The 55,789-nt window shown below is 71.3% G+C and carries 54 protein-coding genes and 1 riboswitch (1 of these 55 cut by a window edge); of the genes, 28 read left to right on the top strand and 26 right to left on the bottom strand.

All coding sequences use genetic code 11. The features are described 5' to 3' along the window. Positions 1 to 245, bottom strand: partial view of a bifunctional adenosylcobinamide kinase/adenosylcobinamide-phosphate guanylyltransferase gene (locus ACFYL4_RS24845; RefSeq protein WP_357768135.1) — the beginning only. It extends 754 nt beyond the left edge of the window; the window shows 245 of its 999 coding nt (coding positions 1-245); its start codon is at positions 243 to 245; the stop codon falls past the left edge of the window. Between the two features lie 206 nt (positions 246 to 451). On the opposite strand from ACFYL4_RS24845, the gene ACFYL4_RS24840 reads away from it, so the two are divergent. Beyond that, positions 452 to 655 (top strand): hypothetical protein, encoded by a 204-nt coding sequence (locus ACFYL4_RS24840; protein ID WP_387521487.1) that lies wholly within the window; start codon positions 452 to 454, stop codon positions 653 to 655. A gap of 63 nt (positions 656 to 718) precedes the next feature. On the opposite strand, the gene ACFYL4_RS24835 is transcribed toward ACFYL4_RS24840, so the two are convergent. Both ACFYL4_RS24835 and ACFYL4_RS24830 read right to left on the bottom strand, forming a co-directional pair. After that, entirely contained in the window at positions 719 to 1,723 is a 1,005-nt protein-coding gene (locus ACFYL4_RS24835; RefSeq protein WP_387521485.1) for an aldo/keto reductase family protein, read from the bottom strand. A 122-nt stretch (positions 1,724 to 1,845) separates the two neighbouring features. Then, positions 1,846 to 2,508, bottom strand: coding sequence for a DUF3043 domain-containing protein (locus ACFYL4_RS24830; RefSeq protein ID WP_387521483.1), 663 nt, complete (start codon positions 2,506 to 2,508; stop codon positions 1,846 to 1,848). 96 nt (positions 2,509 to 2,604) lie between these two features. Between ACFYL4_RS24830 and ACFYL4_RS24825 the strand changes: the two genes are divergently transcribed. The 7 genes from ACFYL4_RS24825 to rpsD all read left to right on the top strand — a co-directional run bounded on the left by ACFYL4_RS24825 (position 2,605) and on the right by rpsD (position 8,312). Continuing rightward, entirely contained in the window at positions 2,605 to 3,372 is a 768-nt protein-coding gene (locus tag ACFYL4_RS24825; protein WP_357768062.1) for a PspA/IM30 family protein, read from the top strand. Next, positions 3,369 to 3,647 (top strand): hypothetical protein, encoded by a 279-nt coding sequence (locus tag ACFYL4_RS24820; protein WP_357768065.1) that lies wholly within the window; start codon positions 3,369 to 3,371, stop codon positions 3,645 to 3,647. Before ACFYL4_RS24825 ends, ACFYL4_RS24820 begins: the two co-directional genes overlap by 4 nt. A gap of 419 nt (positions 3,648 to 4,066) precedes the next feature. Next, entirely contained in the window at positions 4,067 to 4,987 is a 921-nt protein-coding gene (htpX, locus tag ACFYL4_RS24815; RefSeq protein WP_357768067.1) for a zinc metalloprotease HtpX, read from the top strand. Positions 4,988 to 5,021: 34 nt separating this feature from the next. Beyond that, positions 5,022 to 5,642 (top strand): hypothetical protein, encoded by a 621-nt coding sequence (locus ACFYL4_RS24810; protein WP_387521481.1) that lies wholly within the window; start codon positions 5,022 to 5,024, stop codon positions 5,640 to 5,642. Positions 5,643 to 5,903: 261 nt separating this feature from the next. Continuing rightward, positions 5,904 to 6,254, top strand: a complete 351-nt coding sequence (locus ACFYL4_RS24805) for an iron-sulfur cluster assembly accessory protein (RefSeq protein ID WP_049565618.1) — start codon at positions 5,904 to 5,906, stop codon at positions 6,252 to 6,254. Positions 6,255 to 6,442: 188 nt separating this feature from the next. Then, entirely contained in the window at positions 6,443 to 7,414 is a 972-nt protein-coding gene (locus ACFYL4_RS24800; protein WP_357768073.1) for a carbohydrate kinase family protein, read from the top strand. Positions 7,415 to 7,700: 286 nt separating this feature from the next. Continuing rightward, positions 7,701 to 8,312 carry a 30S ribosomal protein S4 gene (gene rpsD, locus ACFYL4_RS24795; protein ID WP_357768076.1) on the top strand — a complete coding sequence of 204 codons (612 nt, stop codon included), beginning with the start codon at positions 7,701 to 7,703 and terminating at the stop codon, positions 8,310 to 8,312. Positions 8,313 to 8,545: 233 nt separating this feature from the next. Here the strand turns inward: rpsD and ACFYL4_RS24790 are convergent, their stop codons facing one another. Continuing rightward, positions 8,546 to 8,797 carry a sulfurtransferase TusA family protein gene (locus tag ACFYL4_RS24790; RefSeq protein WP_387521478.1) on the bottom strand — a complete coding sequence of 84 codons (252 nt, stop codon included), beginning with the start codon at positions 8,795 to 8,797 and terminating at the stop codon, positions 8,546 to 8,548. 535 nt (positions 8,798 to 9,332) lie between these two features. Between ACFYL4_RS24790 and coxB the strand changes: the two genes are divergently transcribed. From coxB to ACFYL4_RS24770, 4 genes are all read left to right on the top strand, one after another. Beyond that, the gene (gene coxB / locus ACFYL4_RS24785; RefSeq protein ID WP_357768082.1) at positions 9,333 to 10,172 is read left to right on the top strand and encodes a cytochrome c oxidase subunit II; all 840 of its coding nucleotides are present in this window, start codon (positions 9,333 to 9,335) and stop codon (positions 10,170 to 10,172) included. Next, on the top strand, positions 10,172 to 11,845 hold the full coding sequence (ctaD, locus tag ACFYL4_RS24780; RefSeq protein ID WP_357768085.1) for a cytochrome c oxidase subunit I: 1,674 nt from the start codon (positions 10,172 to 10,174) through the stop codon (positions 11,843 to 11,845). Before coxB ends, ctaD begins: the two co-directional genes overlap by 1 nt. Positions 11,846 to 11,857: 12 nt before the next feature. Beyond that, a complete protein-coding gene (locus tag ACFYL4_RS24775) occupies positions 11,858 to 12,283 on the top strand; it encodes a cytochrome c oxidase subunit 4 (protein ID WP_357768088.1) in 426 nt (141 codons plus the stop codon). Between the two features lie 238 nt (positions 12,284 to 12,521). After that, positions 12,522 to 13,844: an Ig-like domain-containing protein gene (locus tag ACFYL4_RS24770; protein WP_387521475.1), complete on the top strand. Its 1,323-nt coding sequence runs from the start codon at positions 12,522 to 12,524 to the stop codon at positions 13,842 to 13,844. A gap of 20 nt (positions 13,845 to 13,864) precedes the next feature. Here the strand turns inward: ACFYL4_RS24770 and ACFYL4_RS24765 are convergent, their stop codons facing one another. The 5 genes from ACFYL4_RS24765 to ACFYL4_RS24745 form a co-directional block, all read right to left on the bottom strand. Beyond that, positions 13,865 to 15,013, bottom strand: a complete 1,149-nt coding sequence (locus ACFYL4_RS24765; protein ID WP_357768094.1) for a glycosyltransferase family 4 protein — start codon at positions 15,011 to 15,013, stop codon at positions 13,865 to 13,867. Positions 15,014 to 15,284: 271 nt separating this feature from the next. Then, a complete protein-coding gene (locus ACFYL4_RS24760; RefSeq protein WP_387521472.1) occupies positions 15,285 to 16,316 on the bottom strand; it encodes a C40 family peptidase in 1,032 nt (343 codons plus the stop codon). A 350-nt stretch (positions 16,317 to 16,666) separates the two neighbouring features. After that, entirely contained in the window at positions 16,667 to 17,668 is a 1,002-nt protein-coding gene (locus ACFYL4_RS24755; protein ID WP_387521470.1) for an NlpC/P60 family protein, read from the bottom strand. Positions 17,669 to 18,034: 366 nt separating this feature from the next. Continuing rightward, positions 18,035 to 19,465 carry an NYN domain-containing protein gene (locus tag ACFYL4_RS24750; protein WP_357768103.1) on the bottom strand — a complete coding sequence of 477 codons (1,431 nt, stop codon included), beginning with the start codon at positions 19,463 to 19,465 and terminating at the stop codon, positions 18,035 to 18,037. Further along, a complete protein-coding gene (locus ACFYL4_RS24745) occupies positions 19,462 to 19,743 on the bottom strand; it encodes a hypothetical protein (protein WP_357768106.1) in 282 nt (93 codons plus the stop codon). The genes ACFYL4_RS24750 and ACFYL4_RS24745 overlap by 4 nt, the downstream gene beginning before the upstream one ends. 131 nt (positions 19,744 to 19,874) lie before the next feature. Here ACFYL4_RS24745 and ACFYL4_RS24740 point away from each other — a divergent pair, with 131 nt between their 5' ends. The 3 genes from ACFYL4_RS24740 to ACFYL4_RS24730 are packed head-to-tail and all read left to right on the top strand — an operon-like array spanning position 19,875 to position 22,714. Then, complete coding sequence (locus tag ACFYL4_RS24740) at positions 19,875 to 21,641, top strand: DEDD exonuclease domain-containing protein (RefSeq protein ID WP_357768109.1); 1,767 nt, start codon at positions 19,875 to 19,877, stop codon at positions 21,639 to 21,641. Then, the gene (locus ACFYL4_RS24735) at positions 21,619 to 22,383 is read left to right on the top strand and encodes a rhomboid family intramembrane serine protease (protein WP_357768112.1); all 765 of its coding nucleotides are present in this window, start codon (positions 21,619 to 21,621) and stop codon (positions 22,381 to 22,383) included. Before ACFYL4_RS24740 ends, ACFYL4_RS24735 begins: the two co-directional genes overlap by 23 nt. A gap of 55 nt (positions 22,384 to 22,438) precedes the next feature. Further along, on the top strand, positions 22,439 to 22,714 hold the full coding sequence (locus tag ACFYL4_RS24730) for an Lrp/AsnC ligand binding domain-containing protein (protein ID WP_357768115.1): 276 nt from the start codon (positions 22,439 to 22,441) through the stop codon (positions 22,712 to 22,714). A 39-nt stretch (positions 22,715 to 22,753) separates the two neighbouring features. On the opposite strand, the gene trpD is transcribed toward ACFYL4_RS24730, so the two are convergent. Together trpD and ACFYL4_RS24720 are read right to left on the bottom strand one after the other, a co-directional pair. Next, a complete protein-coding gene (gene trpD, locus ACFYL4_RS24725; RefSeq protein WP_387521467.1) occupies positions 22,754 to 23,845 on the bottom strand; it encodes an anthranilate phosphoribosyltransferase in 1,092 nt (363 codons plus the stop codon). Positions 23,846 to 24,055: 210 nt separating this feature from the next. Further along, a complete protein-coding gene (locus ACFYL4_RS24720) occupies positions 24,056 to 24,493 on the bottom strand; it encodes a hypothetical protein (RefSeq protein ID WP_357768121.1) in 438 nt (145 codons plus the stop codon). Between the two features lie 536 nt (positions 24,494 to 25,029). Between ACFYL4_RS24720 and ACFYL4_RS24715 the strand changes: the two genes are divergently transcribed. The 4 genes from ACFYL4_RS24715 to ACFYL4_RS24700 all read left to right on the top strand — a co-directional run bounded on the left by ACFYL4_RS24715 (position 25,030) and on the right by ACFYL4_RS24700 (position 29,349). Continuing rightward, complete coding sequence (locus tag ACFYL4_RS24715) at positions 25,030 to 25,605, top strand: heme-copper oxidase subunit III (RefSeq protein WP_387521465.1); 576 nt, start codon at positions 25,030 to 25,032, stop codon at positions 25,603 to 25,605. 95 nt (positions 25,606 to 25,700) lie between these two features. After that, entirely contained in the window at positions 25,701 to 26,570 is an 870-nt protein-coding gene (locus ACFYL4_RS24710) for a cytochrome c (RefSeq protein WP_387521500.1), read from the top strand. Then, on the top strand, positions 26,563 to 27,693 hold the full coding sequence (locus ACFYL4_RS24705) for a Rieske 2Fe-2S domain-containing protein (RefSeq protein WP_357768126.1): 1,131 nt from the start codon (positions 26,563 to 26,565) through the stop codon (positions 27,691 to 27,693). Before ACFYL4_RS24710 ends, ACFYL4_RS24705 begins: the two co-directional genes overlap by 8 nt. Before the next feature lie 3 nt (positions 27,694 to 27,696). Next, positions 27,697 to 29,349: a cytochrome bc complex cytochrome b subunit gene (locus ACFYL4_RS24700; protein WP_357768129.1), complete on the top strand. Its 1,653-nt coding sequence runs from the start codon at positions 27,697 to 27,699 to the stop codon at positions 29,347 to 29,349. 560 nt (positions 29,350 to 29,909) lie between these two features. Here the strand turns inward: ACFYL4_RS24700 and ACFYL4_RS24695 are convergent. Further along, positions 29,910 to 31,718, bottom strand: coding sequence for an AMP-dependent synthetase/ligase (locus tag ACFYL4_RS24695; RefSeq protein WP_357769936.1), 1,809 nt, complete (start codon positions 31,716 to 31,718; stop codon positions 29,910 to 29,912). A 486-nt stretch (positions 31,719 to 32,204) separates the two neighbouring features. Here ACFYL4_RS24695 and ACFYL4_RS24690 point away from each other — a divergent pair, with 486 nt between their 5' ends. Next, positions 32,205 to 32,729, top strand: a complete 525-nt coding sequence (locus ACFYL4_RS24690; protein ID WP_357769934.1) for a hypothetical protein — start codon at positions 32,205 to 32,207, stop codon at positions 32,727 to 32,729. 145 nt (positions 32,730 to 32,874) lie between these two features. Then, positions 32,875 to 33,822 (top strand): ROK family glucokinase, encoded by a 948-nt coding sequence (locus tag ACFYL4_RS24685; protein WP_387521462.1) that lies wholly within the window; start codon positions 32,875 to 32,877, stop codon positions 33,820 to 33,822. A 58-nt stretch (positions 33,823 to 33,880) separates the two neighbouring features. On the opposite strand, the gene ACFYL4_RS24680 is transcribed toward ACFYL4_RS24685, so the two are convergent. After that, on the bottom strand, positions 33,881 to 34,744 hold the full coding sequence (locus ACFYL4_RS24680) for a 1-acyl-sn-glycerol-3-phosphate acyltransferase (protein ID WP_387521460.1): 864 nt from the start codon (positions 34,742 to 34,744) through the stop codon (positions 33,881 to 33,883). A gap of 418 nt (positions 34,745 to 35,162) precedes the next feature. On the opposite strand from ACFYL4_RS24680, the gene ACFYL4_RS24675 reads away from it, so the two are divergent. The 3 genes from ACFYL4_RS24675 to macS all read left to right on the top strand — a co-directional run bounded on the left by ACFYL4_RS24675 (position 35,163) and on the right by macS (position 38,023). Continuing rightward, positions 35,163 to 35,960 carry an alpha/beta hydrolase gene (locus ACFYL4_RS24675; protein ID WP_387521458.1) on the top strand — a complete coding sequence of 266 codons (798 nt, stop codon included), beginning with the start codon at positions 35,163 to 35,165 and terminating at the stop codon, positions 35,958 to 35,960. Further along, positions 35,957 to 36,871 carry a hypothetical protein gene (locus ACFYL4_RS24670; protein ID WP_387521456.1) on the top strand — a complete coding sequence of 305 codons (915 nt, stop codon included), beginning with the start codon at positions 35,957 to 35,959 and terminating at the stop codon, positions 36,869 to 36,871. The genes ACFYL4_RS24675 and ACFYL4_RS24670 overlap by 4 nt, the downstream gene beginning before the upstream one ends. Before the next feature lie 72 nt (positions 36,872 to 36,943). Then, complete coding sequence (gene macS, locus ACFYL4_RS24665) at positions 36,944 to 38,023, top strand: MacS family sensor histidine kinase (RefSeq protein WP_387521454.1); 1,080 nt, start codon at positions 36,944 to 36,946, stop codon at positions 38,021 to 38,023. Positions 38,024 to 38,051: 28 nt separating this feature from the next. Here the strand turns inward: macS and ACFYL4_RS24660 are convergent, their stop codons facing one another. Continuing rightward, the gene (locus ACFYL4_RS24660; RefSeq protein WP_387521452.1) at positions 38,052 to 38,690 is read right to left on the bottom strand and encodes a molybdopterin-dependent oxidoreductase; all 639 of its coding nucleotides are present in this window, start codon (positions 38,688 to 38,690) and stop codon (positions 38,052 to 38,054) included. A gap of 361 nt (positions 38,691 to 39,051) precedes the next feature. Between ACFYL4_RS24660 and aroF the strand changes: the two genes are divergently transcribed. Continuing rightward, on the top strand, positions 39,052 to 40,098 hold the full coding sequence (gene aroF, locus ACFYL4_RS24655) for a 3-deoxy-7-phosphoheptulonate synthase (protein ID WP_357769924.1): 1,047 nt from the start codon (positions 39,052 to 39,054) through the stop codon (positions 40,096 to 40,098). 115 nt (positions 40,099 to 40,213) lie between these two features. Here aroF and thiI read toward each other — a convergent pair whose 3' ends face one another. The 7 genes from thiI to thiO form a co-directional block, all read right to left on the bottom strand. Beyond that, entirely contained in the window at positions 40,214 to 41,506 is a 1,293-nt protein-coding gene (gene thiI / locus ACFYL4_RS24650; protein WP_387521450.1) for a tRNA uracil 4-sulfurtransferase ThiI, read from the bottom strand. A 179-nt stretch (positions 41,507 to 41,685) separates the two neighbouring features. Next, positions 41,686 to 42,711 (bottom strand): 6-phosphofructokinase, encoded by a 1,026-nt coding sequence (locus tag ACFYL4_RS24645; RefSeq protein ID WP_357769718.1) that lies wholly within the window; start codon positions 42,709 to 42,711, stop codon positions 41,686 to 41,688. A 152-nt stretch (positions 42,712 to 42,863) separates the two neighbouring features. Beyond that, complete coding sequence (locus ACFYL4_RS24640; RefSeq protein WP_387521448.1) at positions 42,864 to 43,529, bottom strand: response regulator; 666 nt, start codon at positions 43,527 to 43,529, stop codon at positions 42,864 to 42,866. An 82-nt stretch (positions 43,530 to 43,611) separates the two neighbouring features. Beyond that, complete coding sequence (gene pknB / locus ACFYL4_RS24635) at positions 43,612 to 45,594, bottom strand: Stk1 family PASTA domain-containing Ser/Thr kinase (RefSeq protein WP_357769714.1); 1,983 nt, start codon at positions 45,592 to 45,594, stop codon at positions 43,612 to 43,614. A gap of 389 nt (positions 45,595 to 45,983) precedes the next feature. Continuing rightward, positions 45,984 to 46,784: a thiazole synthase gene (locus tag ACFYL4_RS24630; protein WP_387521446.1), complete on the bottom strand. Its 801-nt coding sequence runs from the start codon at positions 46,782 to 46,784 to the stop codon at positions 45,984 to 45,986. Between the two features lie 3 nt (positions 46,785 to 46,787). Continuing rightward, positions 46,788 to 47,000, bottom strand: coding sequence for a sulfur carrier protein ThiS (gene thiS / locus ACFYL4_RS24625; RefSeq protein WP_387521444.1), 213 nt, complete (start codon positions 46,998 to 47,000; stop codon positions 46,788 to 46,790). A 2-nt stretch (positions 47,001 to 47,002) separates the two neighbouring features. Next, a complete protein-coding gene (gene thiO / locus ACFYL4_RS24620) occupies positions 47,003 to 48,226 on the bottom strand; it encodes a glycine oxidase ThiO (protein ID WP_387521442.1) in 1,224 nt (407 codons plus the stop codon). Continuing rightward, a riboswitch (TPP riboswitch) is annotated at positions 48,195 to 48,304 on the bottom strand. It overlaps the preceding gene by 32 nt. 121 nt (positions 48,305 to 48,425) lie before the next feature. On the opposite strand from thiO, the gene ACFYL4_RS24615 reads away from it, so the two are divergent. Both ACFYL4_RS24615 and thiE read left to right on the top strand, forming a co-directional pair. Beyond that, complete coding sequence (locus ACFYL4_RS24615) at positions 48,426 to 48,785, top strand: Rv2175c family DNA-binding protein (RefSeq protein WP_357769706.1); 360 nt, start codon at positions 48,426 to 48,428, stop codon at positions 48,783 to 48,785. 68 nt (positions 48,786 to 48,853) lie between these two features. Next, positions 48,854 to 49,525 carry a thiamine phosphate synthase gene (gene thiE, locus ACFYL4_RS24610; protein WP_387521440.1) on the top strand — a complete coding sequence of 224 codons (672 nt, stop codon included), beginning with the start codon at positions 48,854 to 48,856 and terminating at the stop codon, positions 49,523 to 49,525. A gap of 111 nt (positions 49,526 to 49,636) precedes the next feature. Here thiE and ACFYL4_RS24605 read toward each other — a convergent pair whose 3' ends face one another. Continuing rightward, on the bottom strand, positions 49,637 to 50,404 hold the full coding sequence (locus tag ACFYL4_RS24605) for an ABC transporter permease (protein WP_387521438.1): 768 nt from the start codon (positions 50,402 to 50,404) through the stop codon (positions 49,637 to 49,639). Next, positions 50,401 to 51,339 carry an ATP-binding cassette domain-containing protein gene (locus ACFYL4_RS24600; RefSeq protein WP_387521436.1) on the bottom strand — a complete coding sequence of 313 codons (939 nt, stop codon included), beginning with the start codon at positions 51,337 to 51,339 and terminating at the stop codon, positions 50,401 to 50,403. The genes ACFYL4_RS24605 and ACFYL4_RS24600 overlap by 4 nt, the downstream gene beginning before the upstream one ends. Positions 51,340 to 51,424: 85 nt before the next feature. Between ACFYL4_RS24600 and ACFYL4_RS24595 the strand changes: the two genes are divergently transcribed. After that, complete coding sequence (locus ACFYL4_RS24595) at positions 51,425 to 52,201, top strand: TetR/AcrR family transcriptional regulator C-terminal domain-containing protein (RefSeq protein WP_357769697.1); 777 nt, start codon at positions 51,425 to 51,427, stop codon at positions 52,199 to 52,201. Here ACFYL4_RS24595 and ACFYL4_RS24590 read toward each other — a convergent pair. The 3 genes from ACFYL4_RS24590 to ACFYL4_RS24580 all read right to left on the bottom strand — a co-directional run bounded on the left by ACFYL4_RS24590 (position 52,198) and on the right by ACFYL4_RS24580 (position 55,582). Further along, on the bottom strand, positions 52,198 to 53,178 hold the full coding sequence (locus tag ACFYL4_RS24590; protein WP_387521434.1) for a zinc-binding dehydrogenase: 981 nt from the start codon (positions 53,176 to 53,178) through the stop codon (positions 52,198 to 52,200). The two genes, ACFYL4_RS24595 and ACFYL4_RS24590, sit on opposite strands and share 4 nt — an antisense overlap. A gap of 152 nt (positions 53,179 to 53,330) precedes the next feature. After that, positions 53,331 to 54,224, bottom strand: a complete 894-nt coding sequence (locus ACFYL4_RS24585; RefSeq protein ID WP_387521432.1) for an SDR family oxidoreductase — start codon at positions 54,222 to 54,224, stop codon at positions 53,331 to 53,333. A gap of 68 nt (positions 54,225 to 54,292) precedes the next feature. Then, positions 54,293 to 55,582 (bottom strand): DUF418 domain-containing protein, encoded by a 1,290-nt coding sequence (locus ACFYL4_RS24580; RefSeq protein WP_387521430.1) that lies wholly within the window; start codon positions 55,580 to 55,582, stop codon positions 54,293 to 54,295. Positions 55,583 to 55,789 lie beyond the last annotated feature (207 nt).

Raw genomic sequence — 55,789 nt, 5'->3', positions numbered from 1 at the left:
ATCACCGTGTCCACCTGCTGGTCGGGCGCGGACGAGGCCGAGGAGTAGGCCGAGGCCCCCGAGGGCCGACCGTCGGCGGGCGGGCCGCCGGGGAGCGGTCCGGGACCGGTACGCGCGAACAGCAGACGGCCGCCGTCCGGCCCCTCCACGAGCGCACCGTCCGGAGTGGACGTCACCGTGTAGCCGGGCGGCACCGGTCCCACCGCCCCGGCCTCGCGCAGGCGGAAGCGGTCGTCGACGGTCACCCGCAGCGGCAGACGGCGTTCCGCATGGGCCTTGTTGCAGGACGAGCAGGTGCACTGCGGGGCTGGCCAGCCCGTGTGACCCGCTGTCCCCAGAAATCGGATACGCACCCGGAAAAGTAAACAGCATCGCCCACCAAGGCTTGGTTAAGCTCGGCTCAGGATCGCGGTGCGACCACCGCGCAACCGGCGACGAAGGGCGGTCGAACATGGCGTGGACGTGGCGGTACATCGGGGAGGACGGTGGCCGGACGGATACGGGGGACCTGCCCGCCGAGTCGTTCACGTCGCGCGGCGACGCCGAGAGCTGGCTGGGCGAGTACTGGGCCGAGCTCGCGGAGGGCGGCGTGGCGAGCGTGGCCCTGCTGGAGGACGAGCGCGAGGTCTACACGATGCCGCTGGGCGCGGAGTAGCCCGCGCCGCAACGGCCGGGGCCCGGCGGTCGCGTCGACCGCCGGGCCCCTTCGTCCGCGGGGCTAGCCCCGGATGTTGTCCGGGCTCTTGGTGAGCTCGGGGTCGCGCTGCACGCTGTCGCCCAGGACCTCGTCGATCCGGGCCATCAGCGCGGGGTCGAGCCGGACCCCGGCCGCCCGCACGTTGGCCTCGACCTGCTCGGGGCGGGAGGCGCCGATGATCGCGGCGGACACGTTGGGGTTCTGCAGCACCCAGGCCACCGACAGCTGGGACAGGGTGAGCCCGGCCTCGGCGGCCAGCGGCTCCAGCCGCTGCACGCGCTCCAGCAGGACCTGGTCGGCGACCTTGTCCGCGAGGAACCGCTCGCTCTTGGGGTCGCTGGCCCGGGAACCGGCGGGGAGCTCCTGGCCCGGCTTGTACTTGCCGGTGAGGACGCCGCCCGCGATCGGGGACCACACGATCTGCCCGATGCCCTCACGCTCGGAGAGCGGGACCACCTCGGACTCGATCACGCGCCAGAGCATGTTGTACTGCGGCTGGCTGGAGACGATGCGGTCGAAGCCCATCTCGTCGGCGATCTTCAGCGCCCGCTCGATCTGGTCGGCGCGCCACTCGGAGACGCCGATGTACAGGGCCTTGCCCTGGCGGACCAGGTCCTCGAAGGCCCGCATGGTCTCTTCGAGCGGGGTGGTGTAGTCGTACCGGTGCGCCTGGTACAGGTCCAGGTAGTCGGTGCCCAGGCGGCGCAGGGAGTCCTCGCAGCCCCGGATCACGTGCTTGCGGGACAGGCCCTTGTCGTTCCTGCCCTCACCCATGGGCCAGAAGACCTTGGAGAAGATCTCCAGGCCGTCGCGGCGCTGACCCTTCAGCGCGCGGCCCAGCACCTCCTCCGCGCGGCCCTGGGCGTACACGTCCGCGGTGTCGAAGGTGGTGACGCCCGCGTCGAGCGCGGCGCGCACACAGGAGGCGGCGGTGTCCTCCTCGACCTGCGAGCCGTGGGTGATCCAGTTCCCGTACGCGATCTCGCTGATGATGAGACCGCTGTTGCCAAGATGCCGAAATTCCATGCCGAGCACTCTAGTTGGCGAACTCCCGGCGGGCACCACGGGGACCCGTGCGAGGTGAAGGGCCGGTGCGGTCACCGGCCCCGCTCACGTCGTCGGGGATGGGGAGGTGGGACGGCGGTGGTTCAGCTGTGGCCGCTCGGGGTGGGGTCGTCGCCGACCTTCACCCGGGGCTTGGGCAGACGCAGCCGCCGGAACTGGAGCTGGCGCATCGCGGCGTACATGCCGACGCCCTTGACGGCCGGGTCGTCGGGGAAGTACTCGGCGGCGCGGCGCTTGACCGTGCGGCCGATCATGACGCCCTCGATGACCAGCGTCACCATCATCAGCGGCCACAGGACGTAGGTGACGCCCAGCTGGGCCAGCGGGATGTTGATGAACAGCAGGGCGATGATCAGGATCGAGAAGGGCAGGAAGAACTCGCTCGCGCTGCGGCGCGAGTCGATGAAGTCCCGGGCGAAGGCGCGGGCCTTGCCGAGGTCCTGCTGCCGGAAGTACCTCTCGTCGCCCTTGGGGGCGCCGGAACGCCGGGCGGTCGTGCCTCGTTGGCGTTCGAGACGGTCCCGGTAGGCGCGGTAGGCCTCCTTACGGGTCTCGGGGGCCTTCACCGGTCGGCGCGGGGTGGCCTCGGATTCCCTGCGCTTAGGGGTGGGCACACCCTTCTTGGGGGTATATCCCTTAGGTTGGGTGGCCTCAGTGGCCTCAGGGCTGGCGGATTCGGCGGAGTTCGAATCCGGGGCTGCGGAAGCGGAGCGACGTCGGAACACACCCTCAGGGTAGCCGGTCATAGCTTTATGGCGACCGCGGGCCAGACCGCGTAGGGTTGGGCAAAGCGCCCGCTGGGAACAGCCGATGTACGCACCGAGAAGGGGACGGCCACGCCAATGAGCGTGTTTCAGCGACTTTCGATGATCTTCAAGTCCAAGGCCAACAAGGCCCTGGACTCTGTCGAGGACCCCAGGGAAACCCTCGACTACTCGTACCAGAAACAGCTCGAACTGCTTCAGAAGGTCCGTCGCGGTGTCGCTGACGTCGCGACCTCCCGCAAGCGGGTCGAGCTCCAGATCCAGCAGCTGGAGCAGCAGTCCGGCAAGCTGGAGAACCAGAGCCGCGCCGCCCTGACCCAGGGCCGTGAGGACCTCGCCCGCGAGGCGCTCACCCGCCGGTCCGGCCTCACCAGCCAGATCGAGGGACTGCGCGAGCAGCACTCCAACCTCCAGGGCGAGGAGCAAAAGCTCACCATGGCGGCCCAGCGCCTCCAGGCCAAGGTGGACGCCTTCCGCACGCGCAAGGAGACCATCAAGGCCACCTACACCGCCGCCCAGGCCCAGACGCAGATCAGCGAGGCCTTCTCCGGCATCTCCGAGGAGATGGGCGACGTGGGCATGGCCGTGCAGCGGGCGGAGGACAAGACCGCCGAGATGCAGGCCCGCGCGGGCGCCGTGGACGAGCTCCTGGCCTCGGGCGCGCTGGACGACGTCACCGGTACCGGCCCCAAGGACGACATCCAGTACGAGCTCGACCAGATGGCGAGCACGACCGGTGTCGAGGCCGAGCTGGAGCGCATGAAGCTCGAACTCGGCGGCGGTAGCGGTGGCGCCACCCCGCAGATCGAGGGCGGCAACGGGGCCGGGAACCGGGAGGGCTCGTGATCGTCCGCATCATGGGTGAGGGGCAGGTCGACCTCACCGACGCAGACCTGGACCTGCTCAACGACTTCGACGCCGCCCTGGAGGCCGCGATCGAGTCGGGTGACGAGGCCACGTTCCGCAAGGCGCTGCACGACCTCCTGGAGAAGGTCCGGCAGGACAGCAAGCCGCTGCCGCCCGACTCCCTGGAGCCCTCGCAGTTCATCCTCCCGCACGCCGACGCCAGCATGGACGAGGTGCGGGAGATGCTCCAGGACGACGGGCTCATCCCAGGCTAGGGCCTGTTTTGTGGATCATTCCGCCCGCCCGTCGCCCTCCACCACCCTCAAGGGACGCCTGGCGGCGCGGTGTTCTCACGGTGCCAGGCTGCCTCTCGCTGCGCCGATGAAGCTCGGACAGCCAAACCCGGGCTGACCGTCGCTCATCGTCTTGCGAGAGATGGCCTGGCGGCCGCTCGCGGAGCTGGCGGCTCCGCCGCCAGAAGGCGAAAGCATCCACAAAACACACCCCAGGAGTCCGCTCCCCACCGCTTCGGTGCCCGCGTGCGCGTTCTTTCCCCCGGCCGCCGTGATCCGTCACGGCGGCCGGGGTGTGCCCGGGGTCATACGCCCGTGGTGACACGCGGCGTCCCGCTTTAACCCGTTTCTCACCTCCCCGAACTACACTCCGAACACGTCCGCAGGGGAGGGGAGCCGGTGTGGCTGGTTCGAAGTTCCGTCCGGACCGGGGGCTGACGGCCCGCATGGTGATGACCATGGGTCTGCTGTTCCTGGTCTACGTCGCCTTCGTGGTGGGACTGGTGCTGTCCGGGCTCAACGTCTGGCTGGTGCTGGTGCTCGTCGCCGGCTTCGCCCTGTTCTCGTACTTCTCCTCGGACCGGATCGCCATGTTCGCGATGGGCGCCCGGGAGGTCACGCCGGAACAGGCGCCCGACCTGCACGCGATGGTCGACCGCCTGTGCGCCATGGCCGACATGGCCAAGCCGCGCGTGGGCATCGCCGACAGCGACGTGCCCAACGCCTTCGCGACCGGCCACAACGAGAAGTCGGCGGTCATCTGTGTGACCACCGGCCTGACACGGCGCCTGGAGGGCCCCGAGCTGGAGGCGGTCCTCGCCCACGAGCTCTCGCACGTCGCCCACCGCGACGTCATGGTCATGACCGTCGCGGGGTTCCTCGGCATCGTCGCGGGCTTCCTCACCCAGGCCGGTCTGCGCTTCGCGATGTTCGCGGGCGGCGGACGCAGTAACAACGGCGGCCCCGCGCCCGCGGTCGTCGCCCTCCTGGTCGTCCTGGTCAGCGCCATCGCCTGGGTCCTGAGCTTCCTGCTCACCCGCGCCCTGTCGCGCTACCGCGAGCTGGCCGCCGACCGCGCCGCCGCCTACCTCACCGGCCGACCGTCCGCGCTGGGCAGTGCCCTGTCCAAGATCACCGGGGACATGGCGCGCATCCCCACCCGCGACCTACGCCAGGCCGAGCCGTTCAACGCCTTCTTCTTCGCCCCCGCGTTCGCCAAGAAGGGCTTCAGCATGAACCAGCTGATCGCCACCCACCCGCCGGTCGAGCAGCGCCTGGCCCAGCTCTCCGACATCTCCCGCCAGCTCGGTCGCGGGGCCTGACCCCGCCGAACACCCACGAGGGGAACCCACCACCATGAGCTTCTGGCGCACCCTGCTCGGCCGCTCCGAACCGGTCAAGCCCGACCTGGACGCGCTCTTCGGCCTGCCCTCGGCCGCGCTCACCCTGCGGGCGGGGGTCGGCCTGACCCCCACCGGTGCCGGTTCGGTGGCCTTCCGCGCCTCGGAGGGGGCCGCCTTCGCCGACGTCGAACGCGACGTCACCGCACTGCTCCGCGCGGGGGAGGGCCCGACGGTGGAGCAGACCACCGACGACTACGGGTACACCTGGCTGGTGCTGCGCCCGGGGGGAGCCGAGGTCGCGACCGACGACGCCGATCCCCGGGGCGGGGAGCTCGTGGACACCGACATCACCGGCCTGGTCACCGACCTGCACGCGGTCAACTCCACGCTGGAGGCCAACGGCTACGGGCCCTCCCTGCTGTGCTCCCTGGTGGGGTTCACCGACACCGGGGGCCGTTCCGTGGGGCTGGTCTACCTGTACAAGCGGGGTACCTTCTACCCGTTCGCCCCCCAGGGCGCGCAGCGCCGCGACAACGCGCTGGAACTCCAGGTGGAGGCGGCCGTGGGGGACGACCTGCCGATGGAGGCGGACCGCTCGCGCTGGTTCCCGGTCTACGGCGCCCCGGGCCTGTGAGGCGGGCGCGTCCGGAGATGGCATCCGCGGCCTGGACAAATTACCCTTGGAGGTACGAGCACACCCGTGCGTCTCCGAGGCCACACCTGCACCGTGCGGCCGGGGCGCCAGCACGAACACAGCGGCCACACGGCGGAATGCCACACCGGCCTCCGACGTTGGGACCCGTTGAAGAGGACTGGACCCGCCGACGCGGGCCGATCCGGTAAGCGACCGGGGTCGCCAGACGGCCGCAACCCCTTTCCAGAGGAGCTTTACAACATGACGGTTCAGAGCGAGGCCACCGCGCAGGGAGTCATCCTCACCGACGGTGCGGCCGACAAGGTTCGGGCGCTCCTTGACCAGGAGGGCCGGGACGACCTGCGCCTGCGCGTGGGCGTGCAGCCCGGTGGCTGCTCGGGGCTGCGGTACCAGCTCTACTTCGACGAGCGCGACCTCGACGGTGACGTCGTCGCCGACTTCGACGGCGTCGAGGTCGTCACCGACCGCCGCAGCGCCGCCTACCTCATCGGCGCCACCATCGACTTCGTGGACACCATCGAGAAGCAGGGGTTCACCATCGACAACCCCAACGCCACCGGTTCCTGCGCCTGCGGCGACTCCTTCAACTAGGGGGCCGCGGCTCCTCGGGGAGCGGCACCGACACTCGAAGACCATGGGGGAGGGCGGACGCGGAGCGCGGCCGCCCTCCCCTCTGGGTACCCTTGGCTGGTCCGAACGGGCGCGCCTCCGGCATGCCCCGAACAACCCGCCGGAGCGTCGTCGAGCGTTCCACCTCGCCAGCAAGGAGCCCACGTCCCGTGCGTATCGCGGTTGCCGGATCGATTGCCACCGACCACCTGATGACCTTCGAGGGTCGGTTCGCCGAGCAGATCATCCCCGAGCAGATCCAGCAGTTGTCCCTCTCCTTCCTCATCGACGAGCTGGACGTGCGCCGCGGCGGCGTCGCGGCCAACATCTGTTTCGGCATGGGCGGGTTCGGGCTGAGCCCGGTCCTGGTCGGCGCCGCCGGGGCCGACTTCGAGGAGTACCGCTCCTGGCTCGACCGCCACGGCGTCGACACCTCGGCGGTGCACATCTCCGAGCTGCGCCACACCGCCCGCTTCGTCTGCACCACCGACCTGGACCAGAACCAGATCGCCTCGTTCTACACGGGTGCGATGGCCGAGGCCCGCAACATCGAACTCCACCCCATCTCCGAGCGGCTGGGCGGTCTCGACCTCGTCCTGATCGGCGCCGACGACCCGGCCGCGATGGTCCGCCACAGCGAGGAGTGCCGCACCCGCGCCATCCCCTTCGCGGCCGACCCCTCGCAGCAGCTGGCCCGCATGGAGGGCCCGGAGGTGCGCACGCTCATCGAGGGCGCCGCCTTCCTGTTCACCAACGAGTACGAGAAGGCCCTGGCCGAGCAGAAGACCGGTTGGTCCGACGCCGAGGTCCTGGCCCGGGTGGGCACGCGCGTGACCACCCTCGGCGCCAAGGGGGCCCGGATCGACCGCAGGGACGAGCCGAGCGTCCACGTGCCCTCCGCCGTCGTCGACGAGCTGGTCGACCCCACCGGTATGGGCGACGCGTTCCGGGCGGGCTTCCTGGCCGCCCACTCCTGGGGGCTGTCCCTGGAGCGCGCCGGCCAGGTCGGCAACGCCACCGCCGTGCACTGCCTGGAGGCGGACGGTCCGCAGGAGTACACGCTCACCGGGGCCTCCCTGCTGGAGCGCCTGGAGCGTTCGTACGGCGCCGAGGCGGCCGACGAGGTCCGTCCGTTCGTGTGACCCGCGTCCTCCCCGGCCGGATTTCGCTCACTCTGGTCGGGGCGGTACCCGGGAGCCCGTAAAGTGGGTGGCTGTGACCCGCACGGGGATTCCCCGTGCCCGCCCGGTGCGCTGAAACGCGTGCCGGGTCATTCGCCCGAACCGCTCGCGCCGGGTCACGCGCGGCGGTGGGGAACCCGCTTCCGGCCCGCACCGCGGGACACCGGGGCTCGGGCGCCCTGAGCGCCTCCCAGATCATAGGCAAGCCTTACCTGGGATTCCCTGATTCATCCTGAAAGGACTTCGCATGCGCTACACCGGACCGAAGGTGCGGTTGTCCCGGCGCGCCGGCACCCCGCTGACCCGTAAGGCGGTCAGCTACTTCGAGAAGCGTCCGTACCCGCCCGGCGAGCACGGCCGTCGCGTCCGTCGCAACAGCTCCGACTTCGCCGTCCGCCAGGCGGAGAAGCAGAAGGTGCGCTGGTACTACGACCTGACCGAGAAGCAGCTGGTCAGGATCTACGAGAACGCCAAGAAGCGTTCCGGCCGTACCGGTGAGGAGATGCTCGCCGAGCTGGAGCTGCGTCTGGCCACCGTCGTGCTGCGCGCCGGTCTGGCCGCCTCGATCTACGCCGCGCGCCAGTTCATCAACCACGGTCACATCACCGTGGACGGCAAGAAGGTCGACATCCCGTCGTACCAGGTCAAGCCGGGCCAGATCATCGGCGTTCGGGAGAAGTCCCGCTCGATGGTCCCGTTCGTCGAGGCTGCCGAGGGCGTCCACGCCGACGACAAGATCGCCGGTTACCTCGCGGTGAGCCACAAGGACCTGCGCGTCGCGGTCGTCGACCGCCCCAAGCGCGAGCAGATCCCGGTTCCCTTCGACGAGCAGCTCGTCGTCGAGTTCTACGCCCGCTAGACGGTCCCCGCGGCCGCGGTCCCGGCTCCCACGGGGAGCGGGGCCGCAGTGTGGGGGAGGCCGCGTGGACCCCGTGTCCGCGCGGCCTTCGTGTTGTCCGGGACCTCCCTCCCGGCGCCCCCGGGGCGGGAGGGAGATCGGTGCTTCGCGCCACTCCCGGAGAACCGGCGGGCAGGAATCGTTATCGCAACGGGACCGAAAGTCCGTTCCGGTGGTCGGGCGCCCGTCGGCGGTCAGTACATCCGGCGGATGTGAAACGCGCTACCCCGCGCCAGCGGCCGTTCGGCGACGAACTCGTGCATCTTCATCCGGCACCAGGAGGGGATGTCCGCGCTCGCCGCGGGATCGTCCGCGGTGACCGCGATGACCGACCCGATGGGCACTTCGTGCAGTCGGGCGGCCAACCTGATGATCGGGATCGGGCACTTGAGCCCCACCGCCTCCACGGTGACCTGCGGTTGCTCCGGCGTCGTTCGCTCGGGCACGTGCGCCCCCTGTCGGTTGTCGTCCTGTGGCCCAATCTTGACCGGGCGCGCGCCAAAAGGCGCACCCGGTTAAGGGTGTCGTAAACCCAGCGATACGCTCGCCTTGGCCTCGTCCCGCGAACACGCACACCACCGCCCGGAGCGGTGCGGTGCACGGGAGCGGGCGAGGGCCCGGGGGATCGCCGGGCCGCGCCTCGTAGCCAGCCGGGAGGACATCCCTCGGGGGCGACCTGGCCCGGCTCCGTAGGGCCGCCGAACGTTTCGAGAGGGCGCGTCTGGCAACACGCTGACCAGGTAAGCCCATGAACGGCACGCTGGGCGGTTCGCGATAATGTTTCCCCCTGACAAGCTTTGGATACTTAGGCCGCCCGTGGAGAATCCACGGGCTTCACCGCTGGGAAGGCAATCCGTGAGTCCGACCCGCCAAAAAAATCGGCGCTCAACTCTGCGCCGATGGGCACCACGCGGCGCCGCGCTCGCCGTGCTGGGGCTGGCCGCGACCGGCTGCGCGTCGAACGATCTCACTCGTTTGGGCATGCCGGAGCCGATCACCGAGCAGGCCGAGCGTGTTATCTCGCTCTGGCAGGGCTCGTGGGTGGCGGCGTTCGCGGTCGGCGTCCTTGTGTGGGGACTGTTCATCTGGACAATCCTCTTCCACCGCAAGCGCTCTGCGCAGTTGCCGCCGCAGGTGCGGTACAACATGCCCATCGAAGCGCTGTACACCGTTCTGCCGATCGTCGTCATCTCGGTGCTCTTCTTCTTCACCGCGCGAGACCAGGCCTACCTGCTCGACACCGAAGAGCCCGCCGACGTCCACGTAGAGGTCGTGGCCTTCCAATGGGCCTGGCAGTTCAACTACATGGACGACACCAAGGAGAACGGTGGCGACGTGCTCTTCTCCGAGGTTGGCATCCCCAACCCGGACGGCAGCGCCAACCGTGACACCCAGACGACCCTCGTCCTTCCCGAGGGCGCGGTCGTCCACTTCGACCTCCACTCTCCCGACGTCATCCACTCGTTCTGGATTCCGTCCTTCGGCTTCAAGATGGACGTCGTCCCGGGCCGCGACAACGCCTTCCAGGTGAACCTGAAGGAGGGCTCCGCGGGCGAGTACGTCGGTCGTTGCGCCGAGCTGTGCGGTGTGGACCACACCCGCATGCTGTTCAACGTCGAGGTCCTCCCGCAGGACGAGTACGACGCGTGGGCCGCCGAGCAGGAGGCCAACGCGATCGAGGCCGCCGACGCCGCGGAGGCCGCCGCCCTGGAAGCCGCCGAGTCCGCCGAGACCGACGACGCCGAGGGCACGGGTGCCGACGGCACCGACGCCGAGGGCACGGGAGCCGAGGCGACCGAGTCCGAGGAGAATGACGAGTAATGACCACGACGGCAACCGCACCCCGCACTGACGGTCAGGCACCGTCGCGCAAGGGGTCGATCATCGTCAACTGGCTGACGTCGACCGACCACAAGGTCATCGGGTACATGTACCTGATCACCTCCTTCGCGTTCTTCCTCTTCGGAGGCGTGCTGGCGCTCCTGATGCGCCTGGAACTGTTCCACCCGGGCATGCAGTACATGTCCAACGAGCAGTTCAACCAGCTGTTCACGATGCACGGCACGATCATGCTGCTGATGTTCGCGACCCCGCTGTTCGTCGGGTTCTCGAACATCCTGATGCCGCTCCAGATCGGCGCCCCCGATGTGGCCTTCCCCAGGATCAACCTGTTCGGCTACTACCTGTTCCTGTTCGGCAGCCTCATCGCCATCAGCGGGTTCCTGACCCCGGGCGGCGCCGCCAGCTTCGGTTGGTTCGCCTACACCCCGCTCTCCGACGCGGTCCGCTCTCCGGGCCTCGGCGGCGACCTGTGGATCTTGGGCCTGGCCGTCTCGGGTCTGGGCACGATCCTCGGCGCGGTCAACTTCATCACCACCGGCCTGTGCATGCGCGCGCCCGGTATGACGATGTTCCGCATGCCGATCTTCACCTGGAACACCCTGCTCACCAGCGTGCTGGTGCTCATCGCCTTCCCGGTGCTGACCGCCGCCCTGATCGCCCTGGGCGCGGACCGCATGGTCGGCACCCAGGTCTTCAACGCCGAGCACGGTGGCGCCATCCTGTGGCAGCACCTGTTCTGGTTCTTCGGTCACCCCGAGGTGTACATCATCGCGCTGCCGTTCTTCGGTATCGCGACGGAGATCCTCCCGGTCTTCAGCCGCAAGCCGATCTTCGGGTACAAGAGCCTGGTGGCGGCGACCATCGCCATCGCCGGCCTCTCCGTGACCGTGTGGGCGCACCACATGTTCCCGACCGGCGCGGTCCTCCTGCCCTTCTTCTCGTTCATGACGTTCCTCATCGCGGTCCCGACCGGTGTGAAGTTCTTCAACTGGATCGGGACGATGTGGCGAGGGCAGCTCACGTTCGAGACACCCATGCTGTTCACGATCGGCTTCCTGGTCACCTTCCTCTTCGGTGGCCTGACCGGTGTGCTGCTGGCCTCGCCCCCCATCGACTTCCACGTCACCGACTCCTACTTCGTGGTGGCGCACTTCCACTACGTGGTGTTCGGCACCGTGGTGTTCGCGATGTTCGCGGGCTTCTACTTCTGGTGGCCCAAGTTCACCGGACGGATGCTCAACGAGAAGCTGGGCAGGTTCCACTTCTGGCTGCTCTTCCTGGGCTTCCACGGCACGTTCCTGGTGCAGCACTGGCTGGGCGCGATGGGCTTCCCGCGTCGTTACGCGGACTACGTCCAGGAGGACGGCTTCACCGCGCTGAACCAGATCTCCTCCGTGTCGTCGTTCGTGCTCGCGGCCTCGACGCTGATCTTCTTCTGGAACATCTACGTCACCGCGAAGAAGGCGCCGCTGGTCACCGTGGACGACCCGTGGGGCTACGGCTGCTCGCTGGAGTGGGCCACCTCGTGCCCGCCGCCGCGACACAACTTCACGTCGCTGCCCCGCATCCGGTCCGAGCGTCCGGCCTTCGACCTCAACCACCCGCACGCGGCCGCGCCCGGCGCCGTCGCCGCCGGTGCCGAGAAGAAGTAGGGGGTAGAGCACATGAAGATGCAGGCCTACCTGTTCATGGGCATCTCGACCTTCTTCGGTCTGGCTGCCGCGCTGTACATCTACTGGTCGCTCCTGGAGACCGGTGAGATCGAGTGGGCGGGTACCACCGCCCTCGTGGTCTCCATCGGTTTCGGCTGGATGATCGGTTTCTGGCTCTGGCAGTCGGCTCGCCACAGCGAGCACCACCACGGCCTGCCGGCCGAGGAGCGGCTCGACGGCGAGATCGCCGAGAACGCCGGTGAGTACGGGTTCTTCAGCCCGCACAGCTGGTGGCCGATGTTCGTCGCGATGGCCGTCGCCTTCACGGCGGTCGGCGTGGCGATCGGCTGGTGGATGGTGTTCATCGGCTTCTTCGCCGTCATCCTCACGTCGCTGGGCTGGGTCTTCGAGTACTACCGCAAGGAGTTCCAGCACTGACGTTCGACCTCGGGCGTTCATCACTCTTCGAGTTTTGATCGCTACGCAGGGTAGGATGTGTGTGTCACCGCCCCGGTGGCCGGACGGGTCGTCCCAGACGACCCCCGGGCACCGGGGTACTCTTTTTCGGTGACCCCCACGTGACCGCTGTCCACGCAGGTCACGCCGCATCCAGGCCCTGACGGCGTCACGTCGGCGCGCACGTCCGGGCCCCGCACGGACGCTGGAGGTCCTTGGCGTGAAGCGACGAACCGTCTCTACCCGAACCGCCGCGGCCGCGGCGGCCCTCCTGTTCCTCGCGGCCGCCTGTACCTCCGAGGGAGAGGGCGGCCCGGAGGACGCGCCGGTCCCCGAGGAGGCCCAGAAGGGCCCCGAGGTGGTCGTGACCCCCGTCCCCGGTGCCACCGAGGTGCCGCCCAACAGCCCGGTCCGGGTCGAGGCCGCGGACGGCACCATCACCGACGTCCGGATCGAACAGGTCACGGAGGTCGAGGTGGCCTCCGGGGACGCGGCCGAGGCGGCGCAGGGCGCGGACGAGGACGAGGAGGACCCCTTCCCGGTCACCGGCACGCTCAACGAGGCCGGGGACGTCTGGGTGAGTGACTGGAACCTGCGCCCCGGGGCCTCCGTCAGCGTCGTGGTGACCGCGGCCGACGACGAGGGGGAGGAGACCGAGGTGGTCTCGGAGTTCACCACTCTGGAGTCGGTGCCCGGCCGCCGCCTCGAACTCGTCTCCAACTTCCCGAGCAGCGGGGACGTGGTGGGGGTGGGGATGCCCGTCATCGTCAACTTCGACCAGCCCGTCACCCACAAGGAACAGGTGGAGAACTCCATCGAGGTGAGCGCCGAGGAGGAGACCGAGGGCGCCTGGAACTGGGTCGGCGACGAGATGGCGGTCTTTCGGCCCAAGGAGTACTGGGACCCCTACCAGGAGGTCACCGTCGACCTCCGACTGGCCGGAGTGGAGTCCTCCGAGGGCGTGTACGGGGTGGACGACCACCGCATCCGGTTCGAGGTGGGCCGCGAGCTCGTCTCCACCATGCACGTCCCCGACCACGAGATGAACGTGTCCATCGACGGCGAGACCGTCCGCACCATCCCGGTCAGCAACGGTTCCGGGGAGGAGCGCTTCAACACCACCACCTCCGGCGTACACCTGACCATGGAGAAGTACCAGTCGTTGGTGATGGACTCCGCCACCGTGGGCATCCCCGAGGGGTCGCCGGGCTACTACCGACTGGACGTGGACTGGGCGGTCCGCACCTCCAACAGCGGGGAGTTCACCCACGCCGCTCCCTGGAACGCGGGCAACCTGGGCGGCGCCAACACGTCCAACGGCTGCACGAACATGACGGTCGAGGACGCCCGCTGGTTCCACAACCAGGCGCTCATGGGCGACATCCTGGAGACCACCGGCACGGACCGGGATCTGGAGTGGGACAACGGCTGGGGCTTCTACCAGCGCTCCTGGGAGGAGTGGCTGGAGCACAGCGTCACCGGGGAGCCCCAGCGCACCGACGGCTCCGGAACCCCCGGCCGCGTCCACGGCGACGACCTCTAGGCTCGGTGGACCGCGTCCGGTCAGCCCCGGCCCGGCTCCACGCCCCTGAGAAGGTCGTCCAGGCGTCCGAGGGTGCGGTCCCAGGACCACTCTCGGGACACCCACGCGCGGCCGTGAGCGCCCATCTGGGCGGCGCGGTCGGGGTCGCGGAGCAGACGGATGAGCGCCCGGGCGGTCGGACCGGGCAGCGTCCCGTCGACCACGTGGCCGGTCTCGCCCTCCAGGACGGCGTCAGGGGCTCCTCCGGAGGCACCGGCCACCACCGGCAGCCCGGTGGCGGAGGCCTCCAGGTAGACCATGCCGAGGCCCTCCACGTCGAGCCCCGCCCGCCGGGTGCGGCAGGGCATGGCGAAGACGTCCCCGGCGTCGTAGTGGGCGGGCAGGCGTTCGGCCGGGACGGGACCGGTGAAGCGCACCGAGTCCGTGCCCCGGGCCGCCGAGCGCAGACTCGGGGCGAGGGGGCCGTCACCGACGAACAGCAGGACCGCGTCGGGCACGTCCGCCAGCACGCGCGGCCAGGCCCGGAGCAGGGTGTCCTGGCCCTTGCGCGCGACCATGCGGGACACGCACACGACCACGGGGCGCGAACCCAACCCCAGCTCGCGCCGGACCTCCTCGCCGCCGGAACCGGGGCGGAAGCGGTCGGTGTCCACCCCCGGGGCCAGGCGCCGCATCCGGGCGGCGGCCGCGGGGGACAGCGAGCGGGCCAGCCGCCTGCGGGTGTAGTCCCCCAGGTAGGTGACGGTGTCCACGCCGTCACCGATCGCCCGTAGCGCCGTACCGGCCCCGGGCACCACCGTCCACCCGGTCTCGTGGCCGTGGGTGAGCGCCACCTGGCGCCGCACCCGGGAGCGCATCCCGGAGGCCACCAGCCCCAGCGGCGCGGCGGCGCCGTAGAGCACGGTGTCGCAGCCCTCCATTTCGGCGATCACCCTGGCCCTGCGCGCCACCCCCGGGGTGGGCAGCAGGACCCGGGCGGAGTCCCGCACGACGGGGAACGGCTGGCGCAGGTCGAAGTGTGGGTCGGCGTGGTGGTCCCCGGGGGCGGGGGAGGAGCAGTAGACCAGGACCGACCCCGGGGGGCGGCGCCGGGCCAGCTCGTGCACGAAGGACTCGATGCCGCCCGCGCGCGGAGGGAAGTCGTTGGTGATGATCAGGGTTCGCGACACCTGAGCGAGTCTAGGGCCTGTTGTGTGGATCATTCCGCGCTCGCGTGGCCAGGCTGCCTCTCGCTGCGCCGATGAAGCTCGGACAGCCAAACCCGGGCTGATTTTCGCTCATCGTCTTGCGAGAGATGGCCTGGCGGCCGCTCGCGGAGCTGGCGGCTCCGCCGCCAGAAGGCGAAAGCATCCACAAAACACGCCCTGGGGAGTGACACCGAGGGGCCCCCGGGAAACGCGTGGTCTCCCGAGGGCCCCTCCCGGCGCGGTGCCGGTCGCCTCAGGGGCGGACGGCGGCGACGAAGTTGGAGCGGTAGTAGTCGCTCAGCTGCACCGTACCGATGGGGCGGGCCGAGGTGGAGGCGTGGACCATCACACCGTCGCCCGCGTACAGGCCCACGTGACTCGGGTTCGGACCGTAGAAGAAGAGCAGGTCGCCGGGCTGCTTGTTCTCCCAGGACACGCGCTGCCCCGCGTTGATCTGGTCGTAGGTGGTGCGCGGCAGGTTCACGCCCGCCCGGGCCCATGCGGCCTGGGTCAGGCCGGAGCAGTCGTAGCCGTTGGGTCCGGTACCGCCCCAGACGTAGGGCTTGCCCACCTGCTGGTAGGCGAAGTCGAGCACGGTCTGGGCGTTGCCGGTCGCGGGGCCGGTGTAGCTCGCGCCGCCACCTCCGCCGGAACCTCCGCCGGTCCCGGTGTCCGTGGCGACGTTCTCGGTGGCCGCGGCCTGTTCCTCGGCGGTCAGCTCCGAGAGGATGTCCTCCTGCTCGCCGATCGCCTCCTCCGCGGCCTCGGTGGCCTCCTCGGCCTCGGACAGGGCGTCGGCGGCCGCCTTCTCGGTGGCCTCGGCCTCGCCCCGTAGGCCCTCCAGGTGTTCGAGCTCCTCCAGGTACAGGGAGAGGCTCTCCTGGTGCTGCTCGGAGAGGTAGGTGAGGTCGGCCTGGTGTTCCAGGGCCTCTTCGGGGCCGGTGGCCCCGATCAGCTGGGCGGGGGAGGTCAGGTCCACGCCGGTGTAGGTGGTGTTGGCCAGGGCGCGGACCCCGGTGCTGAGGGAGTCCACCTTCTTCTCGGCGGTCTCGATGTCGCCGAGGATGTTCTCCAGCTTCTCCTCGGCCGCCTCATGGGTCTCCTTGGCCTCGTTGTAGGCCGCGTTGAGCTCGATGAACTCCTCTTCGAGGCGTTCGATCTCCTCCTGGACGTCCTCGGAGGTGGGCTCGGCATGGGCCACGGCGGTGGGGAGGAGGAGGGCGCCGAGGGCGAGGGAGGCGATGGCCGCCGTGCGGCGTCGGCGTTCGCCACGGGATGCAGACACTGAAACACCTTTCTCCCCCTGACCCGGGCGATGCGGGTTCAGGGGACTGCACCGGGTGGGGTACCTCGGGCCAGAGAGGGTGGCCGAAACGGTGTGGGGGTGTGCCCGACCCGGGCGCGGCTGTCACCACCGGGGGGTGGTGAATGAGGAGCAACCGCGCTCGGCGATGAACACTAGTGCATGCCTCCGGACGCCCTCAACTGTTTCGTGACATTCCACTGGAACCCGATGGCTGTCCGAAAACCGGGAAACCGTACCCAAAAGGGGTTCCGCGCGGGGCCGGGTGAGCCGGTGCACAGAAAGGGCCGCCGCCCCGGCGGGGGCGGCGGCCTCACGGGAGCACGCGTGGGTCAGGGGCGCACGGCGAACTGGAACTGACCGCCCCAGTAGGCGGCAAGACCGACGACCTCCAGGTTGCGGCCGCTGCTCGGGGCGTGGACCATCTGCCCGTTGCCCGCGTACAGGCCGTTGTGGCCCAGGTCGCCGAAGAAGAACAGGATGTCACCCGGCTGGACGGCGCTCATGTCGTAGATGCGGGTACCCACGTCGGCCTGACCGTAGGTGGTCCGGGGCAGGTCGACCCCGCCCGCGCGCCAGGACGCCTGGACCAGGCCCGAGCAGTCGTAGCCGTTGGGGCCGGTCCCGCCCCACACGTAGGGCAGACCCACCTTCTGGTAGGCGAAGTCCAGAGCCGCCGACGCGCCGCCGCTGCCGCCGCCCGCGTGGGACTGGCCGCCGCTGTCGTCGGCGCCCTCGGCGGAGGCGTCGGAGTCCGGGAACTGCGCGAGGATCTCCTGCTGCTCCTCGATCGCCTCCTCGACCTCGTCCTTGGCCTCCTCGGCCTCGTCCTTGGCCTTCTCCGCCTCCTCCATCGCCTTCTCGGCCTCGTCCTTGAGCGCGAACAGGCGCTCGGCGGACTCGCCGAAGTCGTCCAGCTGCGTCTGCTGGTTCTCCGACAGGTAGTTGAGGTCGGCGTTCTGCTCCAGCAGCGCCTCGGGGCCGTCCGAGGTCAGGACGTTGGCGGTGGAGTTGAGCTCGCCGCCCTGGTAAGTGGCGCTGGCGAACTGCTGGACCTTCTCCCGCAGCTCGTCGTAGCGCTCCTGCTCGTCACCGACCTGGCCGTCGAGTTCCTCGAAGGCGGCCTTGGCCGCCTCGTAGTCCTCTTCGGCCTGGTTGTAGGTCTCGACCGCCGCCGAGGCCTCCTGGTTCAGCTCCTCGATGCGGTCCTCGACCTCGTCCTGGGTCGGCTCGGCGTGGGCGACGCCGGGGGCGAGGAAGGTACCGGCGGCGACCACGCCGAGACCGGTCGTAGCGATTCGGCGAGCCGTACGCCGACCACCGGGGTTCTTCATGGCGGTCCACGCTCCTTGAGGTTGGGAAGTCCGCATGGGGTGTTGGGAGACGGAAGGGATCGGGGGTGCCCGCGCGTCGGCACGGGCCTCACGGGAGTGTGCGGGTCCCGGCCGGCGCGGGGAGGCACAAGGGCGGCCTTCTACCCGACAGGGCACTCACGTTCCTGGAAGAACCTAGCGGAACGTCCTGCGAGCCTCAACCACGGCGGCCCGGCGAAACCTGAGGGGGGCCGCGCACCCGGGGCACGGGGAGCCGGACCCGGCCTGGTGGGAGCGCGGACTCGGCGGGCCCGGCGCGCGTACGCGCGTGGTGAGGCTCTCAGCCGGAGGCGACGGCCGGGAGCGGCGCACCGGGCCCGGGTCCGCTCAGGAGTGCGACTCCAGGTGGCGTAGGAAGACCGTGGAGGGCACCGCTCGGGCCCCCGCCCGCCGGACCGCGGTGACGACCTCCTGGTCCGAGGTGACCACGGCGATCGGCCGCCCCGGCGGTTCGGCCCGTACCAGTCGGACGATCAGCGTGTCGGCGATCTCCCCGGGCGCGCTGAACAGCACCCGCACCCGTCGGCTGGTGGCCACCGGCGGGGCCTCCACGTCGGCGCCGTCGAACACGCAGGTGATCTCCGCCTTGGTCCGGCTCGCCAACCCCTCCAACGAGGTGAGCAGGCGGGAGCGCTGGTCGGCCAGCGGCAGCGTTCCGTACCCGGTCTTGGTGACGTTGTAGCCGTCCAGCAACAGGTGCACACGGGGCACGGTGAGCAGGTGCTCCAGCAGTCCCGGGGCGTCGTCGGGCAGACCGCCCAACGACACGCGGCGGTGCTCCTCCTGGGCCTCCGCCACGAGGTCGGCCGGGCTGTCCAGGGACGTGGGCAGCGCCAGCTCGCGCCGCAGACCGTGCGAGGCGTCCACCAGCACGTCCAACAGCACCCGCAGCCGCGCCTCGTCGGCGTTGCGGCCGGTGCGCACCGCACGGCGGGCGTTCTCCACCTGCGCCTCGGCGTCGGCCAGACGCGAACGCAGCCTGCGGTTCTCCACCTCCAGGGCGCTGACCTGGCTCTCGGAGGCGTGACGCCGGTCGGCGGTCTCGGTCACCGCCTGTTCGGCCTCCGACACCGCCTTGCGGGCGCGCTGGCGCTCCTTGTGGACCTTGCGCCGCAGCTCGGCGATCTCGGTGCGCTGCTCGCCGATCTGCCCGCGCAGCCGCTCCAGTTCCGCCTGGTGCCCCCGCTGGGTCTCCTCCAGACGCCGACGGACGTCGTCGAGGGCCTCGGCGGCCTCGCCGACCTCCCGGGCGCTGCTCTGGCGCTCCAGCTCCTCGTGGACACCCTCGATGATCTCCGGCCACCCCCGGGGGCGCAGCAGGTAGGCGCTGGCGGCCACCGCGACGGGATCGGCGGCGGGCGGGACGACGCCGGCGCGCATCCCCTCGGCCAGCTCGGGCCAGACCTGCTCCACCCGTGCCGCGACCCGGCCCCGGAAAGCGCGGTCGTTCTCCAGCTGGGCGGCGATCTGCGGACCGGCCAGCCGCGCCCGGCGCCGAGGCTCGAACTTGGCGACCCGGCGCAGGACCGGGGGCAGGTCGGCGGGGCGCATACCGCCGAGCACGTCGGAGCCGTACTCGACGACGCGGGCTCGCACCGGTTCGGGCAGGGGGCGGCGCAGGCGCTCTGTGCCCTCCTCCTCGGCGGGTACCGGCTCCTCGGGCCCGGCGGGCCGCCGCGACTCCTCGCGGTCCGCCCCGCCGGGGGCGCGGTCACCGTCGCCGCCACCGGTACCGCCCGAGCCCGGGCGGGTACTCATGCCCGACCCGTCGGGCTCTCCGCCGATGCGTCGGTGACCGACGAGTCGGCGTCGGGACGGGGGACGACCTCCACGCTGTCGGTGGCACCGCACCAGCGGCACCTCACCCGCTCGACCGTCTCGGAGAGCACCGTGCGCTCCTCGACCGCCCCGACTCCGGAGAGCTCCTGATGCACGAAGTCCTGGGAGCGCACGGTCCGGGTCACGTCGAACCGCGTCAGGTTCCCGCACCCGGTGCATCGCCAACGCTCACTGTCACCCGGCATCGCGATCCCCACGGTTCCTCCTTGCGTCGTGCTCGTCCCGGGGCGGCGGCCTGTGCCGTCCCGTCACCCACATCCTTCCATGTCGGGAGGGTCTGACCGTAGCCAGGAAGTGTTTGGTCGTGGCCCCCGACTACCCTGACCGCGTGGTTCGACAGACAGCGGCGCCCGAGGGCGTCCAAACCAGCATCGGGGACCTCGGCACGCCGCTGGCCGGGGTGTCCTTCGTCGTCGTCGACCTGGAGACCACCGGAACCAGCGCCTCGCGGTCCCGGATCACCGAGATCGGCGCGGTGCGCGTGCGCGACGGGCGGGTGACCGGCGAGTTCACGTCCCTGGTCGACCCCGGGACGCTCATCCCGGCCAACATCACCCTGCTGACCGGCATCACCCAGTCGATGGTGGCGACCGCCCCGCCCATCAGCCGGGTCCTGCCCGACCTGCTGGCCTTCCTGGCGGCCGAACCGGACACCGTGCTCGTGGCGCACAACGCGCCCTTCGACACCGGCTTCCTCAAGGCCGCATGCGAGCGCGAGGGCGTGGAGTGGCCCGGTTATCCCGTGGTCGACACCCTGCGCCTGGCCCGGGCGGTCCTGCTCCGACCCGAGGTCCACAACCACCGTCTGGGGACCCTGGCGGCCTTCTTCGGCGCCCCCACCACCCCGAACCACAGGGCGCTGGACGACGCCCGCGCCACCGTCGACGTGCTCAACGGGCTGCTGGCCCGGCTCGCGCCCCTGGGCGTGACCAGCCTCGAGGAGCTGCGGGCCGTCAGCAAGCCGCCCAGCCGCGCGCAGCGGGCCCGCCGCCACCTCGCCGAGGACCTGCCCGAACGCCCCGGCGTCTACGTGTTCACCGACGCGCGCGGCGCGAGCCTGTACGTCGGCAAGAGCAACAACCTGCGCCGCCGGGTCGCCTCCTACTTCACGGCGGCCGAGTCCCGCAGACGCATCCGGGAGATGGCCGGACTGGTCGAGGGCGTCACCCCCATCGTGTGCACCACCGAGCTGGAGGCGTCCGTCCGCGAGCTGCGCATCATCGCCGAGCGCAAGCCCCCGTTCAACCGCCGCTCGCGCCACCCCGAACGCGCCTCCTGGGTCACCCTCACCCCGGAGCCGCTGCCGCGCCTGTCCGTGGTGCGGGTGATCAAGGACGACGGCGCGCCCTACCTGGGCCCCTACCCCTCGCCGCGGGCGGCGGAGGAGGCCCGCGAGGCGATCCTGCACGCCCTGCCGCTGCGCCAGTGCACCCACGTCTTCGCCACCGAGGAGGCGCCGGGTCCGTCCGGTCCCCTGCTGCGGGTGGTCCCCGGCGCCGTGCGGCCGTGCGTACTCGCCCAGCTGGGCCGCTGCGGAGCCCCCTGCGACGGCACGGAACCGCTGGCCGACTACACCGGTCACGCCGACGCCGCCCGCACCGCCATGACCGGCGACCCCGCGGTGGTGGCGGACGCCCTCACCGACCGCATCCGCGAGCTGTCCGCGGAACTGCGCTACGAGGAGGCGGCGTCCCTGCGTGACCGCCTCTCCGCCTTCCTGCGCGGGGCCCGGCGCGCCCAGCGGCTCACCGCCATCGCCGCCGTCCCGCACCTGGTCGCGACCGCTCCGGGGGCCACCGGCTGGGAGACCGCCGTGGTGCGCCACGGACGCCTGGCGGGCAGCGCCGTCCTGGAACCGGGCACCGACCCCGCGGCCTTCCTCGCGTCCCTGACCGCCACCGCGGAACGCGTGCCCCCGGGGTTCGGCCCGGTCCCCAACGCCACGGCGGCCGAGACCGAACTGGTCCTGGACTGGTTGGAGCGGCCGGGCACGCGCCTGGTCGAGGTGGAAGGTGAGTGGACATGCCCGTTGCGCAGCGCCGAAGCGTACGCCGGGATGACACACTGGGCGCATGGCCGCGCTTCCGCTGAATGACGACTACCCGGTCCGACGCGCGCCCGTCGTCACCTTCGGGCTGATCGCGGTCAACGTCCTCGTCTACCTGCTCTCACCACAGGCGGCCACCGCCGTCTGGTACCCGGCGGACGCGATCGGGCGCTTCTGCGCGATCGACGACTACTTCATGCGCTGGGGCGCGATCCCCGACGAACTGCTCGGCCGGGTCGACCTGGCCGGGCCGCTCAGCCCCTCGTGCGAGGGGATCACCGGCAAGTCCGTCTGGTTCTCCGTGCTCAGTTCCATGTTCCTGCACGCGGGCGCGATGCACCTGCTCGGCAACATGGTCTACCTGTTCGTCTTCGGCCCGGTCGTCGAGGACCGCCTGGGCCGATTCCGCTACCTCGCGCTGTACCTGGGCACGGGGGTGGTGGCCGCCTTCGGCTTCGCCCTGGTCGACGCGGACGGCACCGTGCCGATGGTCGGTGCCTCCGGGGCGATCTCGGGCGTCCTCGGCGCCTACCTGGTGGTGCAGTTCCGCAGCAGGGTCACCACGCTGGTGTTCGTCGTCATCCCGATGCGCCTGCCCGGGTGGGCGGTGGTGGGCAGCTACTTCGCACTTCAGTATCTTCTCTACGTCACATCCTCGACCGCCCCGGGCGCTGAGACCAACGTGGCCTACGCGGCACACGTCTACGGGTTCATCGCGGGGGTGATCGCGGGACTGGCGCTGCACCGGCTGCGACGGCGCTCGGGGACACGGCTCTCCGGCGCGTACTAGCGCCCGCGTCCCCGGCCGGGCGCCGCGTCCCGCACAGAACCGCCCAGGAGGCACAGTGATCACCGCGATCGTCATGATCAAGGCCGACGTCCACCGCATCCCCGAGGTCGCCGAGGCGATCGCCGCGATCGACGGGGTCAGCGAGGTCTACTCCGTCACCGGCGGGGTCGACCTCATCGCCATGGTGCGGGTGCGCCGCCACGAGGACCTCGCGGACGTGATCCCCGGCCGCGTCAACAAGGTCGCGGGCGTGATCTCCTCCGACACCCACATCTCGTTCCAGACCTACTCCAAGCACGACCTGGAGTCGGCCTTCGCCATCGGCTGGTAGCCGGGGCCGGGGCCGGGTTCCGCCCGGCCCCGCCGGGCCCTACAGCTCCTTGGCCAGACCCTGGCTGGTCTCCACCCACGCCGCCAGACGGCGCTCGGCCGCACCGCTGTCGACCGCGGCCGCGGCACGCTCGTACCCCGCGCGCACCGCCTCGGTCAGGGAACCGTCCACCCCGTCCACGGCGGCCAGCGCGGCACCGGCGTTGAGCAGCACGGCGTCACGCACCGGGCCGGAGCGGCCCGCCACCAGGTCCCGCACCGCCTGGGCGTTGAACTCCACGTCCCCGCCGCGCAGGGCGTCCGGGGCCGAACGCGCGATGCCGAGGTCGGCCGGGTCCAAGCGCTCACGTCGCGCCCGGCCGTCCTCGACCACCCAGACGGTGGAGGTGGTGGCGGTGGTCAGCTCGTCCAGGCCGTCGTCGCCCCGGAACACCAGCGCGGAGGAGCCCCGGCGGGCGAACACCCCGGCGATCACCTCGCACATGCGCTCGTCGAACACCCCGATCGCCGAGGCGGTCGGCTGCGCCGGGTTGGTCAGCGGCCCCAGGAAGTTGAACACCGTCGGCACCGCCAGCTCGCGGCGCGGCTTGGCGGCGTAGCGCAGCGAGGGGTGGAACAGCGGGGCGAAACAGAAGGTGACACCGGCCTCACGGGCCACCCGCACGGTCAGCTCCGGCGGCAGGTCCAGGACCACACCGAGCCGCTCCAGCACGTCGGCGGTCCCGCACGAGGAGGAGGCGGCCCGGTTGCCGTGCTTGACCACCCGGGCGCCGGCGGCCGAGGCCACGATCGCCGCCATGGTGGACACGTTCACCGTGTGGGCCCGGTCGCCGCCCGTGCCGACGATGTCCAGGGTCGGGCCCTCGACGCTGATCCGGATCGCGTTGTCGAGCATGCCCTGGGCCAGGCCGGTCACCTCGGACACGCTCTCGCCCTTGGCGCGCAGCGCGATCGCGAAGCCCGCGACCTGCGCGTCGGTCGCCGAACCCGACATGATCTCGTTCATGGCCCACGCGGTGTCGGCGGCGCTCAGGGAGACCCCGCCCAACAGGGCGGTGATCAGGTGCGCCCAGGTGCGCTCCTCGACGGCGGACACGTGCTGGTCGGGTTCGGGTGTGACGGGGACGTTCATGTGCTGGGACTCCAGGCGGGACGGGAAGGGGAGCCGGGGCGGGCACGCGGGCCCGCCCCCTCAACGGCTCCGAAGGACAGGGAGGGACGGGGCGGGGCGGCGCCATCGCCCGATGTCGGCGCCGTGGTTCAGGGCTCCGCCCACCACGAGGCGACGGCGCATGTCCCTGTCGCCGTTCATCCTGTCGGTCATCGCGTCACACACCAGGGCTCAGCCGCTGAGCGCCGCGACGCGCTGGCGCATGAGCTCGGCCAGCGACTCGGCGAGCGCGACCGGGTCGATCGGGTGGCTCACGACCTGGTCGGCCTGCGACCAGGTCGCCAGCCAGCCGTCGTCGCGGCGGCCCACCAGCAGCAGCACCGGCGGACAGCGGAAGATCTCGTCCTTGACCTGGCGGCACAGGCCCATCCCGCCGTTCGGCGCGGCCTCGCCGTCGAAGATCGCCACGTCCACGCGCTCGGCCGGGTCCTTGGACTCCAGCTTGCGCAGGACGCCGGGGGCGGTCGCGCACTCGACGATCTCGACCTTGGGGACGTCGGCGGCGGGGCGGCGGCCGATCGCCGTCCGTACCCGGTCGCGGGTCTCCGCCTTGTCGCTGTAGACCAGCACGCGCATCCGGGCATCCGTGTCCGTACCGCTGACCACCATCGCGCAACCGTCCCATCGCGTCGGACCGCGGTCGCCGCCGTGGGGGGTGCGACCGTGGCGTTCGTTGGCTCTTAGCCTCTGACTGTATTGCCTCGGAGCCGACCGGCCCCGAGGGGGGAGTCGGCGGACCGGTGAAGGGGTTGAGACCTTCGACACCACAGGATGCCAGGGTCATGGCGGGCCGCGCCAACCAGCCCCGGGCGCGGCGTTGTCCAACAGTGATCGTTTCGATACCTTGGCGTTGGTTGGGAGAGGTTGAAGCGCCTTCCGGCCGGGTACGGATCGCCTCAACCGCGCCGGATCGGGCCTTCGTGCGCTGGCGGGCGCGTCGGAACCCGGCAGCGGGCGCGCGAGCGGCTACAGTAACGCCCGAGTCACGGTGAGAGCGCCGCCCCGTGGGTCGAGAGCGGTCGATACCGGGACCGATCCGCCTCCTTACGGGGGGTCGAGTACGGACCTTCGCGAGAAGCCGTAATAATGCTCCCGTGGCGACAGCAACCGCGAACCCAAAATCAGCAACCGCATCAGCTCATGGTGTGGCAAAGCGTCCTGACCTGGTGAGTGTTGGCACCATCGTGTGGCTGGCCAACGAACTCATGTTCTTCGCTGCGCTGTTCGCGATGTACTTCACCATCCGATCGGTGACCAACGGGAACCCCGAGCTCGGCGAGTGGGCGGACGTCCACCTCAACGTGCCGTGGGCCTCGACGATCACCATTGTCCTGGTGGCTTCCAGCTTCACCGCGCAGCTCGGCGTCTGGGCCGCGGAGCGCGGCGACGTCAAGAAGCTGCGCACGTGGTTCTTCATCACGTTCTTCATGGGCCTGTTCTTCATCCTCGGACAGGCGTATGAGTACTACGAGCTCATCTTCCACGAGGGCCTGACTCTCCAGTCGAGCGCCTACGGGTCGATGTTCTACCTGACCACGGGCTTCCACGGACTCCACGTCATCGGTGGTTTGATCGCGTTCCTCATCATGCTGGGACGCACGTACGCCGCGAAGCGCTTCACTCACCAGCAGGCGACCAGTGCGATCGTCGTGTCCTACTACTGGCACTTCGTCGACGTCGTCTGGGTCGCTTTGTTCGTAACCATCTACTTCATCCAGTAACCCGAAACGGGGAAACCGTGAAATGGATTACCGCGCGGCGACGGCATCCCCTGGCGGGGTATGTCGTCGTCATCCTCGCGCTAGCCCTGTTCGGGGTGGGGTACGCCGCACTGGCTCCCACCTCGGACCAGGCGCAGGCGCAGACCCTGGCCGCTGAGGCGCCGTCCGCGGACGACGTGGACATCGCCCAGGGCAAGGCCATCTTCGACCAGACGTGCGCCAGCTGCCACAACTACGACGGCAGCGGCACGTTCAACGAGGCCGACGGTGAGCGGACGATGACCAACGGCCCCGACCTCCGCGAGGTCGGCCCCGCCGCCATCGACTTCCAGGTCAGCACCGGCCGTATGCCGTCGATGGACCCGGACAGCCAGATGCCGCGCAAGCCGATGGCCATGTCCGAACAGGATCTGGCGGACCTGATCGCGTACTACAACGCGCAGATCAGGACCAACGGTGCCGGAGCCGAGGTGCCCTACGAGGTGCCTGACGCGGCTCCGCAGCGTGCCGACTTCGACGACGAGGCGGCCTACGAAGAGGCCCTCTCCGCGTACGAGGCCGAGTACGACGCCTACATCGAGGGCGCCAGCGACACCGACATGGGCATGAAGCTCTACCTGACCAACTGTGCGCACTGCCACAGCTGGTCCGGCGGCGGCGGCGCCCTCACCGACGGCCGTTGGGCCCCCGAGCTCCATGACTCGTCTCCGCGCGAGATCTACGAGGCCATGGTCAGCGGGCCCGGCGCCATGCCGATGTTCAGCGACGGTGTCATCTCCCCCGAGGAGAAGCAGGAGCTGATCTCCTACGTCAAGACGCTTCAGGCCGAACCGAACGCCGGCGGCATCTTCGACCTGAAGCGCGTCGGCCAGGTCGCGGAGGGCTTCATCGGGTGGACCGTGGGTCTCTCCCTGATCATCGCCTGCGCGATCTGGATCACCGCGAAGCAGCGTGCCCATGACTGAGAACAACAACGACAACAACACGGGAGACGACGCCAAGAAGCGCGTCGTCGGTACCCCGGCGGACACCACCGACGTGGTGACCGAGACCTCCGCGAAGGCTGAGAGCGAGCACAACGGGCCGTACCTGGCCTCGGAGACTCACCAGCACTCGGAGGAGAAGCAGGTGCGCGGCGAGAAGCTCGCCTCGCTCTGGTTCGTCATCGCCTTCCTCGGCGGTGTGGGATTCATCGTCTCGTACTTCCTGTTCCCGCCCACGGCGGCGGGGCCCGCGATCGCCGACCCCCAGATCGGCCAGTACTCGAACATGCTCCTTGGTGGCACGCTCACCCTCGCCATGTTCGGTATCGGCGCCGGTATGACGGTCTGGGCACGCAACGTGATGCCGCACTACGAGGTGGCGTCGCCGTACGAGGAACTCCCCTCCAGCCCGGAGGAGAAGGGCTCGTTCAGCGAGTTCTTCATGAAGAGTGCCGACGAGAGCGGCTTCACCAAGCGGCCGCTGATGCGCCGTACGCTCATCGCGGCCATGCTGCCGCTGGGCATCGCGCCGATCGTCCTTCTGCGCGACACCGGCCCGCTGCCGGGCGAGCAGATGAAGGTCACCCCGTGGGCCGACGGCGTGCGCATGTTCGTCGAGGGCACGCACCGTGAGATCAAGGCCGAGGACCTGGAGAACGACCCGTACGGGATGATCTCCGCGCTCCCCGCGCTCACGGACGACCGCTACCCGCACGGCATGAGCCTCACCGACCAGGCCAAGTCCGTCATCCTGCTCATCAAGATGCCGGAGAAGGACTGGAAGGACGGGATGGACGAAGCGGTCCGCAAGGGCAGCGACGAAACCCGTCTCAACTGGACCCACGAGGGCATCGTGGCGTACTCGAAGATCTGCACGCACGTGGGCTGCCCCGCGGCGCTCTACGAGCGCACCACGCACCGCATCCTGTGCCCCTGCCACCAGTCGACGTTCGACGCCTCGGACGGCGCCAAGGTGGTCTTCGGTCCCGCGCACCGTCCCCTGCCCCAGCTCCCGATCGGCGTCGACGACGAGGGCTACCTCATCGCCAAGGGCGACTTCAACGAGCCGACCGGGCCGACGTTCTGGGAATACAGGAAGGACTAGTCGATGAGTAAGACCACGCAAGCCCCCAAGGCGCTGCGCGGCGTCGGAAACTTCATCGACGACCGCTTCCACCTGGCCAAGACCGGCGAGAAGAACCTGCGCAAGGTCTTCCCGAACCACTGGTCGTTCATGCTGGGCGAGATCGCGCTGTACTCGTTCATCATCCTGCTCGTCAGCGGCGTGTTCCTCACGCTGTGGTTCAAGCCGAGCATGATCGAGGTCGTCTACGAGGGTTCCTACGAGCGCCTCCAGGGCGTCCCCATGAGTGAGGCCTTCGCCTCGACCCTCTACATCGACTTCGACGTCCGTGGCGGGTTCCTGGTTCGGCAGATCCACCACTGGGCCGCGCTGATCTTCGTGGCCTCGCTCGTGGTGCACATGCTCCGGGTGTTCTTCACCGGCGCGTTCCGCAAGCCGCGTGAGATCAACTGGCTCATCGGTGTCGCCATCTTCACCCTGGCCATGGTCGAGGGCCTCTTCGGCTACTCGCTGCCGGACGACCTGCCCTCGGGCATGGGCGTGCGCATCCTCCAGGGCGTCATGCTGGCGCTGCCGCTGGTCGGGTCCTACGTGTCGATGTTCCTCTTCGGCGGGGAGTTCCCCGGAGAGGACATCATCACGCGCCTGTACATGTTGCACGTGCTGCTGATCCCGGCGCTCCTGCTCGGGCTCATCGTCGCGCACTTCATGATCCTCTGGCACCAGAAGCACACGCAGTATCCGGGGCAGGGGAGATCCGACAAGACCGTCGTGGGAACACCCATGTTCCCGGCGTTCGCGGTCAAGGCGGGCGGGTTCTTCTTCTTCACGTTCGCCGTGATCGCCGGTCTGAGCGCGTTCGTGCAGATCAACCCGATCCACCTGTTCGGCCCGTTCACTCCGACGTCCATCACCTCCGGCCTCCAGCCGGACTGGTACATGGGCTTCATGGAGGGTTCGCTGCGTATCTTCCCGAACACCCTGGACTTCACGATCCCGATCGGCGCCGGTTACCCGGTCATGACGGCGGTCCTGGTCCCGGGTCTGGTCGTTCCCGGCCTGATCTTCGGTGCCCTGGGCGCCTGGCCGTTCGTGGAGCAGTGGATCACCGGAGACAAGCGCGCCCACAACGTGGCCGACCGTCCGCGCAACGCGCCGGTCCGTACCGGTCTGGGCGTCGCGGGCATCGTCTTCTACGGCGTGCTGTGGCTGGCCGGGTCGAACGACATCCTGTCGGAGACCTTCTCGATCGACCTGTACCTGACCACGTACATCTTCCGTGTGCTGGTCATCGTCGGTCCGATCGTGGGCTTCATCGTGACCAAGCGCATCTGCCTGGGCCTCCAGCTCCGTGACCGGGAGACCCTGGAGCACGGGTACGAGAGCGGCACCATCCAGCAGCTGCCCAGCGGTGAGTTCATCGAGGTCCACAAGGAGAACTCGGCCGAGACCACCCACGTGCTGGAGAGCAAGCCGGTCATCACCTCGACCGCCCTGGAAGAGGACGAGACCGACGACAACGGCGTGGAGAACCCGGCGGCGCGCAAGCCGATGGGCAAGCTGCGCCGGGCGCTCGCCCACTGGTACACGAAGGACAACGTGTCCATCGACGGTGTGGAGGCCCACACCGGGCACCACCTGCACCACTCCTCCGGGGGAGACGACAAGGGCCACTAGGTCCCACGTGTCGTGACGACGGACCCGGCCGCATCGCGCGGCCGGGTCCGTCGTGTGTCTCGGGGCTCCTCCAGAGCCCCCAGGCTCTCTCTGGGCCCTCTGCGGCCCCTCCCGCGGGGTTCGGGGTCCGGCCGGGTCGGCCGCGGGTGCCACGGCGCCACCAGGGGCCACGCCCGACCGGGCCGCTCGGCCCCGCTCCGGTCCACGCGGCGGCGACCGGCCCTTAGGGCGTGTTCCGCGGATCATTCCGGGCTCGCGACCACCAGGCTGCCTCTCGCTGCGCCGACTTCGCTCGGACAGCCAAACCCGGGCGGGCCCCCGCTGTGCGACACTGCGGAGCTTGCGGAGCAGAGCACAGTAGGGGCAGCTTCGCTCCTCGTCTTGCGAGAGATTGCCTGGAGGCCGCTCGCGGCGATCGGCGCAAGCGCCGAACCAACCGAAAGCATCCACGGAACACGCCCTAGGAGCCGTCGAACCCTTCGGCCGGGAACGGCCGAGGGGCCGGTCGTGTCGGCGACCGGCCCCTCGGTGGGCGTCAGGACCCGGAGGCCCCGTGATGCCTAGACCTCGTAGATGTCGTCGATCTCCTTGCTCCACTGCTTGCTGACCACGTGGCGCTTGACCTTCAGGGAGGCGGTCATCTGGCCGCCCTCCTCGGTGAAGTCGCTGGGCAGGATCTTGAACTTCTTGATGCCCTCGGCCTTGGAGACGGCCTTGTTGGCGTCGTCCACCGCGCCCTGGATGGCGGCGTTGAGGTCGGCGTCACCGGTGAGCTCGGCGATCTCGCCGGTCTTGCCGTTGGAGGCCTTCCACAGCTCGAACGACTCGGGGTCGATCGTGACGAGGGCGGCGATGAACTTGCGGTTGTCGCCGACCACCATGCACTGGCTCACCAGGGCGTGGGAGCGGATGCGGTCCTCCAGGACGGCCGGGGCGACGTTCTTGCCGCCCGCGGTCACGATGATCTCCTTCTTGCGCCCGGTGATGCTCAGGAACCCGTCCGCGTCGAGGGAGCCGAGGTCGCCGGTGCGGTAGAAGCCGTCCTCGAAGGCGTCCTTGGTGGCCTTCTCGTTCTGCCAGTAGCCGACCATGATGTGGTCGCCCTTGAGCAGGATCTCGCCGTCGTCCGCGATGCGCACGGTCGTGCCCGGCATGGGCTGCCCGACGGTGCCGATCTTGTTGAAGCCGGGGCTGTTGACCGAGGTCGGGGCGGTGGTCTCGGTGAGGCCGTAGCCCTCGATGATGGTCAGGCCCACGCCTCGGAAGAAGTGGCCGAGGCGGTCGCCCAGGGCGGAGCCGCCAGAGACCGCGTAGTGGGCCTCGCCGCCCAGGCGGGCCGTGATCTTCCCGTAGACGAGCTTCTTGAACAGGCCGTGCTTGAGCTTGAGGGTGAAGGGGACCTGGCCGGTGGCCAGCGCCTTGCTGTACTCGATGGCGGTGTCGGCGGCGGCGTTGAAGATCTTGCCCTTGCCCTCGCCCTCGGCCTTCTGCTGGGCCTTGGTGAAGACCTTCTCGAACACGCGCGGGACCGCGAGGAGGAAGGTGGGCTTGAAGACCGAGAACTGGTCGATCAGGTCCGGGCCGGTGCTGGGGTAGTGGCCCAGGACGGCCTTGCCCTCGATGACCATCACCTGGACGAAGCGCGCGAAGACGTGGGCCAGGGGGAGGAAGAGCAGGGTGGAGGGGGTGCCCTCGTGACCGAGGATGATGGGCTTGGCCGGGCCCTCCAGGGCCGCGTGGGCGATGAAGAGGAAGTTGCGGTGGGTGAGTTCACACCCCTTGGGCCGCCCGGTGGTGCCGGAGGTGTAGATGAGGGTGGCGAGGTCGTCGGCGCCCACCGCGGTGCGGCGCGCCTCCAGGGCCTCGTCGGTGACGTCGGTGCCGGTGGCGGCGAGCGCGGTGAGGTCGTCGCCGTCGAACCGCCACAGGTGGGAGAGCTCCGGGGTGTTGGCCCGGACGCCCTCGACGCGTTTGGCGTGGTCGCCGGTCTCGACGAAGGCGGCCTTGGCGCCGGAGTCGGAGAGAATCCACTCGATCTGTTCGGCGGAGGACGTCTCGTAGATCGGTACCGTGACGCCGCCGATCGACCAGATGGCGTAGTCGATCGCGGTCCACTCGTAGCGGGTGCGCGACATGAGGGCGACGCGGTCGCCCTGCTCGATGCCCGCGTTGATCAGGGCCTTGGCGTATCCGACGATGTCGCCGTGCAGCTGCTCGACGGTCACGTCGCGCCACTGGCCGGACCCGGCCTCTTCCTGGCGGCGGGCGGCGACGGCGTTCGGCTCGCTGGCCGCGCGCGCAAAGAGCGTGTCGGTCAGCCGCGCGTCGTCGGAGATCTCGGCCTTCGCGGGAGAGCTGTATTCGCGCACGTGATGCTCCTGGACGTGTACGGGTTCTGGGTGGTGGGGACGTGACGACCGTAACAACACCATCCTACTCGTGAGTAGAACAGGTTGCCGTTCGGTATCCAACGGTGATCCGAGCTTGACGCGCCATCGTGGGCGAACACGCTGTTCATCGCGTGTCCGCCGGTGGCCGCTCGTGTCGGGTCGGGCCGTGCCCTGTGATGTTGTCGGCGTGACCGTGGCCTCGGGGGGAGCGGATCGCTCCTCGCCGGTCCGGCCGGGATCGCGCAGGTCACGCGCGTGATCCCCGTTGCCGCTCGCGCGAGGCGAGACTATCGCGGGCCGGACTCGCCGCGCACACCCGGTCCAACGCGGGGGGCTCCCGGGGTCATCCCCGGTGGCGCCCTCCGGCCGCCCCTGGCTCTTCCCTGAACCCCGCCCGGTCTCCTGTCGGCGTCCGGGCGGGGCGGTTAACGTGACACCAGACGGACCTACAGGAGGCACACGGACATGACCGACAACAACACCGGGCGCACCGAGCGCCCGGGCGGCGGGCGCTCCGACCAGCCCGACCTCATCGACGACGCCCTGCGTCTGGTCGACTCCCTCCAGCGCAAGCTGCTGGTGGCCGGGGTCAGACGCGGCGTCAGCGCGGTCACCAGCCCCCCGGCCAAGGGCGACGTGTGGGAGGAGGCGATCCGCGTGGAGACGCAGGAACAGCGTCCGCCGCTGGAGGAGTTCGTGGAGATCGTGCGCAAGAGCGCCCCGGAGGTCGCGGGTCACCTCGGGCGGGCCGGGCTCTCCTTCGCGGACGCGGTGGGTCGAACCTGGGGCGTGGTGGAGCGTTCCTTCGAACAGGGACGGGAGGAGGCCGCCCGGGCCCGTGAGGAGCGCGAGGAGCGTGAGCGGGCCGATCGGGAGCGTGACGAGCGCGCCCGCCGCGCGTCCTCGGAGCCACCCCGCCCGGAGGGAGGGTCCGGGCCTGGTGAGAGTGGTCGGGACGGCACGGAGCCGCAGGTCACGGCGGGGGAGTAGGGCGGAGTGCGCACGGGGTGCGCTGGGGGTGTGCGGCACGGCCCGAGCCTGGTTTAATCGAATGGTTTACACCATTTGAAAACCCTCTGCCATGAACCTTGAGACTTATGTCAGAGTTCGGGCGTAAGTAGAAGGAGCTGCCCCCATGCTGACCATCGGCGTAGACATCGGCGGAACCAAGGTCGCCGCCGGTGTCGTCGACCACGACGGGCAGATCCTCGACAAGGTCAAGTACCCCACCCCCTCCCACGACCCCCGGGGACTGGCCGAGGTCGTGGGCCGGGCGGTTCGCGAGCTCCGCGAGCGCCAGCTCGAGGACACGGTCGGCGCGGTGGGCGTGGGCGTGGCCGGGTTCGTCGACGAGGACCGCGCCACCGTCCAGGTCGCCGTCAACCTCGGCCTGCACGACGAACCCCTCAAGGAACGGGTCCAGCGGCACGTGGACCTGCCCGTGGTCATCGAGAACGACGCCAACGCCGCCGCCTGGGCCGAGGCCCGCTTCGGCGCCGGACGCGGCAGCGACCACATCGTCTGCGTGACCCTCGGCACGGGCATCGGCGGCGGTCTCGTCCTCGGCGGCGCCCTGCACCGCGGCCGCCACGGGGTCGCCGCCGAGGTCGGGCACTACCGGATGGTCCCGCACGGCCGCCGCTGCGCCTGCGGCAACCACGGTTGCTGGGAGCAGTACGCCAGCGGACGCGCCCTGGTCGCCGAGGGTCAGGACCTGGCCCGCACCGATCCCCTTCACGCCGAACGGATGCTCAAGCTCGCGGACGGACACGTGGAACGGATCGAGGGCGAGGTCATCACCCGGGCCGCCATGGAGGGCGACCCCGCCGCCCTGGAGTGCTTCCGGACCGTCGGGGACTGGGCCGGGCTCGGCCTCGCCGACCTGGCCGCGATCCTGGACCCGGAGTGCTTCGTCCTCGGCGGCGGGGTCTCCGACGCCGGGGACGTCATCCTCGACCCCGTGCGCGCCTCGTTCGCGCGCAACGTGTCCGGCCGCCCCGGGCGCCGCCTGGCCGAGGTGCGCCTCGCCGAACTCGGCGGTGAGGCGGGCATCGTCGGTGCGGGGGACCTCGCCCGCCACTAGGCACACGAACGAGGGGCGGCCACCGGAGAACCCGGTGGCCGCCCCTCGTCCGTGCGGGTCAGGCGTCGCCGTCGCGGCGCGCCCGCTCCTCCTCGGCGTCGGCCCGGTCGGAGGCCTTGCGGGCGCGCTTCTCCTCGCGCTTGGCCTCCCTGCGCGACCGGCGCTCGTCCTTGCGCTCCGCGCGGCGGGTCCGGCGCTCGTCCTTGGCGCTGGCCTGCTGTTCGCGCCTGGCCTCCTTCTCCTCGGCCTCGATCTCGGCCTTGACCGCCTGCGCGTAGCGGTCCACGTACTCCTGGCCGGAGAGCTCCATCAGGGCGTACATGATCTCGTCGGTGATGGCGCGCAGGACCCGCTGGTCCTTCTCCATGCCGTAGTACCGCGAGAAGTCCAGCGGCTTGCCGAAGACCACCTTGGGCCGCACGCCCAGCTTGGGCACGGTGCGCCCGGGGGGCATGATCTTCTCGAGGTTGATCATCGCCATGGGCACGACGGGGGCCTTGGCCTCCAGCGCGAGCCGGGCCACACCGGTGCGGCCGCGGTAGAGCTTGCCGTCGGGGGAACGCGTGCCCTCGGGGTAGATGCCCAGCAGGTCACCGCGTTTGAGCACACGCAGCCCGGTGCGGAGCGCGGCCTCGCTCGCCTTGCCGCCGGAACGGTCGATGGGGATCTGCCCCACGCCGGTGAAGAACGCGCGGCTGAGGAACCCCTTCACGCCGGTGCCGGTGAAGTACTCGGCCTTGGCGAGGAAGGTGATCTTGCGCGGGAGCGGCAGCGGACCGAAGAAGTGGTCCGAGAACGACAGGTGGTTGCTGACCATGATGGCCGGACCGCGCCGGGGCACGTTCTCCACGCCCTCCGCGCGGGGTTGCCACAACACGGCCAGAACCGGCCCCAGGATCGCCTTGACCACCCAGTAGAACATTGCTTCAGATCACCCCTGCACACGCGGGGAGCACTGGGCAGGGCCTGCCACGTCTCACTGTCCCGCTCGCTGACTATGTCCGGAACGCCCCGCCGCGGTCGCGGGGAGGCTGACGGACGCCATCTTCCCACCACGTGCGGGTCCCCACCAAAAGCGTCCGGAACGGACCCGAGGGCCGCTCGTCGCGGGTCGGGCGGGAAACACGCCGCGGGGCACTGTCGAGGATACTCACCGCGGCCGCGGAGCCTCGCTGCCGGTCCGCGCCGCGTCGCCCGGGAACACGCCGGGCGCCCCCGGGGTTCGGGCAGGAGGACGCTACCGTTCACTCGATGACAAACGCTCGCCCGAGCGACTAGCCTCACGGCGGGGGCCGCAGTCCCGACCGGCCTCCCCGCCGAACGATCCCGGGAGCAGACCTGTGAGACCGACCAGCGCCATCCCCCTGATTCCGGGGGCGGACCCCTTCAGTCACACGGGTTCGGGCGTCGGCGTCCTGCTCTGCCACGGTTTCACCGGTTCACCGCACTCGATGCGCCCCTGGGCCGAGTACCTGGCCGCCGCGGGGCTGAGCGTCGAGGCGCCGCGGCTGCCCGGCCACGGCACCACCTGGCAGGACATGGCCACCACCACCAGCGACGACTGGTACGGGGCGGTGGAGGAGTCCCTGCTCGACCTGGCCGGGCGGTGCGACCAGGTGTACGTCATGGGGCTTTCGATGGGCGGGGCGCTCACCCTGCGCCTGGCCCAGGAACACCCCGACATCGTACGGGGAGCCGTGGTGGTCAATCCCTCCCTGACAGTGGAGGACCGCAGGCTCCCGGTGATCGCGCCGATCCGCCACCTCGCGGCCCGTCTGCTCCCCTCCACCCCCGGCCTGTCCAGCGACGTCTCCCTGGAAACCGTCACCGAGGGCGGGTACGACCGGGTGCCCACCGCCGCCGCCGCGACACTCCCGAAGCTGTGGCGCGCGGTTCAGGACGGCATGTCCGGTTTGCGGACGCCGGTTCTGGCCTACCGGAGCACCCAGGACCACGTCGTCGGACCGGAGAGTCTGCGTATCCTCGCTAGGAGAGCGGTCAACGCCCGGCTGACGATCCACCTGCTCCACGACAGCTACCACGTGGCGACGCTCGACCACGACGCCGCCACCATCTTCGAAGGCAGCCTCGCGTTCGTACGCGAGCGCGGCGCAAGCGGGGAGGGAACCGACCGATGACGCAACGTCGGGGCAACGGTCTGCTCGCCGACGCCTACGTTCCGCTGATCCTGCTCGCGCCGTCGCACGCCGACCTGATGCTGGAGGCGCTCAGGCGGAGCGGGATCGCCGCCTACGCCGTGCCGTTGGCCGAGGACGTCCTGGAACCCACCGGCGGGCAGGTCGAGGACCCGCCCACCGACCACCTGTACGTGGACGCGGAGGAACGCGGCGCCGCCGAGCGGGTCCTCGGCTCCGAACTGCCCGACCTGGGCGAGCACGGGACCGGCTCCGACCTGCTGGCCCCGCGCGCCGAGGTCAGACCGGAGCCCGAGGGCGAGGACGCCCAGGAGGCGCCCGCCCCGCACGAGGGCGGCGACGCCCCGGTCGGCGGCGACCTCCTCGACGGGCCCCCGGCCAAGGCCGACCCCGCGCCGTCCCGTGGGCGCGCCGGGGACGAGGACGACGTCTGGAACGACCTCGTGGCCCGCTTCTACGACGACTCCGAGGGAACCAGTGAACAGCGCGGCCGGGTCTCCTGGCCCGACGCCGAGAACCTCGACGCCCCCGACGAGCACCAGACCCGGCTCGGCGACATCCTCGCCAACCTGCCCCGCGACACGGGAGAGGACGACGAGGACTCCCGAGAGGAGGACCGGCGACGGGCCGAGGCGGAGCTGGAGGGGCACTACGAGCCGCCGCCCCCGCCGCCCCTGCTCCAGGGCGACCGGGTGGGCATCGCCGCCTGGTTCGGTCTCCTGGGCGGCCCGGTGCTGCTCTTCGGAGCGGCCTTCATGGGGATCGCCCTGCCCAACTGGGTGATGTTCCTGGCCGTCGCCGCCTTCCTCACCAGCTTCGTCGTGCTCATCCTGCGCATGACCGACTCCCGGCCCCCCGGCGACAACGGTCCCGACAACGGGGCGGTGGTCTGAGCCCTGGGCTTCGACGTCCCCCTCTGGCGCGCCATCGCCCTGTTCCGCGCCGTCGCCCTGGTCTACGCCCTGGTGCCGGTCGCCCAGCACCACGAGTACCTGGCCCGTCCCTGGCTCGCCTGGGCGGTGCTCGTGTTCATGGCCTGCTGGACCGTACTGACCACCTACGCCTACGCCCGCCCGGCCTGGCGCAACTCGCGCCTGCTGGTGGCCGACCTCGGCGTGGCCTTCGGCTGCCTGTTCGCCACCGGGTTGGCGGCCCTGCCCCACTACCTCACGCAGGCGCCCCCGCTCAGCTCGTACTGGTTCGCCGGGGCGGCGCTGTCGGCCAGCGTCATCTGGGGGCGCAGGGGCGCGGCCACGGTCGCCCTCGCCTACGGGTTCGCCGACCTCACCCTGCGCGTGCTCATGGACGCCAACATCACCGCCGCCACCGTGCGCGGCGTGGCGCTGCTCCTGCTGGCCTGCCTCGCCGTGGGCTACATGGCGAGCGTCGCCGAGCAGGCGGAGGAGCGCTTCGCCCGGGCGGTGACGATGGAGGCGCGCATCCGCGAACGCGAACAGCTCGCCCGCTCCATCCACGACTCCGTGCTCCAGGTACTGGCGCTGGTACGGCGTCGCGGCGACGAGATCGGCGGCCAGGCGGCCGAGCTGGGCCGCATGGCCGGTGAGCAGGAGGTGCGGCTGCGGTCCCTGCTCACCGACGGTCTGGACGCGGCCTCGGCCGTCCCCTCCGGCCCCGGCGCGGAGGCCGCCCCGGGGGCCCCGGCCGACCTCAGGGAGGCGCTGCGCCGCCTGGAGTCCGTGCGCGTCTCGGTCTCCGCTCCGGCCACCCCGGTACTGCTGCCGGGGGACACCGCGGCCGAGCTCGCCGCCGCCGTGGCCGCCGCCCTGGACAACGTGGAGCGGCACTGCCCGCCCCACACCAGGGCGTGGGTCCTGGTGGAGGACGAGGAGCACGCGGTGACCGTGACCGTGCGCGACGACGGCCCCGGCATCGCGCCCGGACGGCTGGAGCGGGCGCGCGCCGACGGCCGACTCGGCGTCGCCCAGTCCGTCGTGGGCCGGGTCCGCGACCTGGGCGGCACCACCGAGCTCTCCTCCGATCCCGGAGAGGGCACCGAGATCGAGATGTCCGTACCCCGCGGCTGACCCCGGGCGGTGGCGCGCGGCCGTCGTATCAGCGCCGGGGCGGGCCGTTCCCGGGCCGCTCCTGGTGGGAGTAGCGCTCCTCCTTCCAGGGGTCGGCCCCGTTGTGGTAGCCGCGCTCCTCCCAGAACCCCCGCCTGTCGCCCACCATGTACTCCACCGACCGCAGCCACTTCACGCTCTTCCATCCGTACAGGTGCGGCACCACCAGGCGGAGGGGGAAGCCGTGCTCGGGGGCGAGCCTGGCGCCGTCGCGGTGCGTGGCGAGCACGACGCCCTCACTGAGGAAGTCCCCGACCCGCATGTTGGCGCTGTAGCCGTACTCGCCCCAGGCCATCACGTGCGTGACCTCGGGGGACGGCGGGGCCAGCCGGAGGATCTCGGCCGCCGGGACCCCGGCCCACGGGACGTCGGGCACGCTGAACCGCATCACGCAGTGGAAGTCGCGGACCACGTCCGTACGGGGCAGGGAACCGAACTCGTCCCAGGTCCACCGGTAGGTGCCCAGCGACGCGGTCGCACCGAACACCCGGAAGTCCCACCGCTCCGGCCGGAAGACGGGAACCCGCCCGTAGTGCTGGGGCCTGTGCTCGAACCGGGCCGCCTGACCCGGCGGCAGCCTCGGCCGCGCCCCCTCGCCGGCGCCCCCGGCGTCCTCGCCCTCCGACAACCGTCCCCGTCCCTTCGCTCTGGCCCCTGGGGCCCCGTGCGCCCCCCGCGCCGGGGCGGGCGACGGCGTCCTGTCATCCTGCCAGGCACCCGCGAGAGCCACGTCACTCCCCCCGGTTGTGTGGGGGAGTGCTCACCTTGCGCTATAGTCACAGCCATGCAGCGAAACTTTTGGCGCTTTTATGGCTACCGGCCCACCTCCCCGGTCGCCTGTAAAGCGCTGCGCTGACACAGACGACTTCCCAGGAGCCCCGGGCCGGTATCGGCCCGGGGCTTCTTTGTCTTCGCCCAGGGTCGATGCCCCCGGCACCGGCGCGACCATCGCGCGGCTCAGCCACCCAACCGACACTCAGGGAAACCACATGGTCATCGTTATGGCGCCGGGCGCCACCGCCGACAACATCGACGCCCTCGTCGAACTGGTCACCTCCGCCGGAGGCGAGGCGTACGTGACACGCGGGGTCAGCCGCACCATCATCGGCCTGGTCGGCGACGTCGAGCGCTTCCAGGACCTGGGCTTGAACGCCAAGCCCGGAGTGAGCGACGTGCTGCGCATCTCGGCGCCCTACAAGCTGGTCAGCCGCGAGAACCACGTCAGCCGTACGGTGGTCAGCGTGCGCGGCGTCCCGATCGGCGGCGAGAACATGACCGTCATCGCGGGTCCCTGCGCGGTCGAGACGCCCGAGCAGACCCTGGAGGCCGCCCTCATGGCGAAGGCGGCCGGGGCGGCCCTCCTGCGCGGCGGCGCCTACAAGCCCCGCACCTCCCCCTACGCCTTCCAGGGGCTGGGCGAGGAGGGTCTGAAGATCCTCGCCGACGTGCGTGAGAAGACCGGCCTGCCCATCGTCACCGAGGTCGTGGACGCCGCCGACGTTCCGCTGGTCGCCTCCTACGCCGACATGCTCCAGGTCGGCACCCGCAACATGCAGAACTTCGCCCTGCTCCAGGCCGTCGGCGACGCCGGGAAGCCGGTCCTGCTCAAGCGCGGCATGAGCGCCACCATCGAGGAGTGGTTGATGGCCGCCGAGTACATCGCCCAGCGCGGCAACCTCGACGTCGTGCTGTGCGAGCGCGGCATCCGCACCTTCGAGAAGGCCACCCGCAACACCCTGGACATCAGCGCCGTCCCGGTCGCGCAGAGCCTCACCCACCTGCCGGTGATCGTCGACCCGTCGCACTCGGGCGGCAAGCGCGACCTGGTGCTGCCGCTCTCGCGCGCGGCGATCGCGATCGGCGCCGACGGCGTGATCGTGGACGTGCACCCGAGCCCGGAGACCGCCCTGTGCGACGGTCCCCAGGCGCTGCTGGAAGAGGACCTGGCCGAGCTGCGCGACCTCGCGGGCACCCTGGCCACTCTGAGCGGGCGCACCCTCACCCCGGCGCCCGCGCGGGAGCTCGCCGGCCGCTGACCGGAAGACGGGTGCGGCCCGGGCGGGCCGCACCCGGGGGGGAACGACGGTGCCCCGGACGCTGACGGCGTCCGGGGCACCCGTGCTCGCGCCGCCCCCGCAGGGGCCGGCGCGCCTACACGGCCGGGGTGACGGCCTTGGCGGCGGAGGGCGCGACCTGCGCGGGCGCGGCCTCACCCAGGAAACTGGGCCGGTGCAGCTGGGCGGTGCCCACCAGGTGCTCGGCCAGCTCCTCGGCGTCCAGCCGCTTCTCGATCTGGCGCAGGTCGCCGATCTTCGCGGCGGTCTCGACCTGGCGCGGGGTCAGCATGGTGCAGCAGTCCTCGTCGGGCAGCTCCGAGATGGCCAGGGTCCCGATCCGCCGGGCCTGGTCCATGATCTCGGTCTTGTCCATGCCGATGAGGGGCCGCAGGATCGGCAGGTCCACCGCGTCGTCCAGGGCGGTGATGTTGGTCATCGTCTGGCTGGAGACCTGACCCAGGGCGTCACCGGTGATCAGGCACTCGGCCTTGAGGTCGTCGGCCAGAGCCTCGGCGGTCTTGAGCATCAGGCGCCGCTGGGCCACGATCTGGAGCCGCTCGATGCCGGAGCTCTTCAACTGCTGCTGGGCCTTGCCGAAGGGGATCACGAACAGGCGCGAGCCCACCTGGTAGCGGTCCAGCTGGCGGACCAGGCTGTAGGCCTTGTAGATGGACTCGGGGCCGGTGAAGGGCATCCCGGAGAAGTGCAGGAAGTCCACCTTGAGGCCGCGCCGGATCATCCGGTGGGCGGCCACGGGGGAGTCGATGCCGCCGGACATCAGCACCAGGCCGCGACCGCTCATCCCGGCGGGCAGGCCTCCCTGGCCGGGGATGCCGTCGGTGAAGACGAAGGCCTCGTCCTTGTCGACCTCGACGTACAGCGTGTTGTCGGGACGCTTGAGGTTCACCTTGTAGCCGTGCGCCTCGATGACCTTCGAGCCGAGGAACGCGGCGAGGTCGCCGGAGTTCATCTCGAAGCGCTTGTCGCGGCGGCGCGCACGCACGGCGAAGGTGCCCTCGCGGCCCGCCAGGGAGCGCACGGAGATGTCGACGATGGCGTCCAGGTCCTTGGCGACGCGGCGGACCAGGTGCACCCAGACCACGCCCATGACGTTGGCCATGCGGTCGGCGATCTCGGCGATCTCCAGGTCCGAGGCGCCGGGCTTGCGCACGATGATGACGCCCGCGCCGCGCTGGGACAGGCGGATGTCGCCCAGGTCGCGCACGGAGGCGCGGATGTTGTTGTGCAGGCGGCGCTCGAACAGCTTGCGGTTGGAGCCCTTGAGAACGATCTCGCCGAGCTTCATGAGCACGCAGAGCTCGCCGAGCCCGGCGTCGGCTCCGACCTCGGTTACGGGGAGCGGCGCGGACTCCAGCGACGCGGACATGGTGCTACCTCCGGAGGGTGGGGCCTGGGGTGTGCGTGGAAACGATGTCTTCCAGTATCGAACAATCCCCGGACCGCTCGGTCCATTCCCGGTGCGTACGGCCCCCGGATGAGACCCCGGACACGGGACGGCCCCTCCCCGCTGGTGGAGGGGGAGGGGCCGTCCGCAGGGGAGCGCGTCTAGCCGAAGAAGACCTCGGCCTCCTCGTAACGCTCCGCCGGGACGGTCTTGAGGGTGTCGGTGGCCTCGGCCAGGTCGACCCGGACGATGTCGGTGCCCTGGAGGCCGACCATCTTGCCGAAGGACTTGTCGTGCACGGCGTCGATGGCGTTCACGCCCAGGCGGGTGGCGAGCACCCGGTCGAAGGCGGTGGGGGTGCCGCCGCGCTGGACGTGGCCGAGCACCACCGAGCGGGCCTCCTTGCCGGTGCGGCGCTCGATCTCCTCGGCGAGGGTTTGGCCGATGCCGCCCAGGCGCACGTGGCCGAAGGAGTCCTTCTCGCCGGTGGCCAGTTCCAGCTGCCCGGCCTTGGGGTGGGCGCCCTCGGCGACCACGATGATGGGCGCGTACTGGGTCTCGAAGCGGCTCTCGACGTGCTTGACGACCTCGTCCATGTCGAAGGGGCGTTCGGGGATGAGGATGACGTTGGCTCCGGCGGCCATGCCGGAGTGCAGGGCGATCCACCCGGCGTGGCGGCCCATGACCTCCACGACCAGCGCGCGGTGGTGCGACTCCGCGGTGGTGTGCAGGCGGTCGATCGCCTCCATGGCGATGTTGACCGCCGTGTCGAACCCGAACGTGTAGTCGGTGGCGTTGAGGTCGTTGTCGATGGTCTTGGGCACGCCCACCACGTTGACGCCGCGGTCGTGCAGCTGGCGGGCGACGCCGAGGGTGTCCTCGCCGCCGATGGCCACCAGCGCGTCGACTCCGAGGCCGGCCATGTTGTCCTTGACCCGCTCCACGCCGCCCTCGATCTTCATGAGGTTGGTACGGGAGGAGCCGAGGATCGTGCCGCCCCGGGGGAGGATGCCGCGTACGGCGGTGACGTCCAGGGGCATGGTGTCGCCCTCCAGGGGGCCGCGCCAGCCGTCCCTGAAGCCGACGAACTCGTATCCGTAGTCCTTGATGCCCTTACGGACCACGGCGCGGATCACCGCGTTCAGACCCGGGCAGTCTCCACCGCCGGTCAGCACCCCGACTCGCATACGACTTCTCCTCGACGTTGGTGGGTGTTCAGGGCGCCTGGCGCCCTATGGTCTAGACCATAGTGGGCGGGGGGAGCCCAGGCCAACCCCGCGCGGTGAATACCAACCGAACCCCGGCGTTCCGGGCGTCGCCGAACAGCGGCCCCCTCGGGTCACTCGTCCAGACCCCGGTCGATGGCGTAGCGCACCAGCTCCACTCGGTTGTGCAGGTGAAGCTTGGTGAGGGTGTTCTGGACGTGGTTCTGGACCGTGCGGTGGGAGATGCCGAGGCGGCGGGCGATCTGCTTGTACGCCAGTCCCTTGGCGACCAGCCGCAGCACTTCGGTCTCGCGCGGGGTCAGTTCGGGGGCCCGCTCCCGCTCGTCCCGCGCGGGGTCGCCCTCGGCCGACAGCCGCCGGTACTCGCCGAGCACGAGCCCGGCCAGCCCGGGGGTGTAGACGGCCTCGCCCGCGTGCACCCGCCGGACGGCGTCCAGGAGCTCCTCGCGTCCCGCGGACTTGACGAGGTAGCCGGTGGCTCCGGCCTTGACCGCCGCCAGCACGTCGTCGCTCTCACCGCTGGCCGACAGCACCAGGACCCTCGGGGGTTCGGCCAGGGCCACCAGCGCGGCGGTCAGCTCCACACCGTTGGTGTCGGGCAGGTGCAGGTCGACCACGGCCAGGGTGGGCCGCACCGCCGGTGCGATCCGCAGCGCCTTGGCTCCGTCACCCGCCGTCCCCACCACCAGGAGCCCGGCCTCGGCCAGGTCCCTCGCCACCGCGTCCCGCCACATGGGGTGGTCGTCCACGACCAGCACCCGGATCTCGTCACCGCTCATGCCGCCGACCCTAACGCCACGGCCCCCTTCCCGGACAGGGGAAGGGGGCCGCGGTACCGGGAGCCCGTACGGCGGGACCGGGTCAGTCGTCGTCGTCATCCTCGTCGAGGTCGCCCAGGTCGATCCCGCCCGGGGTGGCGGTGATCTTGATCTTGGTGCCCTCGGGCGCCGTTCCCGTGTGCGACTGGTGCGCCACCACGCGACCGCCGAAGATTCGCTCGACCTCGACCTCGAACCCGGCCTTCTCCAGTTCCTTGCGGGCGTCGCGGACGGAGTCGCCGACCACGTCCGGGATCTCGACCTCCGGCGGGCCGCTGGAGACGGTCAGGGTCACGGTGGCCCCCGGGCCGACGTTGGTGCCGGTGTCGGGGGACTGGCTGATCACGAGACCCTCGGCGATGCTCTCGCTCTCCTCCTCGACGATCTCGGCGGTCAGGCCCAGGTCGCTCAGGGTCCGCTCGGCGTCCTCACGCTTCTCACCGGCCAGGCTCGGTACCGGGATGCCGCTGCTGACGGTGATGGTGACCGTCCCCTCCCGGTCGGCGTCCTGCCCGGCCTCGGGGCTGGTGCCCAGCACCTCGCCGGGGGCGTTGTCAGGGGAGTCCTGTTCCTCCTGGACGATGCTCTCGTCGTCGAAGCCCAGGTCCTCCAGCGCCTTGAGCGCGTTGGCGACGTCGTCGCCCACCAGGTCGGGCATGGACACGTTCTGGGGGCCCTTGGACAGGAACACCGTGACCGTGTCGCCGGGGGAGAGGCGGGTGGAGACCTCGGGGTCGGTGCCGCCGACCTCTCCGGCGGCGGCGTCGTCGCTGTACACGCGGTCGTCCGACACCTCCACGACCAGCCCGGAGGCGCGGATCTGCTCGCTGGCGGCCTCGGGCGACAGCCCGACCACGTCGGGGACCGACTCGAAGCGTCCGAGCAGGAACCACCAGCCCGCCACACCCACGACCAGGGCGGTCACCACGGCGCCGACCACGAGGAGGCGGTTGCGCGAGAACCACGACCCGCCCCGGTCCGGGTAGTCGTCGTAGCCGTCGTCGTCGTAGTCGTCCCGGCCCAGGTCGGCGCCGTTCATGTCGACGACCATGGTGGCGTTCTCGGTGCCGGGACCGGCACCCCCGGCGATGAGCTGGGGAGCGGTCATGGTGGCCGCGGAGTTGGCCTGGGGGGCGACGGGGGCCAGCGGTGCGCCGGAGCCCGCGGCGGTGTCCGGCAGGGCCCGCAGGACGTCCAGGACCTTCGCGAGGTACTGGCCCGCGTTGCCGGGCCGGTACCGGGGGTCGCGCTCGGTGGCCTTGGTGACCAGGGCGTCGACCTCGGGTGGCAGGTTCGGCAGGAAGTGGGAGGGGCGGGGGACGTCCTCGGTCACGTGCTGGTAGGCGATCGCGATCGGTGTCTCTCCGGTGTGCGGCTGCCCGCCGGTGAGGAGCTCGTAGAGCATGATCCCGGCCGCGTAGACGTCACTGCGCGCGTCGGCGGTGCCCTTCTCGATCTGCTCGGGCGCCAGGTAGGCGGCGGTGCCCATGAGCGTCCCGGTGCGGGTCAGGCCCTGGTTGGACTGCTCCACGGCCCGGGCCAGGCCGAAGTCGGCGACCTTGACCCGACCGTCCTTGCTGATGAGCACGTTCTCGGGCTTGACGTCGCGGTGCACCATCCCCGCCTGGTGGGCGGCGCCCAGTGCGGCCAGCACGGAGGCCATGAAGTTCAGGGCCTGCTTCGGGGCCAGCCGCCCGTGCGCCTTGAGGAGGTCGCGCAGGGTCTGCCCGGGCACGTACTCCATGGCCAGGAAGACGTGCCCCTGGTCCTCGCCCTGGTCGAAGACCTGGACGACGTTGGGGTGCGAGAGCTTGGCGACCGAGTGGGCCTCGTTGATGAAGCGCTGGACGAAGGTCGGGTCCTGCGCCAGGGAGGGGTGCATGACCTTGAGGGCCAGCCGTCGGTCCAGCCTGAGGTCGTGGGCGACGTAGACGGTCGCCATACCGCCACCGGCGATCCTTGACTCGACGAAGTAGCGACGGTCCAGCGTCGCGCCTACTAGCGGGTCGGAAGTCGTCATGTCCACGGCGGAGTTGTGTCCTTGCTGCGGGGAGCGCGGGCGTTCGCGGCCGGTGGCGCGTACCCGACACCTGGTGTCGATCCGACACCCTAGCGGAAGCCGGTGTCGGTTCCGCCCCGCGGTTCACGGTCGCGGCGGCCCCCGTGTCCACCGTCGTGGAGGCCGACCGGAGGGTCGGTTCGGGGCGTCCCGCGCCTGGGCGGTCTGGAGGTGCGGTGCCGCTCACGGCACACGCACCCCTCCCACGGTAGGGGACGGGACCAAACCCGAAGGTCACGCCGCGTGTCGGTGTCGTGACGGAGGGCGCCTCGCGGGCGCGTCGCCGCAGGCGGAGGCGCCGGGTGCCGGGTCCGCCCCCCGACGCGGCCCGCGACGGCGGTCCGGTCCGTTTGGGCTCAGACCACGTCGGGGCTGGAGGCCCTGGCGTGGCGGCGGACCGGGATGCGCCCGGCCAGCCGCGCGCCGCGCCCGGCGCGCACGGCGTCGCGCATCGCCGACGCCATCCGCACCGGGTCCTGGGCGCGGGTCACGGCCGTGGCCAACAACACCGCGTCGCACCCCAGCTCCATGGCCAGGGCGGCGTCGCTGGCGGTGCCGATACCCGCGTCGACGATCACCGGGACGCTCGACCGCTCGACGATCAGCTCCAGGTTGTGCGGGTTGCGGATGCCCAGCCCCGAACCGATCGGCGCGGCCAGCGGCATCACGGCGGCGCAGCCCAGCTGTTCCAGGCGGCGGGCCAGCACGGGGTCGTCGTTGGTGTACGGCAGAACCGTGAAACCGTCGTCGACCAGCGCTTCGGCGGCGTCGAGCAGCTCCACCGGGTCGGGCAGCAGGGTGTGCTCGTCGGCGACCACCTCCAGCTTCACCCAGTCGGTTCCCAGGGCCTCGCGGCCCAGCCTGGCGGTGCGCACGGCGTCCACGGCGGTGAAGCATCCGGCGGTGTTGGGCAGCGGGCGGATGCCGTTGCGGTCCAGGACGTCCCACACCGACCCCTGGGTGCCCGGGGTGATCCGGCGCATGGCCACGGTGGTCAGCTCGGTCCCCGACGCCAGGAGCGCCTCTTCCAGGACCTCCAGGGAGGGCGCTCCCCCCGTGCCGGTGATGAGGCGGGAACCGAAGGGGACCCCCGCGATGACCAGCGGGTCCCCGCCCGTGTGGTCCCCGGCTGTCGGCGCCTCGGTGGTCTGCGTCATGGTTCAGCCTCCCTGTACCGCGGTGAGCACGTCCACGCGGTCGCCGGGCGACAGCGCGGTGCCGGTCCAGGCGGTGCGGCGCACCACCTCGTCGTTGACGGCGACGGCGATCCCCCCGGGGACGGCGCCCTCCCCGGCTCCGGTGAGGGCGCGCACGACCCCGTCCACGGTGCTCGCCGCGCTGTCCCGCGCCTGTCCGTTGATGATCAGTTCCACTGCTACTCCCACGTTCTTCTGCCGGCTGAGAACCGGCGCGCGTACGAGGGGAGCGCGCCGGTGGTGAGGGCCTCGGCCATGACCTCGCCGGTCACCGGGGCCAGCAGGACCCCGTGCCGGAAGTGTCCGGCGGCCAGGTGGAGTCCCGGGACCCGGGTGGGGCCCAGGAGGGGTTCGTTGTCGGGGGAGCCGGGCCGCAGACCCACACAGGTCTCCACGACCTCCAGCTCGCTCACCCCGGGGACGAGTTCGCGGGCGTCCCGCAGGACCTGCCAGAGCCCGCCCACGGTCAGCGAGGTGTCGTGGCCCAGCTCCTCCTGGGTGGCCCCCACGACGACCTCGCCGTCGGCACGGGGCACCAGGTAGACGGGGAACCCGCGGACCAGACCGCGAACGGTGCGGGTGACCAGCGGGGGCTCCCCGGCGGGCACCCGGGCGCGCAGCAGCTGCCCCTTGACCGGGCGCAGCGGCGGCACCACCGGTTCGGGCACCCGCACACGGTCGCCCCAGCACCCTGCGGCGAGCACCACCTGGTCGGCGGGGAGTTCGGCGCCGTCGGCCAGCCGCACGCCCAGACGCGCGCCACCGGGGCCGGGGGAGGAGACTTCCTCCACACGCCCGGGGAGCTCGCGCACGCCCGCGCCCTCTCCGGCCCGGGCCAGGGCGAGCAGCAGGGAACGCGGGTTCACCGAGTGGTCCTCGGGAGCCAGTACCCCGCCGCGCACCCCGGGCGCGAGCGTGGGTTCGAGGCGTCGGCACTCACGGCTGGTCAACCGCTCTGTGGGGATGCCCAGGCGTCGCTGGAGGGCGTGCAGGTCGGTCAGGACCGCCAGGTCGTCGCGGTCGAAGGCGACCAGCAGGGTGCCGGTGCGGCGGTGGCCGACGTCCACCCCGCTGGCCTCCTGGAGTTCGGCGACGAAGTCGTCGTACAGGCGCGCCGAGCGCACCCCGAACTCCATCAGCTCCTCCTCGCCGAAGACCGCCTCGGTGGCGGGGGTGAGCATCCCCGCGGCGACGGCGGAGGCGGCCCGGGCGGAGGAGGGCGCGGTCACGGGGTCGGGTTCGACCAGGGTGACGGTCAGGCCGCGCTGGGCCGCGCGCCAGGCGGTGACCCGGCCGACGACGCCGCCGCCGACCACGACCACGCCACTGGTGGGATGAATCGTCTTCTGTGGGGGAACCTCGTCGTTGCGCACGGCGCCGTGTTCCACTCCCTTCGCCGGCATGACCCGGATCAGGTTCGTGCGGTCGGAGGCGGCGAGCCTCCCTCTCAGCCGGGTCCACCCGGCTCCCGCGGGACGTGTCTGTTCGGCCCCATCCTAGATCAGCCCGTCCGGGCCCGCCGTGGCGGGGATCTCCCAGGCAGGAAGCCCGCACGGGGCGCGACGGTCACCGGCGCCCGGTCGGGTGTGGCAGATTGGTGAGGTGACACAAAGCGATCGTGAACTCGACGAACTCGTCGGCGAATGGCTGACCCTGCGTGAGGCGGCCGCGCCGCTGGGCGTGAGCCCCAACCGCATCAAGACCCTCATCCGCGAGAACCGCCTGATGGGCGTGGTGCGCGGCGGTGAGCTCTCCATCCCCGCCGCCTTCCTGGACGGCGAGGACCTGGTCAAGGGCCTCCCGGGCACCATCGTGCTGCTCACCGACGCCGGTTTCTCCACCGAGGAGGCCCTGCGCTGGCTGTTCACCCCGGACGACACCCTGCCGGGCACGCCGATCCAGGCGATGCGCGAGAACCGGGGCACGGAGGTCCGCCGCCGGGCCCAGGGCCTGGCCTTCTGACACCCCGCACGGCCCGGAGGCACGCACCGCACGGTGGCGGCCCCGGGCCGTTGGCTAGGGTGGGGGCCGTGAGGACGAGCCACGGAACCAGCCTGCGCGAGCGCCTGGACGCATCCCTTCTGTACCTGTGCACCGACGCCCGGACCGGGAGCGGTGATCTCGCGGAGTTCGCGGACGCCGCCCTGGCCGGGGGCGTGGACATCATCCAGCTCCGGCACAAGGGGCTGGAGGCCCGCGACGAACTGGCCGCACTGGAGGTCCTTCGGGAGGTGTGCGAGCGCCACGGCGCCCTGCTCGCCGTCAACGACCGCGCCGACATCGCCCGGGCGGTGCGCGCCGACGTGCTGCACCTGGGCCAGCGCGACCTCCCGGTGCCCCTGGCGCGCGACGTGATCGGCGCCGACCCGGTGATCGGGCGCTCCAACAACGACCCCGTGGCCGCCGCGCGCTCGGCGCAAGAGCCGGGGAGCGACTACTTCTGCGTGGGCCCGACCTGGGCGACCCCGACCAAGCCGGGGCGTCCGGCGGCCGGTCTGGAACTGGTCGAACGCGCCGCGGCCCTGGGTTCGGACCGTCCCTGGTTCGCGATCGGCGGCATCGACCTGGACAACGTGGACCGGGTGCTCGACGCCGGAGCCGCCCGGGTGGTCGTGGTCCGCGCCATCACCGAGGCCGAGGACCCCCGCGCCGCGGCGAGCGCGCTGCGGGCCCGCCTGACCGCGCGGCGCGACACCGCCTGACGGTGTGCGGACGACGGCCCCGGGAACCAGCGGTTCCCGGGGCCGTCCCGTGCGCCGTCCCGTGCCCCTCGCGGGGCCCGTCCACCGGGAGGCGACGGGGCCGGTGCGCGGTCAGCGCCGCCCGGCCCGCTGGAACAGCCAGCGGGTCAGGACCAGGGCGGCCAGGGTCAGGCCGCCCAACCAGAGGGTGAGGGGCACCGCCTGGTCGCCGACCGGGACCCCCGAGGTGAGCTCGCGCAGGGTCTCGATGGCCAGGCTGACCGGCTGGTGCTCGGCGAACCCCCGGAGGAAGGTCGGCAGCCCCTCCACGGGGACGAAGGCCGAGGACAGGTAGGGCACGAAGAGCGCGACGAACGCGAACATCCCGGCGGTGTCCGCCGAGCGCGCGGCCAGTCCCCACGCGGCGGCGGCCAGCGTGAGCAGCACGACGTAGGCGGTCACGAGCACCGCCGCCCACGCCCACCCGGCGGCCGAAGCCTCGGGGCGGAAGCCGAGCGCGAGGGCAGCGCCCAGCACCAGCAGGGTCGACACCAGGTTGCGCAGCACTCCGGCGACGACGTGTCCGGTCACCACCGCCGAGGCGCGCACCGGCATCGTCCGCAGCCGCCGGACCACGCCCGTGGCCAGGTCGGAGTGGACCGCGGTGGCGGTCATCGACGCCCCGAACCCCGCACAGAGCAGCATCACGCCCGGGGCCACGTAGTCCACGTAGGACGCCCCCTCGGTCAGCCCCTCCACGGCCGCGCCGAAGACGGTGACGAAGAGCAGCATGACGGCGACCGGGGCGACCACGGCGGTGACCATGCTGTCGACGTCGCGCAGGGAGTGGGTGAGTCCGCGCCGGGTGAGGACGGCCTCGGTGCGCAGGAGGGTGATCATGCCGTTCGTCCCTTCGCGGTGTCGGTGGCGGTCGGCGCGGTCAGGGCCAGGAACACGTCGTCCAGGGTCGGGGCGTGCGTGGTGACCCGGGCGACCGGGCGGCCCGCGCTGTGGCGTTCGTTCAGGAGCGAGCGCAGGTGTTCGGCGGTGCCGTCGCCGGGCAGCCACTCGGTGCCGCCGTCCTCCAGGGTGAGCTCGACGCGTTCCCGGCCGACCCGCCTCTTCAGATCGTCGGCGGTGCCCTCGGCGGCGATCACGCCCCCGTGCAGAACGGCGATCCGGTCGGCGAGCACGTCGGCCTCCTCCAGGTACTGGGTCGTGAGCAGGACGGTGGTGCCCCGCTCCGCGAGACCGGTGACGGTCTCCCACAGCGTCTGGCGGCTGCGGGTGTCCATGCCGGTGGTGGGTTCGTCCAGGAAGACGACCGGTGGGGAGCCGACCAGGCTCGCGGCGAGGTCCAGGCGCCTGCGCATCCCCCCGGAGTAGGTTCCGGCGCGGCGGTCGGCGGCCGCGGTGAGGTCGAAGTCGGCGAGCAGGTCGCGGGCGCGTTCCTCGGCGGCGCGGCGGTCGGAGCCGAGGAGCCGGGCGACCATCACGAGGTTCTCGCGGCCGGTGAGCACCTCGTCGACCGAGGCGTACTGTCCGGTGGCGCTGATGGCGCGGCGGACCCGCCGGGCGGCGCGGACCACGTCGTGTCCCATGACCCGGGCGGTGCCTCCGTCGGGCCGGACGAGTGTGGTCAGGATGTCGATCAGGGTGGTCTTCCCCGCGCCGTTGGGGCCGAGCAGGGCGAGGACGCCGCCCGCGGGGACGGTGAGGTCGAGGCCGTCCAGGACCGTGTGGTCCCCGTAGCGCTTGCGTAACCCGGAGACGGTGATCGCGGGGTCGGCGCCCTGTTGGCGGAAGGGGGGTGCGGTGGTCGTCGGTGTGTCCATGTTCTACAGCGTAACACTTACGCAGTGCCATTGCGCAACCCCTACGCAGTACGATTGCGTGGCGGGTACGCAATAAGGTGGTCCCATGGCTGACCAGGAGACGCCGGCGGACCCGGCGCGTACCGTCCCCAAGGTGCTGCTCACCGCGTGGGGGGCCGCCCCCGCCGCGCGCAAGGGCCCGCGCCCCAAGCTCACCGTCGCCCGCATCCTGGAGACCGCGATCGCGCTCGGGGACCAGGGCGGCACCGAGGCCGTCACCATGAGCCGCACCGCCGCCGCGCTCGGAGTGGGCACCATGAGCCTCTACCGTTACGTGGAGTCCCGCTCCGACCTGCTTCTGCTCGCCGCGGACGCGGTGCTGGGCGCCCCGCCGGAGCCGGAGGGGCGGACCTGGCGAGAACGCACGCACTCCCTGGCCCGCGCGATGCGGTCCGTCTTCCGGCGCCACCCCTGGGCCAGCCAGATCCCCGTCACCGTCGAACCCCTCGCGCCCTCCTACGTCCGCTGGGCCGAGGCCGGGCTGGCCGCCCTGGAGGAGACCGGCCTGGACATCGCCGAGCGCGCCCGCGTGATGACCCTGGTCTGGACCTACGTCCGCGCCGAGGGGGAGCTCGCGGAGGAGCAGAGGCGCGCCTGGGCGGCCGAGGGGCTCGACCCGGCCGACGCCCACCGCGCCTTCGTCCACCGTCTCGACACCCTGGTCGGGGCCGACGACTTCCCCCGCGTGCGTGCCCTGCTCGGCAGCGACCTGCTCGCCCCCGGTCCGGCTCCCCACGGGGAGGACGGTGCGGACGAGGCGGAGTTCGCGCGGTCGGTCGACCTCGTCCTGGACGGGGTCGAGGCCCGGGCCGCGCGCGGTTAGGAGTCCCCGGGGGCCAGCAGTACCTTGCCGAGGACGCGGCGTCCCTCCAGGGCGGCGTGCGCCTCGGCCGCCCGCTCCAGCGGCAGGGTCAGCCCCACGTGCGGGCGCAGGTGCCCGGCCCGGGCCTCCTCCAGCGCCAGTCGGGTCAGGTCGCTCCGGTCCGGGCCGGGCCGGGCCCGCATCTCGTACAGGCCCAGGCTGGTGACGCCGCGGCGCTCGGCCTCGGCGGGGTCGACCTCGGCGAAGGAGCCCCCGGCGGTGCCGTAGCTGAGGAACCGGCCGCCGTCGGCCACCGACCCGAAGGACGCCGTGCCGAGCGCCCCGCCGACCCCGTCGACCACCACGTCCACCCCGGCGCCGCCGGTCACCGAGCGCACACGGTCCAGCCAGCCGGGGTCCGAGTAGTCCACGACCTCCTCCGCTCCGAGGGAGCGGGCGAACTCCAGCTTCTCCACGCCCCGGGCCGCGCCGATCACCCGTGCCCCCGCGAGCCGGGCCAGCTGCACGACCAGGCTCCCCGCGCCGCCGGTGGCGGCCAGGACCAGGACCCAGGTGTCCGGGGCGAAGCGGGCGGACCGCTCCAGCATCATGGCGGTCGCCCCGTCGACCAGCAGCGCCAGGGCGTCCAGGGGACGCAGCTCGTCGGGGACCCTGACCAGGCCCTCCGCGGGGACGACCACGCGCTCGGCGTACCCGCCGTCTTCGGTGAGGGTGAGCACCGGTTCCCCCACCAGGGCGGGGTCGGCGCCGGAGCCGACCGAGGCGACCCGGCCGACCACGCTGCCCCCGGGCACGTAGGGCGGGGTCTGGGGGAAGTGGTCCGGGGCCGCGCCGCCGCGGATCAGGGTGTCCAGGAAGATCACGTTGGCGGCCGTCACCTCGACCAGTACCTCTCCGGGGCCGGGCGCCGGGTCGGGCAGGGTCCGGACCTCCAGGACTCCGGGGCCGCCGAACGCGTCCACGCGTACCGCGCGCATCTCCACCACACTCCTTCTCCGGGGGTGCGTCCCCCTCTGGGTTCCACCCTGCTACCTCAACGAATGTTGAGGTCAAGCCCCCGGCGGTGGGGTCCCGGGGCACAAGGAACCGCCGCGCGCGGGGGCGCGGCGGTGGAGGGGAGGGGCGGGGTTCAGACCGCCACGTGGGAGAGGGCGCTCGGATGACGGCGCAGGAACCCCTCGATGGACTGCGCCGGATGGCCGGTCAGGTCGGGCACGACGGGAGAGACGACGTCCATCTCACCGGCGGCGATCGCCGCGTAGGAGGAGGCCCAGCCCTCGACCTCCCACTCGGCGGCCCCGCTCGGGCGGCGCGACTCCAGGGCCTCCTCCCAGGTCTCGGGCACGTACCGCACGCTCCGGCCGGTCAGGCGCCCCAGCTTCTCGACGGTGGCGCCCACCGTCAGGGCCTCGGGGCCGGTCACGTCGTAGGTCGCGTCCTTCGCGGCCGCCACGGTCGCCGGGTCGGTCAGCACGGCCGCGGCCACGTCCGCCACGTCGTCGCGCGACACCCAGGCGATCCGGCCCTCTCCGGCCGGGCCGCGCACCACGCCCTCCTCGTCCACCCACCGGGGGAGCAGGTCCAGGTAGAGGCTGGGTCTGAGGAACGTGTGCGACACCCCCGTGGAGCGAATGTGCGCCTCCGTGTAGAAGTGCGTGCGGGCGAAGGTGAAGGTGGACGCCGGGCCCGCCCCGAGGAACGACAGGTACACGATCCTGGACACCCCGGCCCGCAGCGCCCCGTCCACGGCGCTCAGGTGCGTCTCCACCCGGTCCTCGGACTCGGTCGCCGAGACCAGGAAGAGGGTGTCCACGCCACGGCACGCCCGTTCGAAGGCGTCGGTGTCCTCGTAGGCCGCCATCGCGGCGCTGCTCTCCGGGAACTCCGGGGCCCGGTTGATGTCGCGCACGATGAGTCGCTGCGCCCACCCGAGCCGCGCGAGCCGGGCGGCCACACGCCCGCCCAGCGCGCCGGTGGCCCCGGTCACCCCTATGGTGTGGTTTGTCATGTGATCGTCGCCCATGACAACCCATCCTCGGGTACGAGCGGCCACCGGGCGCTGATCGGCGCGCCCCTTTTTGCGGCCCCCGGTCAGGGGCTGGTGCGCTCTTGGTGCTCCTCTTCGGGGGAGGGCGCGGAGGGGGTCCGGCCGGGCTCCGGCGACCTGCGGTACGACAACCTGCGCAGGAGTACCTCCGCGGGCCCGCGCCGTCCCGCCCGCTCCAGCGCGAGGGCGCCCGCCACCGTCGCCAGCCACACCGCGACCGCGTACAGGAACATCGTCCATGAGGTCATGTGCGCGGCGAGCCCCAGGCCCCAGGCGGCCAGGACCGGCGCGCAGAGCACCGACTGCGCCAGGTAGGCGCTCAGGGAACGCTTGCCGGTGGCGGTCAGGGCTCTCACCACGACCCCGCCGGTCCAGCCCCGCTCCTGGAGCCGGTGCGCGACCAGGGCGATCAGCGCGACGTAACCGAGCCCCCCGAAGAGGCCGGTGAACATGTGGGGGAAGGTGAGCATCAGGGACTGGTCGGGGTCCAGGTCCCAGAGGCCGACCTGGTTCAGCGCCTCGGGCAGACCGCCGAGCCATCCGACGGTGATTCCCAGGCCCGCGACCCAGCGCAGGGCGGTGAGGTGGCGGCCGGGCTGCTCCAGGAAGCCGCGGCGCGCGGCCCAGAAGCCGAGCAGGATCGCTGTGGGCACGACCAGGCCGAGCAGCCCCTGGCCCACGCTCACCAGCGGCCAGTTCAGCACGCGGTCCGCGGCGGCCGAGAGGACGGACGGGTCGCCGATGTTCCCCGCCATCTCGGCCATGTCCAAGCCGCCCGAAGCGTTCGCCGAGCCGCTGACGAAGGGCAGGGCCAGGAGGCTGAGCGCGCTTCCCAGCGCCATCAGGCCGGTCAGCACCGCGCCCCACACGACCAGGGTCACGTCCCTGCGCCGGAAGAACAACCAGCCCAGGACCAGCCCGGCCACGCCGTAGGCGCCGAGGATGTCGCCCATCCACAGCAGTAGGGCGTGGACGAAGCCGAACACGACCAGCCACAGGTTGCGGCGGCGCAACAGGGCGTTGACGCCGCGCACGTCGGCCCCGGCGGCCTCCTGCCGCCGGGCCAGCTGCGTCATGCCGTAGCCGAACAGGAACGCGAACATCGGGTAGCTGCGCATGTCCACGGCCACGATGGTGAAGAACTGGGCCGCGGAGTCCAGGGAGCCCTCGGGGACGGGGTGCATGGCCGGACCGTCGCTCGGCGTCGCCGCCCACAGGTACCAGACGGAGTTGGCCAGGGCGATGAACAACAGCATGAAGCCACGTGCGAGGTCGGGCGCGAGAGCCCGGTCCGTGGTGCCGGTCGGCCCGAGCACGGGGGTCTGTCTGGGCATGGGAGTGCTCCGGTGTCGAGATGTATCGTGACCACCGATTCAATCCGCAGCCGGACAGAGGGCGCAACCGGAATAGGGCAGGGGAAATCCCCCGAAGTCGCCGGGGTCGACCCCTAGATGAGTGATTCCAAGGGGTCAGTGATCGTAAGCGGTCAATGAGCGTAGGACCGGCTGGCCGGTGCGGTCGTTGTGCCAGACCACGGCGGT

Origin of the sequence: Nocardiopsis sp. NPDC006938 (assembly GCF_042869555.1) — a bacterium.
Classification (GTDB): domain Bacteria; phylum Actinomycetota; class Actinomycetes; order Streptosporangiales; family Streptosporangiaceae; genus Nocardiopsis.
The sequence above is the reverse complement of the archived record's forward strand: the minus strand, read 5'-3'. Positions and strand labels throughout refer to the sequence as shown.

Bases quoted from the DNA above. Each gene is read 5' to 3' on its own strand.
- ACFYL4_RS24840 (WP_387521487.1), top strand. From the start codon at position 452: ATGGCGTGGACGTGGCGGTACATCGGGGAGGACGGTGGCCGGACGGAT.
- ACFYL4_RS24835 (WP_387521485.1), bottom strand. From the start codon at position 1,723: ATGGAATTTCGGCATCTTGGCAACAGCGGTCTCATCATCAGCGAGATC.
- ACFYL4_RS24830 (WP_387521483.1), bottom strand. From the start codon at position 2,508: ATGACCGGCTACCCTGAGGGTGTGTTCCGACGTCGCTCCGCTTCCGCA.
- ACFYL4_RS24825 (WP_357768062.1), top strand. From the start codon at position 2,605: ATGAGCGTGTTTCAGCGACTTTCGATGATCTTCAAGTCCAAGGCCAAC.
- ACFYL4_RS24810 (WP_387521481.1), top strand. From the start codon at position 5,022: ATGAGCTTCTGGCGCACCCTGCTCGGCCGCTCCGAACCGGTCAAGCCC.
- ACFYL4_RS24805 (WP_049565618.1), top strand. From the start codon at position 5,904: ATGACGGTTCAGAGCGAGGCCACCGCGCAGGGAGTCATCCTCACCGAC.
- rpsD (WP_357768076.1), top strand. From the start codon at position 7,701: ATGCGCTACACCGGACCGAAGGTGCGGTTGTCCCGGCGCGCCGGCACC.
- coxB (WP_357768082.1), top strand. From the start codon at position 9,333: ATGCCGGAGCCGATCACCGAGCAGGCCGAGCGTGTTATCTCGCTCTGG.
- ctaD (WP_357768085.1), top strand. From the start codon at position 10,172: ATGACCACGACGGCAACCGCACCCCGCACTGACGGTCAGGCACCGTCG.
- ACFYL4_RS24775 (WP_357768088.1), top strand. From the start codon at position 11,858: ATGAAGATGCAGGCCTACCTGTTCATGGGCATCTCGACCTTCTTCGGT.
- ACFYL4_RS24755 (WP_387521470.1), bottom strand. From the start codon at position 17,668: ATGAAGAACCCCGGTGGTCGGCGTACGGCTCGCCGAATCGCTACGACC.
- ACFYL4_RS24750 (WP_357768103.1), bottom strand. From the start codon at position 19,465: ATGAGTACCCGCCCGGGCTCGGGCGGTACCGGTGGCGGCGACGGTGAC.
- ACFYL4_RS24735 (WP_357768112.1), top strand. From the start codon at position 21,619: ATGGCCGCGCTTCCGCTGAATGACGACTACCCGGTCCGACGCGCGCCC.
- trpD (WP_387521467.1), bottom strand. From the start codon at position 23,845: ATGAACGTCCCCGTCACACCCGAACCCGACCAGCACGTGTCCGCCGTC.
- ACFYL4_RS24720 (WP_357768121.1), bottom strand. From the start codon at position 24,493: ATGGTGGTCAGCGGTACGGACACGGATGCCCGGATGCGCGTGCTGGTC.
- ACFYL4_RS24705 (WP_357768126.1), top strand. From the start codon at position 26,563: ATGACTGAGAACAACAACGACAACAACACGGGAGACGACGCCAAGAAG.
- ACFYL4_RS24700 (WP_357768129.1), top strand. From the start codon at position 27,697: ATGAGTAAGACCACGCAAGCCCCCAAGGCGCTGCGCGGCGTCGGAAAC.
- ACFYL4_RS24690 (WP_357769934.1), top strand. From the start codon at position 32,205: ATGACCGACAACAACACCGGGCGCACCGAGCGCCCGGGCGGCGGGCGC.
- ACFYL4_RS24685 (WP_387521462.1), top strand. From the start codon at position 32,875: ATGCTGACCATCGGCGTAGACATCGGCGGAACCAAGGTCGCCGCCGGT.
- ACFYL4_RS24680 (WP_387521460.1), bottom strand. From the start codon at position 34,744: ATGTTCTACTGGGTGGTCAAGGCGATCCTGGGGCCGGTTCTGGCCGTG.
- ACFYL4_RS24670 (WP_387521456.1), top strand. From the start codon at position 35,957: ATGACGCAACGTCGGGGCAACGGTCTGCTCGCCGACGCCTACGTTCCG.
- aroF (WP_357769924.1), top strand. From the start codon at position 39,052: ATGGTCATCGTTATGGCGCCGGGCGCCACCGCCGACAACATCGACGCC.
- thiI (WP_387521450.1), bottom strand. From the start codon at position 41,506: ATGTCCGCGTCGCTGGAGTCCGCGCCGCTCCCCGTAACCGAGGTCGGA.
- ACFYL4_RS24645 (WP_357769718.1), bottom strand. From the start codon at position 42,711: ATGCGAGTCGGGGTGCTGACCGGCGGTGGAGACTGCCCGGGTCTGAAC.
- ACFYL4_RS24640 (WP_387521448.1), bottom strand. From the start codon at position 43,529: ATGAGCGGTGACGAGATCCGGGTGCTGGTCGTGGACGACCACCCCATG.
- ACFYL4_RS24630 (WP_387521446.1), bottom strand. From the start codon at position 46,784: ATGACGCAGACCACCGAGGCGCCGACAGCCGGGGACCACACGGGCGGG.
- thiO (WP_387521442.1), bottom strand. From the start codon at position 48,226: ATGCCGGCGAAGGGAGTGGAACACGGCGCCGTGCGCAACGACGAGGTT.
- ACFYL4_RS24605 (WP_387521438.1), bottom strand. From the start codon at position 50,404: ATGATCACCCTCCTGCGCACCGAGGCCGTCCTCACCCGGCGCGGACTC.
- ACFYL4_RS24600 (WP_387521436.1), bottom strand. From the start codon at position 51,339: ATGGACACACCGACGACCACCGCACCCCCCTTCCGCCAACAGGGCGCC.
- ACFYL4_RS24595 (WP_357769697.1), top strand. From the start codon at position 51,425: ATGGCTGACCAGGAGACGCCGGCGGACCCGGCGCGTACCGTCCCCAAG.
- ACFYL4_RS24590 (WP_387521434.1), bottom strand. From the start codon at position 53,178: ATGCGCGCGGTACGCGTGGACGCGTTCGGCGGCCCCGGAGTCCTGGAG.
- ACFYL4_RS24585 (WP_387521432.1), bottom strand. From the start codon at position 54,224: ATGGGCGACGATCACATGACAAACCACACCATAGGGGTGACCGGGGCC.
- ACFYL4_RS24580 (WP_387521430.1), bottom strand. From the start codon at position 55,582: ATGCCCAGACAGACCCCCGTGCTCGGGCCGACCGGCACCACGGACCGG.